We start from the raw sequence: 57671 nt of genomic DNA, 5'->3' as shown, positions 1-57671 counted from the left end.
TTATTTCAGCACTCGTTACGCTGCTGGTGTTGCCAGCTGCTATGACGTTGCTTAAACGTTGGGTTTTCAAGGAGGCCTAAAATGCGTATTTCCATATTATCAGTGTTCATGTGGCGTCGACCAAAAATACGAAACCTTCGAAGCATGTTCAGGGGCCTTGTTGCGCTATTACTTATATCGGGTAATGGATTCGCTCAAGCCTTGGCAACCCAAAGCGACGAAAGCAGCAGTAGTATCGATGTTGCTGAAATCGTTAATAAGGCTGAGCAGGCGGCGTACTACGCGGGCAATGACGGACGTTCAATGGCGAGAATGCTCATTGTAGATGAGCAAGGTCGAAAGCAAATGCGTCAGTTTACTATTCTGCGCAAAGATGTGCCGAATGAGGCAGGCGCCGACACCGGCGATCAACGTATGCTGGTTTTCTTTAGCCGTCCTACTGAGGTTGAAGGCACGGTATTTCGCGTTGAGAAGCATGCGGCGCTTAATTCTGATGACGACCGTTGGTTATATTTACCGGCTTTAGACTTAGTAAAGCGAATCGCCGCAGGCGATAAACGTACATCGTTTGTTGGTTCTCATTTCTTCTATGAAGATGTTTCCGGCCGCGCAACGGCCCAGGACAGTTTTGAGCTGCTTGAACAAACCCAAACTCATTATCACTTAAAAGCAACGCCCAAGGACACAGCGCTCGTAGAGTTCAGCCACTATGTAGTAGAGATAGACAAAGACACTTATTTGCCCACCTTAATTAACTTTTATAAGGGTGACAATAACTACCGCCGCGTTGAAGCTGTGACCATTGAGACTATACAGGGCAATCCTACTGTGGTGAGGAGTAAGGTGACGGACCTGGCATCAGGTGGCTATACCCTTATGGAATTCAGAGGGATTGAATACGACATAGGTCTTCCAGATAGCATATTTAGTGAGCGTAGCCTACGTGTGCCACCGCAACGCTATATTAAATAACACTATTTTGAAAAAGGAATTTAGCACGGTGCGCTTGCCTAAATTACTAGCTCCATCCATATGGATAACGCTGCCTAGCCAAGCTTATGGTCTTTCTGAGTGGGTTAAAAAGCAATGGAGGGCGCACGCTTTACTCGCGCCGAATATTTTCATTTTTGCATTAATGGCAGTAGTAAGTTTACCGTTAAGCGCTCAGACGTTAAATGTTGAAAGCCAGAACCCAAAAGACCCGTTAAAAATCGGCACACAAGAGTACAAAGCTAACGTAAACGACGAGTGGGACAGTGTGTGGCCTGAGGAGGATAATGTCGAATCAGGTGACGATTGGAGCGATGAGTGGGATGACGAATGGGGCACTGACAGCAAAAGTAAGCTTCGTATTTCTGGTTTCGCCGAGCTCGCCGTAGGAAACCGTTTTTCCCGTGACATGGCTACCGCGTTTGGCAGTCAGAATTCACAAATGAACGAGAGTTTTCAAGCTGCTAACGCGCCATCTGTGTTAAATAACAGCACATTGCGCGACGCCAGAGTTCAACTTCGCGCAGACTATGCATTAGACAGTTCCTCCATTTCCAGTAAAGCCGACGTTTGGTATGACGGCGTAACGTCGTCGTGGGGATCACAACTTCGCGAACTGGCATGGCAAGGTAGCTTAAGCAGTATTCTACCCAGCGCTTTAGTCGGCACGGGGGACTGGGCAAATGCATTTGACATTAAAGTCGGTAAGCAAGTGCTGACCTGGGGGACAGGGGATTACTTGTTCTTAAATGATCTCTTCCCTAAAGATTATCAGTCGTTCTTTGCAGGAAGAGAAGACGAATACTTTAAAGCGCCGAGTAATGCATTAAAGGTGTCGGGCTACACGGATTTTGCCAATGTAGATTTAGTCGTCACACCTGAATTTGAGCCTGATATTGGTATTACAGGCGAAATATTTTCTTTTTACAGCCCGCAATTGGATGAAAACATTGCCCCTTCGTTTTCTGTTGAAAGTGATAATCGCCCACGAGGAAGTGAGCTTGCCTTAAGGGTGTATAAATCTGTTAAGGGGATGGAGATTGCAGGCTATGGTTACACCGGTTATACAAGGCAGCCCACCGCGACAGATTCTCTTGGAAGACCGCGCTACAGTAAAATGAATGCCTATGGCGCAAGTGTTGTCGCGCCTCTGGGGCGGGGGATAGCAAATGCGGAATATGTTTTCTACAACAGCCTTGAAGACATAGATGGAAGTAACAGGCAAATAGCGAATGATCAAAGTCGTTTCTTACTAGGCTATAGCCAAGAAATTACCGCAAATCTTACCGGTGGTTTCCAGTGGTACACCGAGTACTTACACAATGCGGATGGCCTAGATAGAACAGTCTCGTCTTCTGAGCGAGTTCAAGAAAAATACCGCCATTGGGTGACGACCCGTTTAACGTGGTTAGCACTTCGTCAAACACTGACGTTAAATACTTTTCTGTTTTATTCACCCAGCGATAGCGACGGATACCTAAAGACTACAGTGGCTTATTCGCCCACCGACAAGTGGCAAGTGAGAGCGGGGGTGAATGTCTTTTCAGGTAAGGATAACTATACGTTTTGGGGGCAGTTTGAAGACGCAAGTAATGCGTTTATTGCCTATCGATTTTATTTTTAATCTCTTCCAATATTTAAGGATTACGTTATGTCTCAGGAAAAAGCATTAACCGCCTTCGCAGGGCTCATGGTGTTGTTGTCTGTATTACTAACCCATTTTGTTCATGCAAACTTTATGTGGTTTACCGTGTTTATTGGCGCAAACTTGTTCCAACAGAGCTTCACTGGCTTTTGCCCAGCAACGCTATTTTTTAAACACGTGCTTGGGCTTAAAAGTGAACGGGAGCTAGCGTAATTAACTGATGCTTCACAAATGCGCTAGCAAAGCATTTTCTATTGAGTAATTGGCGCTAAGTAACATTTTGCAAAGATAAACGCTTATCGCAATTTACTACATTGTGATATGTTATAACGTGATTGTTAAATAGTATGTTAGGTCATCTTTGTGAAATTTTCTGTCACGCTTTCTAGCGTTAAATTCGGTTTAATTGCGGCACTATTGGTTTTATTTAGCACGTTAAACCCAACCCAAGCCGCCAATTACGAGGAAATTGACTGGGTAGCTCTTATGCCCGAGGACGATTTGAGCGCGCTTTTAAATAGGCCTGAGTTTTTAAACGATATTGCCGATGGCTCTGCCGCCGACTCTGTCGATGACTTTGCTTCAAAGCAGCTAGAAGATGAACAAGCACAGCGATACCAACAAGCGTTAGTGTCGACGCGAGTGATAGAGGCGTTTGACGGGAAGGCTATCCGCATCCCTGGATTTATTGTGCCTTTAGAGCAAAACGATGAGCAAAAAGCGACGGCTTTTTTTGTCGTTCCTTATTTTGGGGCTTGCTTACACATGCCACCACCGCCACCAAATCAAATTTTGTATGTTGAATACGAAGATGGCATTGCAGTTGAGAACTTGTACGACCCTTATTGGTTTGAAGGCACGGTAAAAATAGACAACCACGAAAGCGCACTAGGTACATCTGCCTATTCGTTAGTGCTAGACAGCTTCGCGCTTTACGAGGAGTAACTGATATGAAAAAAACAGTCGTTGCAGCTACCGTTTTATCAAGTCTTCTAGCATTTCATAGTACTGCGTGTGAACTACATGCAGGTATGGGAAACATGCAATTTGGCTTTCAGCACCCCATGATGCAACAGCACTTAGCGGCAGCTAAGGAGCCACTTATTTCGCTCAATATCGACAGAAAGCGAGAAGTGACTAAGCTTGAGGCGTCAGCTGTTCCGCTGCGATTTACCATTCCTTCGAACTACAAAGAAGTTAGCGTAGATGTGATGGCAAGTGATGGCGTAACGCTACTGTCGCCGCAGCGCTTTTCTCTGCCGTCTACAAAGGGCGAACAAGCCATTAGCTTTCAGGCACAAGAAGAAGGCACGCACGAACTTGTTCTAAAAGTCTATGCGCTTAAAAAGAATGTGCCGGTAACTTACACCCGCAAAGTCAAAATTTTAGCAAGTTAAAAGCTAGGATAATGTATGAAGCGCGCCACGTACGTTTTACTGGCTTCTCTTATTGCTTTGATAGCATTGGGCGCGCTGGTGGGGCTCGGCCTGAGGGGTAAGCTTGATAGCGTAATTGAGCGCTTTTTCGAGAATAACACGGCGATTTATCAAGACAGCCACAGGTTAACTACCGTTCAACAGTTCCAACCCTTATCGTGGGACGCGCTGTTACCTGACGCCGAAAAGGCGCTGTTGGGCAAGACCCGAACGACTCAAAATCCTCAGCAGAATTTACCCCTTCATGAACAGGTATTTCAGTCTATTCAACGCACGTTTGACGATGAATACCAGCAAGCGCTTATCTCAGTGAATACGGTTGATACATTTAACGGCAAGTACGTCGAACTCAGCGGGTTTATTGTGCCTGTAGAGGCCAATGCACAGCGAGAAATAACGGCGTTCTTCATTGTGCCTTATTTCGGCGCGTGTATTCATTACCCACCCCCGCCACCGAATCAAATCGTGTTTGTTTCGTTGAATAATGCCCACGAGCAAGGCGGTATTAGAGGAATAGACATCCAGCAGGCGTATACGTTCTCGGGTGAGTTTTCTACTGGGTTGTATGAAGACCCTCAGGGCACATCCGCTTACTTACTGGATGTGGTAGAAATAAAGCCCTATTCAGGGCTGGGAAATGGCATTAACGATGACAACGCTAATCTAACGAACGGCGCTTTCCATATAGAAAGCGACATTCGTTGATTTTACTTTATCAATGGTCTACCAAGAACCATACATGGGGTTTGGCAGAATAAAAATCTCTGTGCCCACTCGTGGCATGAGCAACTCAACGTTGGCAGATTCTTGGGTTACGCCGCCCACATCTTCAATGTTGTCGCCAATTTGCATGATAATAGTGTGAGGCACAGCCCACGTAGACGTCGCGTCTTTAGACGTATTCGAACACGCGATCTTGCCCTGAGTAAGCTGCATCCTGCGCAAGTCTTTGTCATTAACCATACCTTCCTGGCCTACCGCTTCTTTGTCTTCAGCAGTGCGGCCAACAACACAGGTATTACTCGTGGTAAGCGGCAAACCTTGCGCCAAAAGGTTATTCCAGGTGTGACTATCAAGCGCTTTATTGCGATTCGTAATAAGCGCCACCTTGCCATTTCGTGCAACAACTTCATCGATGAAAGCGGCTACACCAGGCACAAGTGTGGCTTCTTCACGTTTTACCCATTCGGCCCAGCTTTGTGAAGAATATCCCAAGCCAGCACTTTCCCGTTCTTTTTGATAGGTGCTATTGTCTAGCACGGTTTCATCAACATCCATCACCACAATATCGCCATTAGCAAAACGCGTAGGTAGCGCTGAAATAGCTTGGCCATACACAAAACTTGAAAGAACAGGGTACTCTTTGCTGCTGGTTTGGTATATCACAGCATTTGACAGAGTGTGTGATTTTACACCAGCAAGCGGGGTTGAGGGCGCAGACGAGCACGCCGCAATAGCTGATACTGCAGCGCCTATGCACGCTGCTTTGCTGATGTAAGAGAGCTTGTTAAGAGATAACAATGTTATTTTCCTTTTATTGTTTCTTCTGCCTACCGGTTTCAACACCCAAATTATGTCTGAATTTATCGATGAACAGGGCCTGATAATTCACCAATGGCGTCGTGTGCATGCAGACTTTCTTGATGTTCTACTTTTACACGAAAATAGGTAGCTTGGTAATACGTACTTAACGCTTCATGCAGTCGCCTTACCGAATCTTCTACAAACATTAGGTTTTCAGCATTACGCTTGGCAAACGCCTGTTCATCTTCACGCTTAACTGCGGTTTGAAGCGGTGTGCCTAACGCGTTTTCTATCAGGTCAATAATACCAATAAAATCGGGGATCTCGTTGTCGCTTAAATCTAGGGTTATATCGGCAAAGGAACGCTGTGCATGCGCCGTGGCGATGCTGGCTTGTTTAGAAGCGAGCCAAGCGCCCATTTCTTCTACGGATAAACCTTTTCCTTCGAATTGCTGCACAAATACTTCTGATAACGCCTTGCGAGAGAGGGAGGCCGAACAAGGACAAGTACTAGAGTACGGTACTCTTAACTTAAGCTGTGCCTCATAACGTTCAGGTGATCGTCTTACGCAAAGTGAAGCAGGGTACGATTGATATCCTGACATCCTACTTATGAGCGCCGGACGCGACACGGTGAGGTCAAAGTGTAAATTAAGCTGGGCGCTGTTGCTCAGCCCATCTTGAGACTCGATAAGCGCGTTCATTAACGACACAAGTGCCGACTTATGTAAGTCTTGGTTGCTCAAATATCGCTGCAGCAAGCTGTACAATCGAGACATGTGAATGCCTTTAGCATTGGGGTGATCTAAACTCACTGTTATATCGACTTTTGCTTGGCTGGCTAATCGTTCACCGCGCTTACCTAGCACGTGCAGAGGGATAGCGATGCCCTGCATGCCTACACTATCAATAACAGGAAGTTGCGCAGTGGAATGCTCTTTAGTGACATCGGGAAGTACCGTGTCGGAATGATTAAAACTAGACAAAATAACCTCTGAATGAGACCTCAAAAACGACTTACACCACTAATATTGCGAGCGTCGCTCGATAAGAATTACCCGCTTTTGAGATTATGATGAAACTAATAGGGTTGTGATTGGGTGGTCTCGCGCTCTTCGCAAATAGGCTCCTGCACGCTCGACCTAAGCCGATAGTTAATCAGGTGCGCACCAACGATAATAAACGACGCGATTACCGTGATTGTTACTTCACCATATTCACCTAGTACTTCGTGTCCTAAGCCTACCCATTCAACCAGCAGTGGACTACTTAAAAGTGTTAGGCCAAAAACACCAGCAAATACTACCCACTTATTTTTGTGATGTAGGTAGCCTAGTGAGAGCGCAAAAACACCGATGGGTAGCACAAAGAACAGCAATATTTGATGGAAGGTTTCATCATTGAGAATTGACACACCTGCCAATGCAGGTATGGAAATCAATAAAATAGGCGTTAATAAACAGTGTATTACGCAAAGGGATGAAAGGAGCATAGCGAGCCTGTCTGAAATGAACTGCACTTTTGGCATTGCGCTGCTTCCTTGAGATATCGAATTCATAGTATGTCCGAAAATTGCTATGGCGCACGCACAATGAGTGAAGCTTGCGCCTGAGAGAATAAAAAATCTAACTAGCTGCTTATCAGTAAGGTTGGCTGACTTGGCGTTATCTCTAGTGCGCCTTGTCCTTTGTTGGTTACCCAAATTGCATTAACGTGCTGCAGGCTTGGCCAATGGGGAAACCCTGTCATCTCAATACGCTTTACGGGGCCTTGGCAACTAAGCAAATATGCGACACGAAAATCAGAGTGCGTGTTGCGATGGGCATGGTCTTCGTGTTCACTTTCATGCTCGTCATGCTCGTCATGCTCGTCATGCTCGTCATGCTCGTTAGCTACCTCCCATGGGCTTTCAAGTGTGGTATCGAGTAATTCACACGTATTGCTCAGGGTAAAAATATCGTCAAAGCGCTGAAAAACCTTTTGCGTTTCTTTATAACGTTTTTTTTCGCTAGCCGTGGATGGCGCGTATTCAAACCCCAGAACATCAGCAGCAGGCAGCTGCAGCACAAACTGCCACTCACTTCCCGCTTGTAGGATTTGTAGTTTGCCTTCGCCGTGAGTATGAGGCGCAGCATGAACAGCGTTGATACCCATCCCAGCCAAATTCAATCCGACAAAAGTACCTACCTTAAGAAAAGTTGAAGAGGCGCGTAGCGCTTTTTGTGAATTCTTCCACGTAATAGAAATAGTTTTCATTTTTACCTCTTGCGTAAATGTTACAATATAACATACCATAAAAATAAATATGATACATTATCACATTACACAAATTCAGAGGTTAGAATAATGAAACTGTCTCGATTGGCGTTAGGCTTATCGCTTTCAGCGCCTGCGTTGCTATTAGCATCTCCGTCAGCGCTGGCACAAACACTTTCTGGCACGGTAACTAATGCAGCCGGAAAGCCGCTCGCCAATGCCACTGTTGAAATTGAGGCGCTAAAGCGCGTTACCAGCACTAACGAGCTGGGCGAGTTTACTTTCTCTAACGTAAAGGAAGGCGACTATACGCTTCACATATTCGCCTCTGGCTTCGCTCACTTACATGAGCATGCGCAAGTTCAATCTGACAACGCAGAAGGCGCTAACTTTGTCTTGGCGCGCAGTGCTATCGAGGTCATTGACGTGCACGCCACGCCTATGCATTTATCGGTGATGGAATCGGCCACACCAGTGAGCGTGTTATCTGGCGAAACCTTACGTCGGCAACAAGCGGCCACGCTGGGCGATACGCTAGAAAAATTACCCGGCGTACAGTCTAACTTCCATGGCAATGTTGCGAGCACGCCAATTATTCGTGGCCTTAGCGGACCACGGGTACTGATTACTCAAAATGGCTTGGATGTGAGCGACGTTTCCCGTGTTGGCCCCGACCACGCAGTAGCAAGTGAAGCCTCAACCGCTAAACAAATTGAAGTGCTGCGTGGGCCAGCAACCCTGTTCTTCGGAAGCGGTGCGATAGGCGGTGTGGTGAACGTAGTTGACCAACGTGTGCCCACGTCCACTGAAACGCGCGGTGAATTTGTATTAGAAACGCAAACCGTTAACGACCAGAAACTTGGAACGTTTAACGTGACTACTGGGGTGGACAACATAGCCTTTTACGCTGACGGTTTTTACCGCGATTCAAATGATTATGAAACACCTGTTGCCCCTGACATTGATGACCCAGATGGCGCCCATGTGGTTGAAAACAGTAACGAAGAATCGAATGGGTTTACGTTAGGGACCAGCTATTTATTCGACCAAGGCTATGTTGGCGTAGCGGTAGAGCGATTTGAGCGAGAGTATGGCGTGCCTGGGCACAGCCATGGCGGAGATACTTCGGTATTCGCTGATCTTGAGCAAACTAAGTATCAGCTTTTAGGTGAGTACAACTTTACCAATGACTTTTTGCAAAGTGTTCACTTTAGAGCGGGCTATACCGATTATGAACATGCTGAAGTTGAGGGCGGTTTAGTAGGTACCACTTTTAGTAATGAAACCGAAGAACTTCGCGTAGAGTTATTGCATAAACCCATGGCTGGCTGGCGCGGTGGTATCAGCCTTCATTACAAAGGGAGCGATGTATTTGCTCAAGGCGAAGAAGCCTTTACACCGCCTTCAGAAATGGAGATGTTTGCTGTAGCACTCATGGAAGAGCGTCACTTTGGTGATTTTCTGGTTCAATTGGGGGCGCGAGCGGAAAGCGTAACATTAGACGCATCAAGTGTGCTGTTGCCTGAGCTTGACGCTCACGAGCACGACGATGAAAATGATCATGATGAGCATGCTCACGACGAACATGAAGGCAGCGAGTTCGTACGACAGTTCGCGGTGGATCAAGAATTTACACCTATATCGCTATCAGCGGGTGTGGTTTATACCATTAATGAAAGCTATAACGTGGGCGTTTCACTTTCCCGTTCAGAGCGCGCCCCTTCTGCCTCTGAGCTTCTTTCTTTTGGCCCGCATATTGGCACCCGTACCTATGAAATTGGCGCCCTGTTTGATTTGTCAGAGGAAGGCGAGTTTGTGCTTTCTCAAACGGCAATCGATCTTGAGACAGCAAATAACATCGACCTAACGTTCAGAAAAACACAGGGTGACGTTGGCTTTGTATTTAATGCCTTTTATAACCAAGTAGATAACTACTACTTCCAAGAAGAAACCGGCTTATTCGCTGAAAGTGGTCATGACCATGATCATGGCGAAGAGGGGCACGGTGAAGAAGAGCATAGCGAAGATGAACACAGCGATGAATTACCTGTTTACCTGTTTGGTTCAGCTGACGCCGTTCTTCATGGCTTTGAGTTACAAGTTGCCTGGCAAACCACTGACAACCTAAAACTCGATTTCTTCGCCGACTACGTTAAAGCCCGCCTTAAAGATGGTGGCGCACTGCCTCGCACTTCGCCCATGCGAGTGGGCTCACACGTTGCCTACACGTTAGATAACATTCGCGCAGATTTAGACATCACATATTTTGCAAAACAAGACGATATCTCGACGTTCGAGACTGAAACGGACGGCTACACCCTTGTTGATGCTTCAATCACGTACGACATTCCTTTGGGAGATATTGATTTATCGGTTTACCTGAGCGGTGAAAACCTAACCGACGAAGAAGCGCGCGTTCACACCTCATTTCTGAAAGATATTGCACCACGTCCGGGTAGAAACTTTGCTTTCGGCGTACGCGGTTATTTCTAAGATCAGCTTATAAAAAAGAATTATTGATAGGGATACACACATGAAAAATAGACTAGTACTAAGCGCCATAGCCAGCGCACTTTTGCTCGCAGGCTGTGGTGATGCAGAAACCAATATTGTAGAGCTGGATCCTATTGAGGTGCCAGAGGATGATCACGATCACGACCACGACGATCACGACTCAGATTATGAAATTGAAAGTGAAGGCAGATTGGTTGTTGCCGATGCTGCATCAAATACGCTCACTGTCTTTGATCTAGATGATAATTCAGTACTTGATACGTTTTCTGCAACCTTTGATGGAAGCAGTGTAAGCGCCTCCGCAGACTATCGCTTTGCAGTCATCAACAGCCGAGCAAACGGACTAACTGAGTTTCTTGATGGTGGATTATGGCGAGAAGATCACGTAGAGCATCTGCACGACTATGAAGAAGCCCCAAGTCTGTCTGGTTTCACCCTTGAAGGTAGTCAACCGACTCACGTAGTAACACACGACGGTCAGCTTGCTGTGTTTTACGACGGAAATGCGGACACCAGCATGCCGGCAGCGGTAAAAGTGGTAACCGATACCCAAATTGCTAGTGAAATTACAGAAGTTCCTACTTTGGAATTTACTGTAAATATGCACGGTGTCGCGGAACCGCGTGGAGACATGCTAATTAGTACTGTACGTCGTGATGATGCAGAGTCTCGTTCTGCTAACCCAATCTTGCCAGACAGCGTTGCGGTATATCACTGGCATGATGGCGAGTACGAAGAAGAGCAACGCTTTGATGGCGAGTGTGCTGATTTACATGGCGCCGCTCAAAACGAAATCGCTGTGGCATTTGGCTGTAGCGACGGCGTATTAATTCTCAACGAAGATGATGAGGTATTTACCAGCGCGTTTATTGACAACATTGATGGGCTTGGCGATTTGCGCATTGGCACAATGTATGGACATGAACACGCTGAAGCGTTTATTGGTATTGCTTCACGGCACGGCGGTGGCAGCGCCATCTTGGCCAATGTGTCGCCTGTAACTAGCACAATGAGCGTGATTGACTGGCAGCCAGAGACTGACGCTCATGCAGTGTCATACGGCTTCTCAATGGGCGGTGAATTCTTTGTTATTTTAGATGACAAAGGTTTTGTAACATTGCTAGAAGCGCATGAAGAAGACGGTGACACGCACTGGGAATTTTCGTACAAAATTGATGTGGCCAGTGCCAGCGCCGCAAACCTAGCAGAAGGTCAGTCATTTAGCATGGCGGCATCGCAACACGAAGAAGCCTTGTTTGTTGTTGACCCTGTTGCGCAAGCTATCCTCGCTGTTGATTTGGAAGCCGAGACCACGGAAACCTTGCTTGAACTGGATTTTGAGCCTGCAGGTGCAGTTTGGCTAGGTATTGCTGAAGAACACGAGCACGACGATCACGACCATTAATTCGTAGTGGTATTACGCTAATGAAAGAGCAGGCTATAAGCCTGCTCTTTTTGGTTTTAATGTATTTTGTGCTTAAAGCCATTAGTTTGTTGCTAGAGCTGCTTACAACAACAGCTTTATTTAGGCAGCGGAATAAACTCGCGGTCGTCACCCGGAATAGTTGGGAATAACCCGTTTGCCCAACGAGCCTCAGCGTCTTCTATTTTCTCTTGAGAGTACGCCAAAAAGTTCCAACGTAAAATGGGTTGTTTCTCCATTTTCTCTCCACCTAAAAGGAAGTAGCGACTATTCTCCATGGTTTCAATTTCACTTTCATCGTCCAATAGCACAAATTCGCCTGCGCTGAATACTGCACCGCCTAGTTTTACTTTTCCGGAAATAACGTAACAGGCCGTTTGAGAATTGCCACATGGACGCTCAATAACCGCTCCTGCTTCTGTTATCACATCTAAATAAAACATGGGTGAGTACGTCTTAACCGGTGACGTGTAGCCGTACGCTTCCCCTGCAATTAGTCGCATCAGTACTTTTTCACGATGTATATAAGGCAGTTTAGCTTTGTTAACGTGTATAAAGCTGGGCTCCATATCTGCCTTTTCTTCAGGCAATGCAACCCAGCACTGTAGACCGTTTAGCACATGATCAGTGCCTCGGGTTTCAATGGTCTCTCGCTCAGAGTGAACAATGCCTTTACCCGCCGTCATCCAGTTTACGTCACCAGGCTGTATTTCCTGAATAGTGCCTAAGCTATCCCTATGCAGCATACTACCTTCCATTAAATAGCTAATGGTGGCCAGTCCTATATGCGGGTGGGGCCTAACGTTAATGCCGCTGCCTGCTGGGAAATGTGCAGGTCCCATATGGTCAACAAAAACAAATGGGCCAATGCTCCTTGCGTCAACGTGGGGAATAATGCGACTTACTGAGAAGCCACCTAAATCTTTTTTGTGAGATGAAATTCGTTTTGCCATGATCTTTCTCAATTAACGTTGTTGGGAGAAGTTAACCGGTGACCACGCGGGCTCGGCTGATTCTATTGGTGTTGCGAGTTCTGGGTACTGCTGTCTATCGGCAAAAACGACGTTGCCGTCTACGACAGTTAACTGTGCTTGTGTGTTTAGCAATGCCTTTTCACTTACTGTTAAGATATCGTGGTTAAGAATAGCAAAGTCAGCGTAAAAGCCAGGTTGCAATCTACCCTTAACGTTTTCTTCTCCAGATAGTGCAGCACTGCCTTGAGTAAATAGATTTAGGGCTGTCAGTCTGTCTACATGCTTTGTACCTAAATCAAAACCACCCACGGTTTTTCCGCTCACTGCCCAGTAATAGGTTGCCCATGGATTAAAACTTGAAACGCGGGTACCGTCTGTGCCTAAGCCCACTGTGATACCAGCACTAAGCATTTGCTTTATAGGGGGCGTGCGCTTGGCTTGCTCGGCGCCATATCGCTCAACGAAATCCTCACCGGCAAAGGCCATACGACCTTGCACCGCAATCGCGCCACCTAACGTTTTAATGCGCGAAAGATTTTCATCAGACACCGTCTCGGCGTGGTCGATAATCCAGCGCACGCTATCAACGGGCTGTGTTGAGTGAATATGTTCAAGTACGTTTAAAATACGTGTTATAGATTGGTCATAAGTGGCATGGAGCCTAAATGGCCACTGCTGCAATAGATGAAGCCTAATCACTTCTTCCAGCGCATCTTCGGCTTCGCCTGGAAGTTCAGGGCGTGGCGCACGAAAGTTTTCATAGTCTGACGCTTTATAAGTGAGTAGCTCGCCACCGCCTTCAATTACATAGCCATTGTCTAAATGAATATGCTGGTTTTGATTTGCTTCATACTTACTCATCCATGTAGCAAAACTCACCATTTCTTTATTAGGCACTTGCGGGAACAAGTAATTAGAAACCCGTATCGGTAACTCACCGAGCTTGGCAAGGGTTTCACTGGCTGTATAGTCTTCAGGAAAGGTATGGCCACCGCCGCCTGCGTCTACTACACTGGTTACGCCTAGGCTAAGTAGTTTGCGATAAAACTGTCGACTGGAATTTAACTGTTCATTTGCGCTTAGTTGAGGCAGCGCGGCAATGGTCTTATATAAAATCATTGGGTTGGGTTGAGCGAGCAAAACACCTGTGGGGTTGCCGTTAGCATCTCGCTCTATCACGCTTCCCTTTGGTGCTTGGGTGTCTTTGTCTATTCCCAGTGCTTCAAGGCCTTTTTTATTGAGCACACCGCCTGAGTAAAGATGAAGCACAAATACCGGTGTGTTTGGCGCGATGTCGGTAAGCTCTTGTGGTGTAGGTAAGCGCTTCTCTTCAAATTGATAAGGGCTGAAACCTCCAATGACTCTTACCCATTGACCCTTGGGCGTGCGTTTGGCTTGTGCTTCTAGCATGGCTAAGCCTTCTTTCAAGCTTGTAATACCTTCCCAGCGAGTTTCTAAATTATAAAAACGTCCTCCACGCGTTACGTGCATATGCGAGTCATTAATACCTGGAATGAGCCGCTGTCCTTTTGCATCGATTACTTGAGTGGCACTATCTGCGTCTGCTAGCAGCTGTTGGGCATCTTGCGAAAAGGCGTTAAATTTACCGTTTTCTACGCTAAGAGCCGAATAGGTTTGGCCGCTCGCATTTGTGATTTTTGCATTTACAACGACCAGATCTGGGGCAGCCATTGCCTGGCTAGCGCCAAACAATAGAGCAACAATCGAAAAACGTGACAATAATAAATTCATGGGATAGCTCCTAGTTATTGCTGCTTTGGCTAGTGGTTTGTTTACCTGACTGGGCTGCAAAATAAGTGGCTAGGGCGTCAATATCGTCATCGCTAAGCCCTGATGCATTGGGGCGCATGATGCTGGCCATACCGCCTTTCCTGATGCCGTCGCGATAAGCTTTAAGTGCATAAACTAGGTACGGTTTGTTCTGACCTGCCAAATTAGGGTTACTTTCAATGTTGGCAATGCCTGTTTCACCGTGACACCCCATACAGTATTGTGAAAGTGTTTGGCCTTTTTCGTATTGCGCGCTATCGGTATTAGCGCTAACGCTGAAAGAAAGTGTTGCGATTTGAAGCGCGGTCAATAGTGCTACAAGTGGGTGCAAAGCTCTCATGTTAAACTCCTCGTGCAGTAACGATACAAGTGCGACAGGTCACGGTGACCTGTCGCATCAAAGGCTACTGGCCTTCTTTGGCGTTAAACATTTCGGTTGCGTAAATAAGGCCTAAACCGTATCCCCCAGCATGTTCTTTTGCGATGTTTGTCACGTCCACATAGCTTTCAGTGCGAGCCCAATCACGTTGAAGTTCTAGAAGGTACTGCAACCAAGTAATGGGTTGAGCACCTGCCTGAATCATACGCTGAACCGCCATGTCGTGAGCTTCTTTAGATACACCACCAGACGCATCGGTTACAAAATACACGTCATAGCCTTCTTCAATGGCAGACAGCACTGGACCTACACCGCAAACTTCTGTCCAAAGCGCTGCAATAACAATTTTGTTCTTTTTAAATTTCTTAACCTTGTCGGTGACTCGCTTATCTTCCCAGGTATTCATCGTTGTGCGGTCAATAGGTGTTTGGTCGGGGAATACTGCTTTTAATTCCGGGAAAAGCGGGCCGCTGAATGACTTTTCAGCTACGGTTGTCAGAATAGTGGGTACATTAAATGCCTTTGCAGATTTTGCTAGACCTGTAACGTTGTTGCGCACATCTTCGATTGAATGTGAGCGTGTTGCAAACGCCATTTGAGGCTGGTGGTCGATAAGAATGACCGTGTGGTTGTCGGGTGTCAGAAGGCTCTTGGCTGGCTCTCCCGCTTGCACAGAAGGAACAAGAAAGGTTAAGCCAGTAACAAGTGCTGCCATTGATTTTTTAATATTGAACATTGTGATTTCCTCTTGGATTAAGTTTGTTGTGAGTACTTCGTAAACCTCGAGATAAATCTTATGTTCGTTTTTATTAATTTAAAATGCGTAAAAATTCATCTAATTATTCTAATTTTTAGAATCAAATGCCTGGGTTTGAGAGAATCACGCAAAATCTAACAAATCAGTACCGAAGAAGTTATCGATGACACAGCGCCATTCACCACTTGCATCCCTTTGCAGAACATAAACGGCGCGCTTACCCTCGCAGGGTAGGGCGTTGGGTGTTGTTTTAGGAACAAGGTAAAGCTTAGCGACGACTAGCGCTACGTCACCTGCTTGTATAACCCGTTCATCTCCGGTTGTAACAAAATGATCGGGCATGAATTTCTTTTGAAATTTAAGCAGGGCATCAACGCAGTCTCGCTGCGTGGCATGTTCTTCAGCGGCTTGGTTTTGCGTTGAGCTGGACATAGGGGTCGCGACCACTGTTGCATCGCTAGCATAACATTGGGATAAGGCGTCTTGATCGCCGCGGTTTACTGCGTCATGCAACTGTTGTAACACGTGAGATATTGGATTGTTCATGGCTGTCGTTCCGTTATTTTTACCGCAAGACGAGCCAATAAAAAACCCGCCTTTGCGGCGGGTTTAGTGAATTCTATTTACGCACTAGCTAACCCGCCCATTCCTTAGAATAGCGAGAATAATAATCAGCGCAGACGCTGAGTAAGCAGTATGTGTATTCGTGTTTTTAGGCATAGTATTTAAAAACAGTGCGCTGCTAGTGAGTATTTAATGACCCGAGTATCCTGTGCACAATGAAGAAAGTCAATGGGTTTTTAGGTATAGAAATTAGACCCATGCGAGTGGGTGGGCAAGCGGTAAGTGTAAGGTATAAGATGTAACGCTACCCTAGGCTTCAAATATGGTAATGCGAATAATCGTGCCCTGCTTTAAACAATCATAAATATCTTTATCAGTGAACCCGCTATTGCGGAGAAGTTGCCTGGCAACTAGCTTAGCGCCTTTTGTACACTGCTTGTCACGTATTATTCGAAGTGCTTTGTTTAAATAACTAATAGAAGGCATGATAAATAACCTTACGCGTTAGGCGTGAGTTTTGTATGATATTTAAACGATATGTTTTGGTGTAATGATCACTCAAACCATACAAACTGTGTTACGAATTAAGGTGGAATTTGACCCTTGGAGTTACTTTATAGCTGGTTAACGGCCAATGATGCGATGTCGATGTCATCATCAGTAGTACTTGTTGTTACCTCCTTCTTTACGTCGATGATGACAGCAACGCTGGGTATTGGTGGCGGGGTCTTACTACTGGCAGTAATGGCCGGTACTATGCCAGTCAGTGCGCTGATCCCGGTTCACGGTTTAGTACAGCTTGGTTCAAACGGTAACCGTGCACTGATGACGGCAAGGCATATCGACTGGAATATGCTGAAGTATTTTTCTTTAGGCGCAATCGTTGGCGCTTTTTTGGCCTCGTTTGTTGTGGTTCAGCTGCCGTTGGTTATTATTCAATTTGCGGTTGCCGCATTTATTTTATTTCTGGTGTGGGGGAGTAAACCCAAAGCACAAGAAATGAACCCCGCGGGTAGAACATTGGCAGGGTTGGTAACCACGCTGGTTTCAATGTTTGTAGGTGCCACAGGGCCTCTGGTGGCGGCATTTGTACACAGAAATAATTACAGCAAAATGCAGATTACCGGCACGTTTGCCAGCTGTATGACACTGCAACACGGCCTTAAAGCGTTTGTTTTTACCTTTGTAGGGTTTTCTTTTGCCCAGTGGGCCGGGCTAATCATTATTATGATTGCCAGTGGTGCGCTCGGCACATTCATCGGCTTGAAAGTATTAAAGCGTGTCCCCGCTGATAAATTTATGCTGGCGTTCAAGATAGTGGTGACACTGTTGGCCCTGCGGCTCTTGTGGCAGGCATTCTCAACCTTATTTCCCGCTGTAATCTGACACAGTTCTTTACCTTCAAAATACTTACGTTAGTGCGCAAGTTTTCATTTCTAGCGTTTAAAACGGCATGTGTATCAGACATTAAGAGAAGATAAACCAGCGAAGGAGAATCACTGGTTTATCTTTATGCCTTTTGAAGTTTGAGTTTTAAACGGTTAGAACCTGTAGCTCAGCGATAGATGCCACTCTCGTCCCGCTGCGGGTACTCGCTCACCTACTGCAACATCAGTATTCCTCACGCGGTTAATTCCCGCTGTGTGTGGGGCGTAATGCTTATCAAATAGGTTATGAATGGTGGCCGTAATCTGAAGATTTGACCGCGCATTATCTATAAGGGTGAAAAGCCCCGTAATATGCACCAATCCATATCCTGCAGTAGTGGTTTCATTTTGTAGCGCTGAAACGTGGTTTTGTGCTCCTGCCAATTCTGACGTTAGTTGCAGCGCCATTGGCGCATTAAGTAGCTGTGTATCCCACTGAATGGTGGTGATTAGCTGTTCGGGGGCGATACGAAACAAAGCATCGTCTATATCGTCGCGATTACCGTGCTGAACACTTGCTACTGCGTTAAGCTTCACGTTATCAAACACATTACCCGAAACAGTCAGATCTGCCCCTTTGATTACGGCGTCTGTATTAGTCCATTGAAATGGTGTTGTGCCTGCCATCATGGTGGAGACCATATTGGCAGCCATATTCGTGCTGGGAGAACCAGTAATATAGTCTTCAATATCTTGATAAAAGAGGCGAGGAGAAACTGACCAGCTTTTGAAACGGTAATCAATACCCACATCTATCTGGCGTGCAGTTTCGTTGTCTAGAGCCAAGTTACCAATGTAGTTAAATCCGTCTGCCATTCCCCCAGAAATACCAAGAGGTAGCCACGTATAGCGCTCGAAGTAAGTAGGGGCACGGTTTTTCTGCGATACGCCAAGGACAACATCGACATTGTCGCTGGCGTGATATCGCGTGCTAGCGGCAATATCTAACATGTTATAGCTCTTACTGCGTTCTGCCGCGTTGAAATCATCAACGAGTGAAGCAATGGCAGGGTTCATCATAACCATATTAGAACCGGCTAGCCCGGCATCCATGTCAACACGTGTATATCGGGTACCAATTGTTGTTGAAAAGGATGCTTTATCTCGCTGCCATTCTGCGTACACGCTGGCTGTGTCTTTTTCTACGTTGGTAAAGTTATCAACGAAGAACATGCCGTTATTAGGGTTGGTGATGGTCGAGTTATTCCTGCTGTGGTGCAGATAGGCACCTAGTTTGAGGTCACCTTCATAAAATGGCATTACATAGGTGGCATCTACACCTTGAGCAATAGCATCAGCGTTATTCTCTCTCGCCATGTCGGCAGACATCACCATGCGCTGTGAGAAGTTGTCCATGGCATGTTGGTTGCTGTTGCCAAACCAGCTTAACGTGAAGAACTCCCTATCATTTGCGTTATAGCGATAGCCCAGTCGATACCAAGCGGCATCAATAAAACCAATGTCCATGGCTAAAGCAGGCGTGCCGCTTTCGTTAGTATTAAGTTGCTGATAACTCACATCGACTTGGTGATTGCCCCACTCGACGCCCGCCCTAAACTTACCGCCATTTCTTTGGTAATGGCTGTTTGGTATAACGCTGTTATCTCCCGACTCTTGTTCGTCGCGCTGCTGATGAGTGAAGGCGCCGCTAACAAAAGCCTGCTCACTCTTATAAAACAGATTGCCTTGGTATTGCTGACCGCTCCCCGGAGATATTGCGCTGGCACTTACGCTACCGCTAAAGCCTGTATTCAAGTCAAAAAGTGCTGAGGCATCAGAGTGAATGCGAAGCTTTCCGCCTAGCGTCTGCACACCTGCACTTACTGGCACAATCCCCCGGTAAAGGGTAGCGGTCAGTCCTGGTTCTGGCAGCACATGAGAAAGGGGCGAGTCCATGGCGTTTGGTCCTGCTCCAGCAATATCAACGCCATCAATGCTTACGCCAACTCGGTCACCATAAAGTCCTCTATACTGAATAAGCCCGGTGACTGGGCCGTTTCGAGATATCGACACGCCAGGTAATGTGGCAAGCTGATCGCCAAAGTCAGCGTCAATATTGCTGGTAGCACTAACAGACTCTTGCTCGATATTTTGCGTGCTAAGGGAAAGCGGTGTGCCAATAACGGTGACCACTTCTGTCGAAGTGTTATCGGCTAAGTCGATGGTGTTTGCGTAAATGTGTACGGGCGCGCACGCAGTGAATACGGCAAGCGCAATGATAGATTGCTTCATAACAATTCCATTTTAAAAAACGAGTGTTGTGCATGGTGAAAGCATGCATGTTCAGTGTGTTTGGGAGGTTGTTATGCGTGTGGTGGGGCACGACTTAGCGGCGCCGCGTAAGCAAAATCTGTAAAGGGCTTAGCCGCTAAACGCGCGACTAAAGCGCGATAGCGAACCAGCGATAGCAAAGGTAATGTGGCATGTAGTGGCTCGTCAACCTGAGGTAAGTCGGCTAACGTGCCATTGGTACAGTCAACGTGCTCGGCGGGTGCTTTGAGCAGTTCGGGGCTAACAAAAACGAACTCACCTTCAAACTCAGTGGCGCTAATTGAAATGTAGCGCATGGTCTTGCCAGTACAAATAAGTTCAATATCTTCACCTACAAACGCACGTGCTTGCTGCATAGTATGGGCAGCAAGGCCAAGTGCTAATGCATTTTGCAAAAGCATACAAAGGCAAAGTGTTAGTGTAAGTAGGCGTCTTAAAGTCATTTTTCTTTATCTGGTTAGCGCCTTTTTATCATAGCCTGCGTTTTGGTAATTTTTCTACCTATTATTTTTTACGTATCTCCAACCCCCGCTTTTTTCAGCTTTCTGTAAAGTGTACGGGTACTCACTCCCAGCGCTTGTGCAAGTTGCTGGGTATCGCCTTCAAAAGACGTGTGAACCTGACGTAAGTATTGGCGTTCCAATTCGTCTAAGGTTACAACGTTACCGTGAGATGAAGAGGCATCATTGATAGCATCAGAGCTTATGTTATCGAGCTCGGGTAAGTCTGTATCGTAAATAACGGTTTCATCAGCCAGTAAAATAGCTTGGTCTACAATGTTTTTTAGTTCGCGAATATTGCCTGGGAACGGGTAGTTGGTTAGTTTTTCTAGCGCGTTTTTATGAAACCGTTTTTTCTCTTTAGACATTGCCAAAAAGTGAGCGGCTATCAGTGCTATATCTGATTTTCTTTGTCGTAAAGAAGGGAGGTTGATAGGAAAACCGGCAATGCGGTAGTAGAGGTCCTGTCTGAATTCGCCCGTTTCCACCATATGCTTTAGATTTTTGTGTGATGCACACACTAAACGAAAATCAGCCTTTTTAGACACTGTGCTTCCTACAGGCCGATAAGTTTGAGACTCGAACAGCCGCAGAAGCTTTACTTGTGTTGAAAGTGGGATATCGCCGACTTCATCAAAAAACAATGTGCCGCCTTCCGCTGCTTCTACGAGCCCTTTCTTATTTGTGGTTGCGCCTGTAAATGCCCCTTTTTCATAACCGAATAGTTCGCTTTCAAGCAGCGTGTCAGACATGCCGGTACACTCGATGACAACAAATGGTTTGCCAGCACGGTGACTACTCGAGTGAAGTGCTTGGGACACCAGCTCTTTACCCGTGCCGGTTTCGCCAAACAATAGTACTGAAATATCTGAGTTAGCGGCGCGATTTATTTTGTTTAGCATTGCTTTAAATGCCTCTGATTCGCCGACCATCTTTCCTGCTGAAGGTCGGTTTGAGGCAAACGAAAGCTTATCAAGTATTTCCAAGAAACCTAATAATTCTCCGCTACCGTCGAAGATCGGGCGCATGAGGATGTCGCAGTAGCTTTGACCCTCACTGGTGGTATGAACGTGTACTACGCTAGCCGCTCGTCCTGTGGCTTTACTCTCTTGCATTGGGCAATGCTCGCCGCACTTATCGCAAGGTTTGTTGTTGCGGTGAGAGACTTGATAGCAGGTACTAAAGCCAAGCTTTATATCCACAGGGTAGGTATCTCTGTAGGGCTGGTTGACAGCTTCAATAACGTAGCTTGGGTTAATGAAGATTGCGGGTTTATCTATCGCATCTATCATCGCTTGTACTATGGATATATTCATGGGTGGCTGAATATTAGTTTGTTCTAATTTAATTTTGGCAATTTATCATATTGGCATAGAGCTTGTTCACTGTTTGAGACAAACGACAATACTTCGGTAGCAACTCATTCAGTTCCAAAGAGAGTTTTATAATGAAAAATAGCGTAATGCTGATGGCGATAAGCTTATTGGCAAGTAGTGCTCATTCATTGGCAGATACAGTGACTGCCAATGAGAAAAAAAGTGAAAACAGTGTACAGGAAAAAGTCAAAGAAGCGCGATTACACGCAAAAGCACTGGGAGGCGCGCTAAAGTCACGACTACAGCAAGCAATTCAATCCGGAGGGCTAGAGGCTGGCGTTAACGAATGCCAGGTTGCAGCGGCTCCTATTGCTCTGGCGCTTAGTCAAAACGGGTGGGAGGTTGGGCGTACCGCGCTGAAAGTAAGGAACCCAAACAATGCGGCAGATCAATGGGAGCGTGAGCAGTTAGCGTGGTTTTCACAATTACTGACCAAAGCTAAGCAAGACAATTTGGCCCCTAAAAGACCCCTTGAAACTTATCAATACGATAGCGAAAGCGGTAAGTTTAGGTACATGATGGCGATTGAACAAGGTCAGGTATGCATGGCATGCCACGGAGCTAATGTGGCACCTTCAGTAAAACAATCCATTCTAGAGCACTATCCCAACGATCAAGCTACAGGGTTCGAATTGGGAGAATTACGAGGCGCGTTCACACTCTCATATACCCCTTAACTTTTCCTTATACTCCACTTTTTGACATTCTGCTAAGCAGCCTTTCTCTTGTGCCATATTTGTCACCTAAATGACAAATATGGCGAACGCATCGCCACCAATTGTTGCGTTGGATCAATAAGCCACACACTCGGTCGTGGAATAATTTATCTGCACAGTACGAAAATACCGCCGTTTATCGGTAATTGCGCTTTAGCAGCCAAATTACTGATGTATGGCATAAACCGTGCTCTTGCCATGCGGCATATTCATGTGTTCATCACTGAATTTTAAACCACTTTTTCTGCTAAGCGTTTAACGCGCACACGAAATACAAGGGAGATAACCCATGAGCGATACGTTAATAGAACTATCGCGGTGGCAATTTGCATTAACTGCAATGTTCCACTTTATATTTGTACCCTTAACTTTGGGGCTTAGTTTCTTACTTGCCATTATGGAATCGGTATACGTAATGACGGGTAAAGAAATTTATAAGCAGATGACCCAATTCTGGGGAAAGCTGTTTGGAATTAACTTTGCCATTGGTGTAGCCACAGGCTTAACCATGGAATTCCAGTTCGGAATGAATTGGTCTTACTATTCTCACTATGTAGGCGATATCTTCGGTGCGCCACTTGCTATCGAAGGCCTAATGGCCTTTTTCCTGGAATCTACCTTCGTGGGGTTGTTCTTCTTTGGCTGGGACAAAATGTCAAAGGTGAAGCATTTGATGGCGACTTGGCTGGTGGCCATTGGTTCAAACTTTTCTGCACTGTGGATCTTGATTGCTAACGGCTGGATGCAATACCCGGTAGGCGCTGAATTTAATTTCGAAGCCATGCGTATGGAAATGACCAGCTTTGCTGAGGTTATTTTTAACCCCGTAGCACAGGTCAAATTTGTTCACACTGTATCAGCAGGTTACGTGACCGGCGCAATGTTTGTGTTGGCAATTTCAAGTTACTACCTGCTTAATCATAAGCATATCGCCTTTGCGCGCCGTTCGTTCGCCATAGCTGCTAGCTTTGGCCTAGCCTCAACGCTTTCTGTGATCGTGCTAGGTGATGAAAGTGGTTATGAGCTTGGTGATGTACAAAAAGTGAAGCTGGCAGCAGTTGAAGCTGAGTACGAAACCCATCCTGCACCTGCGCCGTTTACTGTGTTTGGTATTCCAAACGACGAGAAGCAGGAAACCGAGTACGCCCTTCAAATTCCTTGGGCAATGGGCATTATTGCTACCCGTTCGTTAACCGAAGAAGTGAAAGGCATTAAGGATCTTAAAGAAGAGAATCGCGAGCGTATTCTGAGCGGAATTAAAGCCTATGAAGTGCTTGATGATGTAAGAAACGGCACCGCGACAGCTGAGCAACGTACTGCCTTCGACCAAAATAAAGACAGTTTGGGCTACGCTATGTTGCTAGAGCCTTTCACTGAGAACGTTTCAAATCCTTCTGATGCCGCGCTTCAACAGGCAGTAGATTACAGCGTTCCGCCGGTTGCCCCATTGTTTTGGAGTTTCCGCCTTATGGTTGTGGCTGGCTTTATTATGCTTGCGCTATTTGTGTGCGCCTTTTACTACAGTACTAAACACAAGATTACTAAGCCACGTTGGCTATTAAAAAGCGCGCTCTACGGTTTGCCGCTTCCTTGGATTGCCTGTGAGGCTGGCTGGTTTGTCGCTGAATATGGCCGCCAACCATGGTCAATTGCAGAGGTGCTTCCGGTGCATACGTCGGTATCTAATCTCGCCGTAAGCGACGTGGTAATAACCCTTGTAGCCTACAGTGCTTTCTATACCGGCATGTTCATTATTGGTTTTTACTTAATGAAGAAGTTTGCCAAAAAAGGGCCAGTTCCACCTGAAGATAAGCAGCCTGACACTGAATTTGATCTTATTGACCTTGATGAGCAAGGAGCAAAAGCATGATTGATTATGAATTACTAAGAGTCATTTGGTGGTGCTTGGTTGGCGTTCTGCTAATTGGCTTCGCGGTTACTGATGGCTTCGATTTGGGCGTTGGAGCTCTGCTCACGCTTATTGGTAAAAATGACAAAGAGCGCCGCGTAATGATAAATACAGTAGGGCCGCACTGGGATGGCAACCAAGTTTGGTTTATCACCGCAGGTGGCGCTATTTTCGCCGCGTGGCCGATGATTTACGCCACTGCGTTTTCTGGGTTTTACCTCGCGCTGGCCCTTACCTTAATTGCCCTTTGGATGCGCCCGATAGGCTTTGATTACCGCAGTAAATTACCTAACCCCCAGTGGCGTAAAGCGTGGGATTGGGCGTTATTTGCTGGCGGTATTATCCCAGCCCTTATCTTTGGTGTGGCGTTTGGTAACCTGCTGTTGGGCGTACCGTTTGAAATGGACAGCACGCTTAAATCAACCTACACAGGCTCGTTCTTTGGCCTTTTAACACCGTTTGCGCTGGTGGCAGGACTGCTTTCTGTGGCTATGTTGCTGAATCACGGTGCAACCTGGCTACAAATGAAAACCGATGGCTTTATTGAAGTTCGCGCACGTGCAGTATCGGTTGTGTTAAGTCTGGCTGGTGTCACGCTATTTGTACTTGCAGGTCTTTGGGTAGCATTTGGATTAGATGGCTTCGTGATTACCTCGGCAGTCGACACTATTGCAACGTCAAATCCACTTAAGAAAGAGGTTGCCATTGAAGCTGGAGCTTGGATGAGCAACTACAGCAAATACCCTCTTATGATGGCAGCACCTGTGCTGGGTATTATTGCGGGTCTGGCCTGTGCGCTTTTCTCTAAGAAAGGTAATGCAGGCATGGCGTTTGTATCGAGTGCGCTATTTATAGCAGGCGTTATTTTAACGGCTGGCTTTTCTATGTTCCCATTCTTAATGCCAAGTATCACCATGCCACAGGCGAGCTTAACCGTATGGGACGCTACGTCTAGCCATATGACGCTAAACGTAATGTTTATCGTTGCCTGTATCTTTGTGCCTATTGTACTTAGCTACACGGCCTATAGCTTTTACGTAATGCGCGGGCGCATTAAAAACGAAGACCTCGACCAGTCTCACACCATTTATTAAGGAGAACGCTATGTGGTATTTCGCTTGGATTTTAGGAGTTTTGCTGGCGTGCTCTTTTGGCATTATCAACGCCATGTGGTTGGAGTCGACGGAAAATATGGATAGACCCGAAGACTAGGTGTTTTAAATAGCGCGGAGTTCATCCGTTTTCAAACACGCCGTAAACCCATCCATGGGGGCTCTTCAGCAGCGTCCCTGCTGCTGAAGGTTTGAAAACGGATGAACACCGCGCTATCAGTTTAATTGGCAGGTTCTTGCAGCCAGCCCACCACTTGGAAAAGAATGAAAAAGAAATGCGAAATTTGCTCTCATTACTAAGTAACGCAAAAGAAGAGTCAAAACCACAGTGATCAAAGAAAAAGTTCCCAACCGGCAAACGCTTAATGCGTGGTGCAATGAGATGGATAAGGCGCAGTCGCTTGGCTTGCGCACTTCGCTTATGGCGCAAGTAGTGGTTAAGTGTTTGTCGCTTTTTTCTTTGATTATTGGGTTCTATTATTTTTCACATATTGCTCATGACTGGGTAGTAAACCAGACTCCTGCAACAGCGAGTGATGTCACAGGACTTGCCGTTTCTCTGGGAATGAGTTGGCTGCTTCAAGGCGCATTCAATGCCTTATCTAGTAGTGCAAAAATGCAGGTGTTAAACAAGCTCGAACAGCACCTACAACACGTATTCATTGAGCGTCAATATGCGCTTATTCGACAGCACTCGGTTTACTATTGGCAAACGGTGTGGCTGCAGCACTTACAGGCTTTTGCTGACTGGGCACTTGAATATCGAGTGCAGCAAATGATTACAGTTGTTGTCCCCTTGTTTGCTTTAGCCGTTATCTTTTATGTAAACCCCGTTATAGGAATTGGCCTACTGCTTACATTGCCGGTAGTGCCGCTTTTTATGATCATTGTGGGCAAGGGAGCCGCTGCCCTACATCGAAAGCATTTTATCGCCCTTGAACGTTTGGGAAGTTTATTTACTGATAGGTTAGCCGCGCTGCCGATGCTGGCAAATTATCAGGCGCATCAAAAACAAACAGCCCTGCTTAAAGATGCCAGTGAAAATTTGAATGCGCGTACTATGAAAGTAGTGAGCGTAGCCTTTTTGTCCAACAGCGTGCTCGACTTCTTCGCAACACTCGCGGTTGCACTTACGGCAGTATTTATTGGTTTTTCACTGTTAGGCGAATTGAGTATTGGGCCGGAGATAACGCTCCAGCAGGGCTTATGGGTATTGCTGACTGTGCCATTGTTACTCAGTGAAATGAAAAAGCTGGGGCAGGTATACCATCAGAAGGCGCAAGCAGAAGCCGCCAAAGCTGAACTCACGCCGTTATTCTCGCGCTTCACACAAAATCTTGATGGTAGTGCAGTGAATCCGGTCAACGCTGACACAACCCACCATTATTCATCACAACACGAGGTATTGCTTGCGGCTAAAAACCATAAGGTTTTTGACATAAACGCCCCGCAACCTCGCTTGCCCAGAGGTAAGGATAAATCGGCTGTTGATGATCCTCCTGCACTTTTGCACGCTGAATCCCTTGCAGTATTAAAGGGCGATAAAATACTCATTAGCGGGCGCTCTGGTTCAGGTAAAACATTATTATTAGAAGCATTAGGTGGTCAAAGACCTAGCACACATACATTCAGGGAACCGGTAATTTGGATAACCCAACACCCCGTGATCACGCCAGGTACCGTGCGTGAGAACTTGTGCTTAAACGACAGCTATACAGACGACGCGCTTATGAAAGCGCTAGAAGCAGTAGAGCTTGACGCGTGGCTGTCGTTATTGCCTTTGGGGCTTGATACGGTAATGACTGATTATCCGCTGCTTTCAGGTGGCGAAGCGCAACGGCTGTCGCTAGCGAGAGCGCTGTTGCGCAAAGACGATATATGGTTGCTCGATGAACCCACGGCCCATTTGCCAGATTCCCAGCATGCAAGATTGGCACAGTTAATTGAACGTTTGGGTAGAGACAAAACACTGATTTGGGCTTCTCACAAAGCACTCCCTGCAAACTGGTTTAACCGCTTTTGGACGGTATCGCGCAGTACGAATGAACAAGACGCCATTTCCAACTCAAACTTCAACTCAAAGTCAAAATCAGAGGCAGGGCTTAAAAGCAAAATAGGTGCAGTACAAGACGGGCACCTACAAGGCTGTAGCAGCGTGACGGAAACGAGCTTTAAGATGAATGCCAATCAAAAGGAACGTAGCCTTGATGAAAAGTAAACCGGCTTATCTCACGCTGCTGCTTGCTCTTTTACACGGTGTGGCAGGAATAACCATTCTTGTTATTTCTTCGTGGTTTATTGCTATCAGCGCTATTGCACCAATAGGTTTTAATTACGTTATTCCCGCGGTGGTTATTCGCGCGCTAGCACTACTTCGCATTGCTTCGGGATATGCCAGTATGTGGGTGGGTCATAACGATTTGCTTACCCGTATCGCAGAGGGTCGCTTGCTTGTATTCAGTCAACTTGAAAACAGTAAAATTACCGACAAAGCGTTCACCACAGAAGCATTAGCCCAGCATACCGAAACGCTTGCCAGTCGATGGATTGCTTGGATAGCTCCGCTTTCTAACATCACATTTATATTCACTAACCTTTGCGTTGCTGCGGTATGGTTTGACCTTCCTGGCACCTCGTTTTTACTTGCACTTTTTGCTATTTGGCTCGTCATCGTTGTGCTGCAAGGCTTAAGTGGTTTAAACGTTGCGAAAAAAGCGACAAAGGAAAACAAAGTGTTTCGCCAAGAGTCAGCCGACTTCCTTAACTGCAGCGCTTTATGGCACTTAAATAAAACAATGACAGATAAGCCGCAGGAAGAGGGTGGGCATGTGATCAATAGTGTGCCGAGTGCTGACAGGGTGTGGCGACAACAAACTACGCAGAAAGACAAAGCGCAACGCGCGAGCTGGTGGTTTCAAGGCGCGGCATTTTTCGCGGTAGTGTTAGTTATGTCGGGCGCAGTAAGTCCAATATCTGACTTTTCGTATATGCCTATTGCTATTGTTGTGCCCATGATATTGATGGCTGCGCCTGATTGGGCTGGTGCAGCTTTTCACAGCATTACCAAGTTTGCACAGCACAAACAAAGCGCGAAAGCCCTTAAGAAGCTCAAAACCTCACCCATTAAAGTACTTGAACGCACCGAACTGCACCATTCACTTACGTTATCTGATTATACTGCCAAAAATAGACGCTTACCTTTGGTCAATGCTACATTCCCAGCCACTGGCATCGTATGTATATCCGGGCCGTCAGGCTGTGGTAAGTCATCTTTGCTTCAGTCAATTGCGGGGGTTGTGCCTTCTACTGGATTTAAAGAAGTGGATGGCATGCGTATACCCGATGGCTTAATTACAAACTGGCGCTATGTGGAACAAGAGCCAATAGTACTTTCTGGCAGTGTCTCTTCAAATTTAGACCCTGCCGGAATGGGTATTCCCCTTGATGACATGAGTAATCTGTTGGCTCAATTAGGGCTAGAGGCGCTGATGCCACTGTCGATTTGGGTTGGCAAGGCGGGAAGGGCGCTTTCTGGGGGAGAGCGCAAGCGGCTTGCGTTAGCGCGCGCTATTTTATCTCACGCCAATGTGTTGCTTGTTGATGAACCCTTTGAGGGCTTGGATGTAACTACTCAGCATAAAGTGTGTGAGGTATTAGACCACTACGCTGCCAACCACCTCATCCTTGTTGCTTCTCACGTTACGCCAAGCACGTTGAATGTGTCATCAACACTATCATTAGGTGAAGGGAGTGTTGGTAACCTGAGTAAAGGTCAGCGCCTTAACATGGTCACTTGAACATCAGTGCAGTTTTAAATTATGCACATTGCTCAAATTCTTCCGTGATTTCTTCTAACGTTCTTCCTTTTGTTTCTGGGAAGAATTTAGCAACTAATATCAGGCTGACTAAGGCAAACCCGCCGTAGATTGCAAACGTGGCCGCGGCTCCCAAGTTAGCCAACTCCCAAGGAAAGATAACTTGAACAAGAAAGCTGGTGAGTGAATTCACCATACCCACTAATGAAATAGCCAAAGCGCGGGTTTGATTCGGAAAAATTTCAGCAAGCATCGCCCACATCACAGGGCCAAGGGACATCGCGAACGAAGCAACAAACGCAATAATGCCAAACAACACTAAAGGTGCATTCATATTAATACTGCTAGTTAGCAATGGTTGCTGATACGCATCGTATTCGTCGCTGGTAAGTGTGGTCTTTAGCGTGCGCTTAAACTCAACGTCTGAATAGTAAATATCATTGGTTAGTGGAGTTAGCTTTATTGCCACACTCGGCGCATCTTGCTGTATTTCGTTTATGGCCGTTTGCTGTACTTGATATGTCGCCTGTTTAAAGCCATAGGTACAAATAGACATGCTGATCACTACGCCAGTTAAGCCAATCAGCAGCAGCGGTTTTCTTCCCCATTTATCAATAGTTAGCATAGCGACTACGGTAAATGCTACGTTAACCAAGCCAATCCATACAGCCTGCATAAATGCCGCATTGGTACCTACACCGCTTTGTTCAAAAATCGTGGGCGCGTAAAAAAAGATAACGTTAATGCCGGTAATTTGCTGAGCAATGGCAATAATAATGCCGACCATTAACGGAAATCGCATGGCCTTTGCCTTTAGAAAGCCTAGGCGTTCACGAAAAGGCCATGACTTTTCTTTAAGTGAAGACGCTATATCTTCAACAAGAGCACTGGCTTGGGCTTTGTCGAATAAGCGGTTTATAACCTGCTCCGCCTCTTTGTTCTGGCCTTTCAATACGAGCCACCTGGGGCTACGCGGAATAGTAAACAGTAAACCAAACCATAGTGTTGCGGGGATAACCTCCAAGCCCAGCATGTAGCGCCACAAATGCGTATCTATACTCCATTCAGTAACCCAACCTGCACCGCTATTGCTGAGCTGCAACAGGTAATAGTTGGTGAAATAGGATAGGGCGAAGCCAAATACAATGTTTAGCTGGTTCACCGACACCATTTTGCCTCGGTTTTCTGGGGCGCTTATTTCTGAAACATACAGCGGGGCAATGATCAGCGAACAAAAGGCAATGCCGCCAATAAAGCGAGAGAGCACTAATAGTTCGAAATTAGGGGCTAAGGCTGAGCCGACAGAAGAAAGCAGGTAAAGGAAAGCGACAAGAATGAGTGCTTTGCGCCTGCCAATAGCGTCGCTAACGCCGCCGGCAAATAGCATGGCTATTAGCGCGCCGAGTGTCGGTGAGCTTACGACGAAGCCTTGCTGCCAATCGCTTAGGTTAAATTCGGCATCGATAAAGCCATTGGCTCCTGCTATTACACTGGCATCGAAGCCAAAAATAAACCCTCCAAGAGAGACAATGAGTGTGTAATACAGCGACGGAGACAGGGCTTTATTCATTTTATAATTTGCCTAATGTGTCCCTATTTACTACTTCGGGTTCAAATAAGTGCTCAATAGGAATAGGGCTTTTTATGTCATAAACATGTTGTAGCACCCAATAAGCAGCCATTTCTCCCATAGCGTGAATAGGGTTATTAATTGTAGTGAGTTTTGGATAAAGGTAGCGCGAAAACAGTACGTTATCGAAGCCAATGATAGAAAGCTGTGACGGTATATCAAATCCCGCTTCTCTTGCGGCAGTCATTGCACCAGAGGCCATTTCGTCGTTCGCGCATACCAATGCGGTAAAGTCAGAGAATGTTTTCTGAAGATGCTGCATGCCTTCTTGGCCTGATGATTCGTGGAAGTCGCCTTCAAAAACACTGTTTTCATTAAAGGTAACCCCTGCTTCTTGAAGGGCTCTTTTGTGACCTGCCAGACGATCGCTCGCATCCTTTTTAAATAGCGGGCCGCTAATGTACGCAATCTTTTTGTGGCCTGCATCAATAGCAGCTTTCGTTGCCATGTAGCCGCCTCTTTCGTTGTCCACAACAAAGCAGTTCTCGTCGAGAGCGTCCACTTTTCGGTTTATCACAACAACGGGGATCTTACTGTCTACTAGTGTTTTTAAATAGTCATCGGAGACGGCTTCAGCGTGAAGAATCAAGGCATCGCAACGGCGGCTTTTTAAAAACTCAATCGCTTCGTGCTCGCGCTTTTCATCCACATGACCGGCGGTAATAATAACGTGCTTACCATTTTGTTTTAGCACATGTTCTACCGTACTCATCAGGTCGCCAAAGTAAGAGCCGTGCAGTTCTGATACGAGCAAACCGACGCTGTTAGTGCGGTTTGACGCAAGAGATTGAGCGATGGCATTGGGTTGATATCCCAACGATGCCATAGCATCCTCTACTTTTTTACGGGTGCGCTCGCTTACCTTCGCGTTGCCATTCATAACGCGAGAAACGGTAGCTAACGAAACACCAGCAGCCTCTGATACTTGGTAAATTGTTGCCATACGGTTTGGTACTTGTCCTTATTTGATACCGCTAATGTACCCATTTATCCGGCTCTTAACCAGTTTTGAATAAGCCAAAGCGCTTTGTTTTGGCGTACGTTTTTGGGTTGCGTAGTCGACATAAACTATGCCGAAACGCTTTGAATAGCCCAGTGCCCACTCAAAGTTGTCCATTAGGCTCCATGCAAAATATCCGCGTATGTCTACGCCTTTTTCTATTGCTTCATTTACCGCATTTAAATGGGTGTGGAAGTAGGCGGTACGCCCATTGTCCAACACTTCCCCATCTATGAGCTCATCATCCATTGCTGCTCCGTTTTCAGTGATATAGATGGGCGGTAAGTCGTAGCGTTGGTGCAAATCAACAAGCAGCTCGGTAAAGGCATCAGGAGTGATTTCCCAGCCCATTGCGGTTAATTCGGTTGTGGCTGGAGGCACAATTTCAAACCAACCATTGCCATCACTTTGATACACAGTGCGGGTGTAATAATTAATGCCTAAGTAATCGATTGGTTGGCAAATAATAGCCATATCACCTTCCGCAATGTCGGGCTTAACGTCGGGAGCGAGCTTATCGATAATGTCTGGATATTTGCCTTCAATAATAGGTTTTAAATACCATTGGTTTTGGTAATCATCGGCGAGTTTGGCGGCGTGTATGTCTTCCGGTGAATCACTTTTTGTATGGCAATTGCTAAAGTTAAGTACGATACCGTTTTGGCTTTTTGGGCAAACTCGGTTAAGCACCTTCAACGCTAAACCGTGAGCAAGCAATAAGTGATGCGCTGCCTTTCGACCATTTGCCATGCCTGTCTTTCCAGGTGCATGAATGCCTGACTCATAACCCAAATAGGCTGAACAGAATGGCTCATTTAATGTCGCGTAAGAGTGGACTTTTTCGCCCAACGCGCTTGCTACGGCTTCAGCATATTTTTCGAATTCATAGGCTGTGTTGCGATTAAGCCAGCCACCATTGTCTTCAAGGTGTTGCGGTAAATCCCAGTGATAAAGCGTAACGAACACTTTCATGCCGCGCTTGATAACTTCATTGACTAAGTTTACGTAAAAGCGCATGCCCACTTCGTTTACGCTACCGTCCTGTTTCATCACTCGCGGCCACGAGATAGACAGTCTATAAGCATCAACACCAAGAGAATCAATTAGCTCTACATCTTGTTTCCACAAATCTATGTGGTTACAGGCAATGTCACCGTTAGTGGCATCAGAAATGGCATTTTTCTTTTCGCAGAACGTGTCCCAAATACAATCTAATCTTCCTTTTCTGTCTCCCTCTATTTGGAAACTTGATGTAGCCACACCAAACAAAAAGTCTTTCGACAACATCATTGAATTGGATGGAAGGTTAATTTCTTGCATCGTGGGTATGTCCTGACTATAACAATTTTTTCATATTAACCCTGCACTAGACAGGGCAAATAACATCATATTTACATTGAATTCGATTACGCTTCGTGTAATTATCTCTTCAATGTAAGCGCTTACAAAATTATTTAAAATTAGATGTAAGCGCTTTCAAATGTAAATTTATCATTAAATAGAAAAATAGCAACAGAGGTTATTCGTGGACACACCAGTGCAGCCTAATATTTCAAGCGCTCAAGAGGCAGAGGCAAACGGTGGATACCGTTTTGCGCTTATCTCACTCACCACGCTGTTCTTCATGTGGGGTTTTATTACCTGTTTGAATGACATCCTTATTCCTTACTTAAAAGGTGCATTCAACCTTAGCTTCACACAAGCAATGCTGATTCAGTTTTGCTTTTTTAGTGCCTATTTCATTGTGTCACTGCCTGCAGGCATGGTGGTGTCGCGCATTGGTTACCAGAAAGGTATTGTACTTGGGCTCGCTATAGCCTGCGTGGGGTGCTTGCTGTTCTTCCCCGCTGCATCAAGTCAAATATACGGTATTTTTCTGTTAGCTCTTTTTGTATTAGCGTCTGGTATAACCGTACTTCAGGTGTCTGCCAACCCTTATGTAACGGCACTCGGCGACCCTAAAACTGCCTCGTCACGACTCACCATGACCCAAGCATTTAACGCTTTTGGTACAACCGTGGCTCCCTTCTTCGGTTCTTATCTTATCTACGGCGCTACAGGAGAGCATGGAGGCGGTACGCCAGGCGCTTCAGACGTGCAAGTGCCTTACCTAATTCTTGCAGCGTCTTTGCTTCTTCTGGCTCTTATTTTCATGTATTTAAAGCTGCCGAAGCTAAATCACACCAGCGCAAGCACTGGAGTATTTAAAGGAGGTGCATGGCATCACAAGCACCTTGTTTTAGGCGCTGTCGGCATTTTTATGTATGTCGGCGCGGAAGTGGCTATTGGCAGCATGCTAGTGAATTATCTAGCGAGTCCGGCGGTTGGCGGATTAAGTGAGGCAGGGGCGGCCAAGCTGCTTGCTTACTACTGGGGAGGCGCGATGGTAGGGCGCTTTATCGGTGCTGTGGTCATGCAAAAAATCTCGGGTGGCTACGTGCTGGCGTTCAACGCTTGTGTGGCTATTGCGCTTATTTTGCTATCACTTTCAAGCACAGGAGACATAGCGCTGTGGAGCATTTTGGGAGTAGGTTTGTTTAACTCAATCATGTTCCCTACCATTTTTAGTCTTGCACTTCACCAGCTAGGAAAAGACACCCCACAAGGTTCAGGCATTCTTTGTTTAGCCATAGTTGGCGGTGCCATTATTCCACTGCTTCAAGGCATGCTTGCAGACACCGTCGGCGTTACGCTGTCATTTTTACTACCCGCTTCTTGCTACCTTTACATTGCCTACTATGGCCTTGTAGGAAGTCGCGTATCTCACATTAATACCACTGAAAAGTAACGAGGATAAATAATGCGAAAAAGTATAATCGCGAAAGTTGTTACCGGTGCATTGGTTGGCGTTTTAGTTAGTGCATGTTCAGCTGAAAAAAATACGTCTTCAGTCGATGACGTTGAGCCACAGCCAAACAAAGCGGGCGAGGTATGGCCTAAACTAGATATTGAAGTTAAAACAAACGCTACTGTCGAAACTAAGGTAGAAGAAATTCTGTCTACCATGACTATCGAGCAAAAAATTGCGCAGATGATCCAGCCTGAAATTCGCAATATCACGGTAGAAGATATGCGAAAATATGGATTTGGTTCTTATCTTAACGGCGGTGGTGCATTCCCTAATAACGACAAGCACGCCACACCAGAAGACTGGGTAGCACTTGCAGAAAAGCTTTATCAGGCTTCCATCGATGACAGTTTGGACGGCTCGACAATTCCTACAATGTGGGGGACAGACGCTGTTCACGGTCATAACAATGTTATAGGCGCAACCTTGTTTCCTCACAACATTGGATTAGGCGCGGCGAATAACCCTGAACTGGTAGAGAAGATTGCGCACATTACAGCTAAAGAGGTCATGGCAACAGGTATCGATTGGGTATTTGCGCCTACCGTTGCTGTGGTTCGCGATGACCGATGGGGCAGAACCTACGAGAGCTATTCTGAAGACCCAGCCATTGTTAGAGAGTATGCTGCTTCAGTGGTTAAAGGTCTTCAAGGCGCGGCTGACAAAGACTTTTTAAGTGATCATCGTGTAATTAGTACAGTAAAGCACTTTGTAGGTGACGGCGGTACGGTTGGCGGTGATGACCAAGGTGACAATGTTGCCAGCGAACAAGAGTTATTTGATATTCACGCCCAAGGCTATGTGGGCGGATTAACGGCGGGCGCGCAGTCTGTCATGGCGTCGTTCAATAGCTGGAATGGCGAGAAGCTTCATGGTCATAAATACTTACTAACAGACGTACTTAAAGAGCAAATGGGCTTTGACGGGTTTGTTGTTGGTGACTGGAACGGTCATGGGCAAGTTAAAGGTTGCAACAACGAAGATTGTGCGCAGGCCATTAACGCAGGCTTAGATATCTTCATGGTGCCAAACGATTGGAAGGTGCTGTATGACAACACTCTTGCTCAAGTAAACGACGGCACCATCCCTATGTCGCGTATTGATGATGCGGTACGCCGAATTCTTCGAGTGAAAGTACGCGCTGGACTTTTCGAAAAGCCAAGCCCGGCAAACCGCCCGTTATCTGGCGACCGTTCGCTTATTGGTAAGGCAGAGCATAGAGAAGTGGCGGCGCAAGCGGTGCGCGAGTCTCTGGTACTGCTGAAAAATAAAAATAAAACCCTCCCGATTTCTGCAAGCAAACGCATATTGGTAGCGGGCGATGGTGCGGATAACATCGGCAAGCAATCAGGTGGTTGGAGTATTACGTGGCAAGGCACAAATAATACCAACGATGACTTCCCTGGCGGCAGCTCTATTTATGACGGTATTAAAGCACATGTAGACAATGCTGGTGGTAACGTACAGCTATCGGTTGACGGTAGCTTTGAAACTAAGCCTGATGTCGCCATAGTGGTGTTCGGTGAAGAGCCTTATGCCGAAGGCCATGGCGATAGAGAAACCTTAATTTATCAACACGGGAGCAAGACGGATCTAGCGTTGCTCGAAAACTTGAAATCTCAGGGCATTCCAGTGGTGTCGGTATTTATCAGCGGCCGTCCGATGTGGGTTAATGCAGAGCTAAATGCATCTGATGCATTTGTTGCAGCTTGGCTTCCTGGCTCTGAAGGTGCAGCGGTGGCAGACGTTTTGTTTGGTGAGCAGGACTTTAAAGGTAAGCTGTCTTTCTCTTGGCCGTCAGAGCCTCAGCAGATCGTTAACAAGGGCGATGAAACCTATGAACCTTTGCTGCCTTATGGCTTCGGCTTAACGTACAGCGATGACAACGTTCTAAGCGACACGCTAAACACTGAAATTAGAGTCAGTACTGACAGTAACAAGCCGATGGAAATTCTAAAGGGCTCGGTTGAGGCACCTTGGGTATTATGGCTTTACTCTGGTGATGATTCTCTGGCAGTGAACGCTAGCACGCATACTGTTGGAGCCATTACTTATCGTACGGTTGATAAGGAAGTGCAGGAAGATGCGCGTAAAATCACTTTCGATGGCACTGAGTTCGCCGCTATGCGTTTTGCAAGCAAGAGCTTTTTCCGTGAAGATTTAAGTGCGCAATTACTTACGCATGGTGCCCTAAGCTTTAACGTTAGTCGTCACTCAGACATAAATGCACCTGTAACGGTAGGCATGAACTGTGAAGGCGAGGGAGACGCAGCAGGCAGTTGCTCAACTCAAATTGATATTAGCGAGCAGCTAATGGCGATGCCAGCTGACACATGGACAAACATAAGTATTGACCTACAGTGCTTTGTTGATGAAGGTATCGATTTTACCGGCCTTGTTGTGCCGTTTGAGCTAGGAAGTTCAGGGAAGGCTAGCTTGAGTGTGGCAGATATTCAGTTTACCCCTGAGGCTGACAAATCGGCGAGTATAAGTTGCCAAAACTAAACAGTCAGTAGCTCTCAACGCTACTAGAAAAAACAACGCCGCCAACCTCAAAAACTGGCGGCTTTTTTTTGTTTGCACCGACCTTGAGCCTTCCGTTTATCGATCTATTATGCAGTTCATCCCGTAGCCAACCTGTAATATAAACAACAATCGTTGGTGAGATGAAAGTAGATAAGACGTGTTTCCGTCCTGCATTCATTCTTGTCATTCGGGAAAATTACAGGGTAGTAAAATGACAGATGAACAGCGTGCAACACCAAGTCTCTTACTTGCGTTAACACCTGTTGTATTGACGCTTTTAATCCTCGGCACCCAGATATTTTACTTCGGCGTGTTTGAGCCTCATATACCGCTTGCCATTGGCATAGCATTAACAAGTTTTGTTGGTACTTATCTTGGTCTAACGTGGGAAGAAGTGCGGGCAGGAATTTTTAAAGTTATCCATGTTGCGTTGCCGTCGGTAAGTGTACTTATTGTTGTAGGGATGATCATAGGTATTTGGATAGCCAGCGGTACGGTACCCACCATTATTTACTACGGGTTAAAGACCCTGTCTCCCCAAATTTTTCTGGCCGCGGGTATGGTTATCTGTGCAGTCGTTTCAGTTTCTTTAGGCACAAGTTGGGGCAGCGTAGGCACCGTTGGTTTAGCATTAATGGGTATCGGTGAAGGATTCGATATCCCCATGTACTGGACGGCGGGAGCAGTAGTTTCAGGCGCCTTTTTCGGAGACAAGGTATCGCCGCTGTCGGATACCACAAACCTTGCTCCAGCGGTTACAGGTACCGACGTGTTTTCACATATCAAGAATATGATGGCAACGACAATCCCTGCCATGGTGCTCGCATTTCTGATTTACCTTGGCGTTGGCTTCTTCGTTATCGATGCTCAGAGCGTCTCATTTGCAAAAATTGCAGGTATCACCAGTGCATTAGAAGATAACTTTACCGTTACGGGGTGGGCGTTATTGCCAGCGCTTGTTGTTATGGGGTTGGCCTTAAAGAAAATTCCACCCCTTCCTGCGTTATTTGCAGGAGCGGTTGTGGGAGGAGCTTTCGCCATGTTTATGCAAGGGCAGAGTTTGCAAGCCGTTTTCGATTATGCAAATAACGGATATGCCATCCAAACGAATATTGTTGAAATAGATAGTTTGCTTAATCGCGGCGGCGTTCAGTCAATGATGTGGACTATTTCATTGGTATTGATTGCGCTTGGTTTCGGTGGAGCGTTAGAAACGACAGGCTGTCTAAGAAGCATTATCAATGCAATAAAGAGCAAAGCGAAAACCTTTGCTGGTACACAGATAGCAGCGGTTGGTACGGCGTTTTCTACTAATCTGGTGGCTGGCGACCCGTACTTGTCGGTAGCCTTGCCGGGAAGAATGTATTCACCTGTTTATAGAGGCATGGGTTATTCCATGCTTAACCTGTCCCGTGGCATTGAAGAAGGGGGCACGTTAATGTCTCCGCTCATCCCTTGGAATGCCGGTGGTGCGTTTGTGATATCTGCTCTTGGCCTGGGTATTTCTGGCGCAAACTTAGAAAACCTGCTGTACATCCCTCTTGCCTTTGCTTGTTGGACGGCGCCCCTAATAGGGATATTTTACGCCTACGTTGGCTGGTTCTCACCCAGAGCCACTAAAGCTGAAAAGGAAGAATGGGAGTCTTCTGGGGCCGAAATAGCGAAATTTAATAAGGACGGAACGCCCGTTACCGAGTAATGTTGGATAAGCGAAAACAGTCGCTTGAAACGCGCGAGTGACCGTAGCTAAAACTAGTTACTACAGTGTTAAAGTCTGATGACTCTAATACTGTAGTACGCTCGACTTATTGGCGTTCAATTCTTTGGTTTTCTTAGTCATCCTGACTGAAAATACAAACTCTATTCCTACCAAACCTTTTAGCGACATAAAGTGCTTCGTCACACTGTTTAATGAGATTCGATGTTTCAATCCCCGTTTGATACTGCGCGATGCCAGCAGAAAAGGTTTGTGCGCTGATATTTGGCGAAATACGCACTTTTCGATAACTATCAAGGATAGAGCTAACAACTTTTTTAGCCTCGGCAGCCGACGTGTTAGGAAGGCACAGAATGAACTCCTCTCCACCATAACGTCCAAATGTATCTGTTTTTCTAATGGACTTGGAAACGTGTTCACAAAAGGCTTTGAGTAAATCGTCCCCACACTCATGGCCATAGTTGTCATTGATTTCTTTGAAGTTATCTAAATCGATTAACACCAAAGATAAGTCGTTTTTATACGCCTTTGCTTCATTTAGCTCTAACTGCACTGCGCCGAGTAAACTTCTTCTATTACGAACGCCTGTGAGCGTATCTACGGTCGCTAATGTTTCCTGTTCTCTTTTCAACCTTCGCTGGACAGCATATAGATAGCTAATGAGGGCTAAAAGTCCTAATAAAGTCAGCGCCCCAGCAGTAAGAATTAGATTCATTCTGTTGCTGTTTGCAAGTTCCAGTTGAGATGATTCGTGCTGTTGTTTTAAGAGTTGTAGTTTTCGCTCAGCTAACGCACTTTCATAATAGTCGCTAAACAGTTCTTTTCTGTCGTCAGTTTGATAGTAAAGAGATTGATAAAAGTTCTTACTATCTCGCAATGCTGAAATGGCAGCCCCTTTGTTCCCCAGCTGCTCGAAAAGAGAAGACTGAATAGATTTGAATTGTGCCCAATGTAAATCGGGTGAGCTGTACTCGTCACTCAAGTTGTCGATAATTAAAGCTGACAACGCGTTAGCTCTTTCAAACTCACTCTGTTCTACTAGTGCTTTGAACCGAGAAATTTGATAAGTGTTAGTATCGTATGAGGTCGGTAGTAAGGATATGAAACTCTCAGTTTTTTCAATTAATTCATGCGCCTCTTTTACTTTGCCCAGAGCATAGAAATATTCAATTTTTAAAACTAGTCCATAGGTGTAGGTATTCCAGTCCTCAATGGATGTAGCGTATTCGGTGTATTTTTCGAGCATGTCGAAAGCCTCATCTATTCGACCTAAGTTCTCGAGGCTTCTTCGTTGGCAGTCTAGGGCAATTTGGTAATACCGATGGGGGCTAGACAAAGGCCTAGTATAAAAAAAGGTCTCTGCACGAGAACACAATTCTAAAGCACGCTTATTCTCCCCTAAGTAAGACATATTGAGCCCTATCTCAAGCTCCATGTTTTCTATTGCACCGTCTCCAAAGAAGCGTTTTTCGGTTAATGAAGGCAGTTCGCCTAACACTTTCGCGCCAGAGTTTAGGGATGCTCTTATTAGTCCCATTCTCGCTAGAAAAATGGATTTAGTCGCAATAGCGTCAAAGTAAAGCTCAGGATCATTGTCGTTGGCAAACGCTATTACTTCGTCAATAGTGCTATGGGCTAAACGCCACTTTTCCTGAATGGCGAGGTTATAAGCTGACAGAATGTTGTGTCTGAAATACAACGCTGGGTGTGAACGCTTTATATCTTTTAAGTGGTCTTTCGGGGCAAGTTTGTACTCTTCGAATCCCGTGGGATGATCAAGCATAGATTGCAGTAAAGCAATGTAAACAGATGCAAGAGATGACTGTTCAGATAAGACATCAGAGTCAGAGACTAATGCCGTTAACTCTTCTTCACTGTCGGGTTTACTGCCTATAATTTGGGAATACGCTTGGAAATATCTGTCATCGTCAGATGCGAAGGTATTGTTTATTCCCAACAAAAATAGCACTAGTACGCTAATACACTTCTTATACTTCACTCGCTTTCTTCTTTTATTACTCGTACCTGAGCTTGTCTAGTGAGGTTATCAAATATTGGAAGAAATGTTTGATAATTCTAGCGTGCTAAAACAAAAAAGGGCCTGAAAAGGCCCTTAGTATTATTGCTCTATCAACTTAGAAAGTATATCTAGCGCCAAGCGTGTAGCGAGGTCCGTACTGACGAGCAAATAAGAATTGCTCTTCGAATCGGCCGTAGCCACGCTCTGTTTCGTCGTTAATGTTTACGCCTTCTAGGAAGACAGTTAGGTGCTCATTTACATCATAGTTGATGCTGGCATCAACTTGACCAAAGGTGTCGAACTGAGTTGCTGGGTTATCTGAAGAACCTTGTGCTTGGCCAATACCCACAACATAGTCTGAGCGCCATGCATAGGTCACTTTTACAGAAAGGCCTTCTTTCTCATAAAACACTTGGAAGTTGGCCGAGTCACTGATACCTACTAGCGGGTCTTGCTCGTTCAGGTTGTAAGGATCGTATTCAACGTCACCGTCAACTAACGTTGCGTTGGCGCCGAAACCAAAACCAGTGTCGCCAAACGTGTGCTGTATAGCTAGCTCAATACCTTCAACCGTTTTTGAATCGCTGGAATTACCAGGCTGTGTGGTACGCCAGGTAATTAACGGGTCGTCCGCATTAGGGGTTACCACACCGTTTTCGTCAGCATAGCCGTTATCAATAAAGTAATTATAGATAGCGCTATCGGTGGCTTGCTCACCAGCTGCCGTTAATGCGGTCACGGCTTCGTTCCAGCGAGGGCCTTGATAGATGTCACGTAAACCTTCGAACTGCTGATCTTGACCTGTGGTTGTAATGTAGTTTTCAACCGACTTTCTGAATAAACCCACGGCAAGCATGCTCGACTCGTCGTAGTACCACTCAAATGAAAGGTCTAAGTTAGTTGATTCGAACGGTAGCAAGCTGGTGTTACCCGCCGATGCGGTTCTCGCGCCAATTTTAGGGCTTCCACTGAATGCCAAGCCACCTTGTAGCAAGCCAATCGGCGCTCTGGTAATTGATTTACCCCAAGAGAAACGCGCAACAATGTCATCCGTCACATCTACTTTTACGTCGAACATGGGTAATAAAATGTCATATTCGCCAGTAAAGTCTTGCACCTGTAGCTCGTCTTCAAACTGCGTGATCCACTCAGAAGCTGCGACCCAATTTACCTGCACAGGTACACGAACCTCCGCAGAGCTTGGCACTTCTGTTTCTTCGTAGCGTACACCAGCATTTATTTGCACGTAATAATTACCGACCTCGAAGTCCCACTCTGACTGAACATAAATAGAGTCGGTAATTTCCTCTACGTTACTGACAGAAGGCGCACCGCTGAAGTAAGGGTCGATAGAGTAAGCGTTACTCTCGCCAACGACATCACCAGTAATGAAAGCAAGTTGACGGGCAATGGCTTCGTCAAAATCATAGGTGTAATAGTAACCCGGATTCATGCCTGCGCCGCCACCGTCAAAGGCGTCTAGGAAGCCTGATGTGTCATTGCGAATAAACATGCTGTCTGGGAAAATTTCTGTGAAAGATGGACTAAAACCCGGGCCGCCGCGTAGTCCACTCCACGCTTCAAAACCCGTCAATGCTTGTTCTGTTCGGGCGTAACCAAAGTCAATTTTAACCAGTGGTATGTCGAAAGCTGAGTTATACCACGTGCCGTCAAGCTGCAGTTGCTCAATATCAGAGCGACCTGGTGAGTAAATGAATTGGCTGAAGTTAGAGTCAATTTCACTAGGTAAGATTTCATTCGTACCGTTGTTCCAGTTCACATAAACTTGTGGAATCTCGCCTGCTCTGTAGTCGTAAACTTTTGACTCAAGCTGGTTTGAGCCCAGTATAATTTGGCCAGAGCTACCCAAACCTTTGTCATAACCGTTATCAATCTCGTTGTAAGAATCGTGGTAATCCAGACGGAAATGCCAATCGTCAGACACTACCCAGTCTAGGTTTACACCAATTGAACGCGCGTCAACTCGCGTGGTTTCGCGACTGGCAGTAAACGAACCGTCGTCGCCACTAATATCGGCATAGACTGCTGTACCATTTTCGTCTAATTCGTACGCATTAATATTAGCGCCAAAGTTATTCCAAATACCCCATCCCACTGTGTTGGTGCCAGTAGTGGCGCGTGTTGCAGTGTAATCTATCGTTGCCGTAAAATCGTCAACTGGGCGAAATTGGAAAGTAACTTGGGCGTTTGAACGCTCACGCTGAACGTCAGTAATGCTGTAGTTCATGTCTTTAGGGAAGAACGCAGCGTCGGTAATATTGGTGCGGTTATCAACCACATTTTCAGGGTCTAAGTCAGGTAGTGCAGCGTTTTCTTGAAGCTGCCAGCCTTGAATATTTGCCGCTTGCTGCTGAAAGTCACGTTCTTGGTGAGAGAATGACAGACCAAATCCAAACATGTCATCGGCAAACGTGTTGCTGTAGACACCAGCAATTTCAGGGGTTACGTCATCACCCGCTTCGTTAGACGAGTCGTAAATACCTTTCACTGAAAACGTGGCATTTTGTCCTGATTGCGCCAACGGCTTCATGGTAATAATGTTTACCGTTGCACCTAGTCCTCCGCTGGGATTTTCTGCACGGGCGGTCTTCTGAAGCTCAAGCGTGTTTACACCTTCAGAAGAAAGGTTGGCTAAATTGAAGGAACGGGTAAAGCCCGTCCCCGGCATTTGTCTACCGTTCAGGGTAATTAGGTTGAACTCAGGACCAAAACCACGAACGGTAATTTCACTACCTTCACCGTTTGAACGACTAATACTTACACCTGTTATGCGTTGAAGTGCCTCAGCCAGGTTGGTATCAGGAAATTTACCTAGTTCTTCAGCGGATATGGCATCTACTACGCCGCTTGAGCTGCGTTTTAAATCCATAGAGCGGATCATACTGCCGCGAATACCGCTTACTTGAATAACTTCAACTTCGCCCTCTGCCGGTGTTACCGCTTCTGATTCTTGTGCGTAAGAGGGAAGAGCTAGGGTAGAGCCCATCAACAAAGCCATTGATGTGGCAAGCTGGGTCTTTTTAAATGGTGTGTTTTTCATAATTGCCCTACTAATTCTTATCAATTGGTCACTGCCGCTTTAAAGGCTAAAGCGGCATTTGCTTTGTTACTGTGCTGCTATTTCTACATTGTCGATGCGATAAACTGCACCTTCGCCTTGCCCCCATGCTGGGAACATCATGATGACGTTGATAGCGCTGATATCTAAGCCTGCGTCATATAGGGTTTGTAGTGGGAAAGTGTATGTTTGCCATTCACCTTCAACCGGATCAGCACCTTCCAAGCTGGCCGACATTGGAAGTTCAACAGCAGAAGAGACATTAATGGACTCTACTTTGAACAACCAAGGTGCAGAGGCGTCGTTAGGCATTGAGCTTACTTTCATTTCAAACTTAATCGCGCCATTTGAAAGTAGTGATGAAGCATCGAATGATACGGTTTCATCAGCTAAGAAACCCATCACCGTTGGTGTAGCGCCAATGCGAAATTCTGCTACTGTGCCGTGTTCCGCGTCGTCTACTTCTTCAGTTGGCGTTGAACCACCACAACAATCCCAGATTGACCATTGTTCAGCTGCTGTATCAGCAAAGAGCGTGATGCCCGCACCTGACGCATCTTCGCCGCTATCAGGGTGGTAAAATTTCACATTGTCTAAGCGATAAACCGCGCCTTCACCTGTGCCCCAAGCTGGGAAAACCATAATGACGTCGATAGCACTCACGTCCAAACCACGTGCCTGCAATTCTGAAATGGTAAATGTGTAGGTTTGCCATTCACCTTCCACAGGCTCCTGACCCTCAACGCTATCAGAGAGTGGCAATTCAACAGCAGTAGATGCGCCATTAGACTCGATTTTGAATATCCAAGATGCTTCGGCGTTACTAGGCGCACTCACTACGCGCATATCAAACTGCAATAAGCCACCGTCGGTAAGTGCTGTAGCATCGAATGGGGTGTCACCGCCGCCAGATTCTGGGCGCGTGATAAAGCCCATTACAGTCGGTTCTGCGCCAATTCGAAATTCTGCAGTTAGACCGTGTTCTTCGTTGTCCATTTCTTCAGTAGGGGTAGAGCCGCCACAGCAGTCCCACATAGGCCAGTTAGGGTTTTGCCCATCTTCGAAGATGACTAATTCTGGGTAGCTAGCTCCGCCTTCTTGCGAAATTTCTACGTTAGCCATGCGATAAACCGCGCCATTGCCGGTATCCCACGCAGGGAAAACCATGATGACATCGATAGCACTTGTATCTAAGCCTGCTGCTGCAAGCGCGCTAAGTGGAAATTCGTAAGACTCCCACACACCCTGTTCAGGCGCAGCACCAGCGGTGTCTGCGGGTCCTACATAGCCGTCCATCAGTGGAAGTTCTGCGGCAGTTGAACCTTCAGAACTTTCAATCTTAAATAGCCAATTAGTTGTCGCATTTGCAGGCAGCGATGTAACTTTCAGATCGAATTTAACACTGCCAGTTTCTTCCATTGGAGACGCATCAAACGGAGACGCTTCACCTTCTGGGTCGGTAATGAATTGAGCTCGACTGATAAAGCCCATTACCGTAGGTGTTTCATTAATAGCAAATTCGAAAACCTGTCCTTGCTCGGCATCTTCTACGAGTGCTGGTGTTGACCCACCACAGCAGTCCCACGCAGGCCAGTTTGGATTAGGTGTTCCGTCGAAAATAGTAAGGTTTTGTGCAACACCGGTTGACGGTGGTGAAGGGATAGGCGCCTCGCCTTCCACTAATGCATCGTCTAGTGAGTTGTAACCTGGGCGAACAGTTTCACAGCCCTTGCCGGTGTCTGGGTTCGATGCACATTCGTACACTCGAACATAATCGACCTCGTAAGTCTGACCTTCGGCAAACGCTTCAGCATCAATACCTGTTTCGTTTACGTTAGCTGGCCAGTCGCCACCTACTGCAAAGTTAAGGATAATGTAGAATTCTTGATCGAATGGCGCATTGTCCCAGTGAGTGGTTAGCTCACCTGTGCCTTGCTCAAAGTATTCCGCATACCAGCCGCGGTGAGAAAGTCCAGTTGCGTCACCGTTTGCGTTATAACGAACTTCTGAACGACGCTGCGTAGCGTAAAGGTAATCGTCCATGTACCAGCGAATTTCGCCTTCTTGCCATTCAACGGCGTAGGTGTGAAAGTCGTCTGCTGGATTCGCTCCATCAGGAAGCGAGTAGGCTTTGCCTGAGCTATCGTTATTTGGCCATTCTTGACCATAGTGAAGGGTGCCGTGAATATGACTTTCAGGATTGCCGTCAGCATCTAGTGCTTTAAGGTTTACGGCTTCCATGATGTCAATTTCGCCAGAACGAGGCCAGCCACCGTAAACCTCATCAGTAGGCATCATCCAAAACGCCGGCCAACTGCCTTGGCCCGAGGGTAATTTAGCACGCATTTCAATACGGCCGTATTTAAAGTCTGCTTTGTAGCGCGTGTTTAGACGGGCTGACGTGTAAGGCTTTTGCGCTCCTTCTTCCGCGGGTAGAGCAACAATTTTTAGGCTACCGTCAGACACAAATGAATTGTCTTCGCTGTCGGTATAACACTGAGATTCATTATTGCCGCCACCGTCGCAGTTTACTTCATGAGTCCAGTTGTCATCGTCAATACTGTTCCCATCGAACTCGTCGCTCCATACCAGCTCCCAGTCAGAAACGGGTGCCGCAGGATCAACAACGTCGATGTCTGTAGATGTGGTTGCTCCGCCTCCACAGCCAAATAGGGTTGCGACTGAGATCGCGGCAGCTATCCGCGAAAGTTGAGATGCTTTTTTCGTCATTGTTTTCAGCCCTGATCTAAAGAAATTGGGTTTTTATGTAGTGGCAAATGCCACGTAAAAAGCTTTTTGTAAGCGCTTACAATTTAGGTCAAATAAAAATGGCTGTTTGAAAGCGCTTACATTACATTAAGCGACTGACACATAAAGATCAATACTGTTCTCAAAAAATTAACATTTGGCTGTCGGTCTTATTTTTGTTGTTTTTCGTTTATTTTCAAATAAAACAATAATATAAGGTTGTATTACAGGGTGGGTTAAAATTTAAAGGTGCTTGTTTCACTGACTATTTACAAATTATCTAAGAGACTTGTTAATGATCTGTGCTCGATATTTTGTTCGCACCTGGGTACACATCACGTTAAGCTCAACGTACGATCTCATGTGAGTTGTTATTATGCATCACCACAATCACAGCACTACCGCCTCCAATCATCATAAAGGTCAGCATCACGGCCATCACCACGGTGCGCATGCTCAAGCGCTAGGCACAGATTCCACACGCATTGGATGGGCGTTCTGGCTAAATTTCATCTTTACTATTATTGAATTCATCGGGGGTTGGCTTACTAACAGTGTCGCCATAATGGCAGATGCTGTTCACGATTTAGGAGACTCTCTATCCATAGGTCTGGCGTGGTATTTAAGTAAGCTCGGGAATAAAGCATCTACCGAAAAGTATACGTATGGCTTCAAACGGCTGAGCCTTATGGGAGCTATGATCAACGGCGTTATCTTGGTGATTGGCTCAATTTGGGTGTTGTCTGAGGCCATCCCTCGTTTATCTAACCCCGAAATGCCCGTTACAGAGGGTATGATTGGATTAGCGATCCTAGGTATTGTCGTGAATGGATTTGCAGCTTATAAACTCCACGGCGGTCATTCGATGAATGAAAAGGTGCTTAACTGGCACTTAATTGAAGACACGATGGGGTGGGTAGCGGTACTGGTAGTAGCCATTGTGCTCCATTTTGTTGAATGGCCTATACTTGACCCAATTTTATCTATTGGTTTTACGCTATTTATTTTGGTCAATGTTGTTCGGTATGTTGTGCAGACCATGTCTTTGTTTCTACAGGGCGTACCTGACTTGGCTACAAGGAATGCTATTAGCAACACGCTTTTGAAAATCGAGCACGTTGAAGAAATTCACCATGTACATTTTTGGTCGCTTGACGGAGAGCAGCACGTGCTTACTGCACACGTGGTAATAAACTGTGCAATAGACAATGACAAACTGAGAGCACTCAAAAAGGAAGTTCACGAGCGTTTAGCCCCCTTTGAACTTGCTCATACCACGATAGAGTTTGAGTTGCCGGGTGAGCCATGTCGTGATGATAATGACCATTTACACGCCCACTCTCATGAACACCAGCACGAAGAGATAAATTAATACTATTATTTGGGCAAAGGCGTTTGTTTTGATTTTCAGGGACTAACAGCCTGTAGTTGTGCAAAAAAGAAGGGCGTTCACACGCCCCTTTCAACACACACGTTTTTTAATTTATAACGAGATTAAAACCTTGCTTTAAATGCTACGCCGTAATAGCGATCTGCATCGCGCGGTATTTGATAGCGGAAGTTGTCGCCGCTATATGTGGTCGCATAGCTTTCATCAAGCAAGTTCTTCGCAATCAAAGATACGCGGAAGGCATCGTCTTTGAATGAGAAGCTAACGCTTGCGTTAAGCATGCTGTAGTCTGGTAACAATGAGTGGGGATTGAATTCACCCGTGTTGCCTGGCAAGTCAGAGTACTGTTCATCGGTATAGATGTAAGACGCGTTGTAGTAAACGTCAAAACCATGCTCTGTTTCCATGAAGTACTCCGCTGACAGCGAGTATTTCATGTCAGGTGAGAATGGTACATCCAAGCCCGAACGGTCGGTACACTCTGCTTCTTCAGGACAATTAAATCTATCGATCTCAGCCTTGGTGTACGCAGCGCCACCGATTAGCGTTAGGTTGTCGGTTGCGTTCCACATAAAGTCTACTTCAACGCCTTGGGTCGTCACATCACCAGCATTGGTAAGGCGCGTAATACATGCGCCGTCAGAACAATCAAAGTTGTTTGCTTGGAAGCCTTCAATGTCGGTGCTAAATAGCGCGATATTTAAAAGTAGATCGCGACTTGCGTACTTATAGCCAATTTCGTAAGCGTCAGATTCTTCCGCACCAATAGGGCGTCCGTCATTCTCTGGATTGAAGTTATAGTAAACATTGAAACCAGGGCCTTTGTAGCCTTGGGAATAGGTTGCATAAACCATTTGATTTTGGTCGAGATCGTATTGAACACCAAGGCGGCCAGACAAATTGGTTTCATCTACCACACCTTCTGCATCGGTGTTCTCGGTCGCAGGGCGAACGCCCACACCGCGGCGTCCATATTCGTCGTTACTTATACGACGGTGAGTGTAAGACACTTCATCATCGGTATAGCGAAGACCGAAGATAAGGCGTAAGTCATCGCTTAAGTCGTAGGTGCCATCTCCGTAAACGGCCCAGTTATTAAACTCAGTGCTCATGAATGCCGTGGCAGACACAATGTCGTTGGCATTACATGTCACACCTAGCGAATTAGCGTAAGCGTCTAGGTCAGAAAGTGCGTCTGTCAGCGCATCTCCAGACAGGTTATTCTGCGCATAGAATGTCAGTGCTTGGTCAAGTTGAAGGTTATTGTTTTGGCAACTTGCATCACGAGTGAAGTTACGCTCTGAATCCATGTTCCAGTAGAACATACCAGCTAGGAAGTTAAATGGGCCTGCTAGGTTCGAGGCAACACGGAATTCTTGAGAAAACTGACTCCATTCTTGCTCACCTACGTCATGCAGCTGAAACGGCACTCCAAATACTGGCTGGTCGCTGTCGCCAGCAATAGACGTAAAATCACCTTCGCGGAATTCTGTATTTTCCCACGAGCGCTGGGCAGTGATCGACGTGAAGGTGTAGTCACCAATGGTTTTGTCCACTTGTACGGAGAAAGCCGAGTGGTCGTCAATAGTGCGAGATTCGAAGTCATGATCAATTTGACGCTGCTCTAAATCGATACCGTCGGCAATGGTCTCACTGTTTGGCGCTGCCTTTGAGTCGGGATTTCGACCGCTAGATACGCCTTCTAAATCAGCACAACAGTCGTCATCCGCGCTGTAAATTTCGCTAATGAACTTTACTTTTAAATCATTGGTTGGCTCGTAAACCACAACTGCACGGGCACCTTCACGGTCATAGCCGTTTACTTTTTCATTGTTGTAAACGTTGTCGATATAGCCGTCGAATTTACCTTGGAAGACGGTTAAGCTGGCTGAAAGGTCGTCGGTTAAACCACCACTTACTGTGCCTTTTAAACGGTATTCGTTATCTTGATAAAACTCGGTAGAAAGACTGCCTGTGAGCTCCTGAGAAGGATCTTTTGTGGTGATGTTTACCACACCAGCAGAGGCGTTCTTGCCAAATAAAGTACCCTGTGGACCACGTAATACCTCAATTCGATCTACATCGTACAAATCGGCAAACGCTTGACCAGAACGCCCTAATACAACGCCATCTACCACCGTGGCTACGCTTGGCTCTGCGGCGATACTAAATGAAATTGTTCCAATACCACGAACGGTTAAGGCTGAATTTCGAGTTGTAGTCCCTTTGCGGAAGCTCACAGAAGGCACAAGCGCTTGTAGATTTTCAACATTGTTAGCAAAGGCAGATTCTATTTGGTCACCGCGTAACACTGATACAGCAACGGGCACATCGCTGATGCTTTGAACACGCTTTTGCGATGTAACGACAATTTGTTCAAATGATTTATCATCTTTTGAGGCGTCGACTTGCTCTGTATCTGCCTCTTGCGCAAATGCATTGGTGTGAAGTAGCAATCCAGATGTCATAGCAAGGGTTACCGCCTTGCTGATGAGTGATCTCTTTGTATTCATGTTGTTCTCCAGGGTGTTTCGCTTATCACGCCCTCACTTACACCTTGCTACCTTTATTTGGATACAAAAGCATTTGAGCAAGTAATCGGCGTTTCGTTTTTTATTCTGGCTGCGTAGGGTACAGCGCTACGCGTATTATTCTTTCAGTAGCAAAATTCAATAGCGTTATAAATACGGTCTTCTATATAAAAGATATCTTGCATCTGATGTCTTATATAAGAGTAATTAAGTTAAACAATTGTTAAGCTGTTTGCAAACGTTATGTTAATTTTTTTGTGTTTTTTCTATACAAAAATGATGAAGGAGAGTTAGGCGTGCTGAGAAGCAAGGCGCTTCAAGCCTTGCTCATACTTTACTCGCCACCATTTCAGACTTATACCAATTGCCACGAAACATGTTGCCCACAAGCCGACTAGTGCAGGGACAAACGCGTTGCTTAGTCCATTCACAAAGCCTACAGGAGAGAACATCAGGTAAAGCGTTGCGATAAGGCCAACAAGCACGATGGCGCAGGGAATGGCATAGCGCCATGGCGTCATATTGACTTCAGCCTTTGCAGTGAAATGCCATGGAGTAGTCATTGGGTAGAGCCTGCCTATAGTCAACATAATAGCCAATTCAATAGCGAACAAAATGGCGTAGATATGGATAAAGTTAATATCGACTTCCCATACGAACTTAAGCAGTCCATAGGCAATTACGTGGAAGATAATCGCGACTTTTGCCGCCAGCGCAGGAACGCGTTTTGTAAATAGGCCAACAAGCACAATAGTGATAACGGGAATATTGTAAAAGCCGGTAAATATGCGAATGATTTGCCACAATCCTTCAGGGGCAAACATAAGCAGCGGCGCCGTGATAAAAGAGAGCACAGCAATAACAATACTGGTGATCTTGGCAACGCGAATAAGCTTTTCGTCGCTCACTTTGTCTTTCTTGAAGGGTTTGTATACGTCTAAGCAAAATAGGGTGGCAGCACTGTTAAGCAGTGAATTAAAAGAGCTAAACACCGCACCAAGCAATACTGCTAAAAAGAAACCCGACAAATACTGTGGGAGTACATCTTTAACTAAATGAGGGTAGGCAAGGTCGATAGTTTGAAGATTTTCGTCTTGATATAAGTGATAAGCAATCACGCCTGGTAACATCATCATAAAGGGCACAAGCACTTTAAAATAGCCAGAGAACAACACCCCTTTTTGGCCTTCAACCAGATTTTTAGCGCCTAAGGTTCGCTGAATTACGTATTGGTTAGTACCCCAGTAAAACAAATTGGCTAAAATCATACCCGTGAAAATAGTACCAAAAGGAACAGGGTCGTCGGGACCACCTATAGCATTGAGCTTTTCAGTTTCCGTTGTAGCAATAGTAGATAGACCTTGGCTAAAGCTGCCGTCGCCTAAGGCCACCAAGCCAAGAACGGGAACCAATAAACCCACAATTAAAAGGCCAACTCCATTAATCGTGTCTGATACGGCTACCGCTTTTAAACCACCGAAAATGGCATAGAGAGCGCCAATCGTACCGACTATGACGATGGTAAGTACCAGTCCCACCTCATAGCTTACGTTGAAAAGCCCGGGTACATCAAAAAGCCTAAGCACGGCAATAGAGCCAGAGTAAAGCACCGATGGAATGGTAACTAACGAATACCCCACCATAAACAAAACTACCGTCATTCTGCGAACGCTATCGTCGAAACGGTCGCGTAAAAACTCAGGTAGGGTGGAGAAAGCGCCCGCTAAGTAACGAGGCAAGAAAATAAGCGCCATAATAATGGTAGAAATACCAGCGGTAACTTCCCACGCCATGGCGCTTAAGTTATACCCAAAGGCAGAGCCATTTAATCCAATAAGCTGCTCTGCGGAAAGGTTGGTAAGGATCATGGACCCAGCAATAAAAGTGCCGGTCAACCCTCTTCCTGCAAGGAAGTAACCGTCTTGCGTGTTTACTTCCCCTTTTGTTTTCATGTAAGAAATAACGGCAACCAGTGCCATAAATGCCATGCATGACAATAGGGTAAGGGTGATATCCATGAACTGCTCCTATGCGCTACGCTGGCCAATGTGTGGTGTTCGACATATCCATATCGGTATGTTGAACATCTGGGCCTATTACAATGCGACTGCCTTTTTGGATGAACACCGCCACATCGTTAAGCGCAAGTATTTCTTCTCTGTATTGCTCACCCTGCACGACTTCTTCGGTACCAAAACGTATCCATTCACCTTTTGGTAAGTAGTATTTAATTTTTCCGCCGGGCACCACGCAAGGCACAACAAGTAGGTCATCACCGCACATAAATTGTTGTTCAAAACCATGCGAAAGCGGCTGTTCAGGGAAGGCTAAAGCCATGGCGCGCTGAACCGGAAGTCCTGTTTGTGATGCTTTTTCTGCGGTTTCCTTTAGGTATGGAATAAGTTTATATCTTAGCTTAAGGGCCTCAAATACTGCATTGGAAGCGGCATCGCCGTAGGACCAGGGTTCACGAGGGCCAATACCGTGCAATCGCATGTGGGCACTAAACACTGACGCTTGTGCCCATCTTACGTAAAGTTCTGCGTCTCGGGTGTCTTTGTAAAACCCGCCTATATCGGTAGCGAAAAACGGCCCGCCTGACATACCCCAGGACAAACTGCCACGAATACTTGCGGCTAGGCCATGCCAGTCGGCTTGCGGGTCACCGCCCCATTGTGATGGGTAGCGCTGACTTCCTGTCCAAGCTGAACGGCTAAATAGGAAAGGACCTGTCTTGCAGTAAGCGTCGGCAGCCTCGTACACACAGCGGTTGTAAAGCATACTGTAAACGTTATGTAGACGATTACCTGAATCACCGCTATACGACAGCATATTGTCGTCTTCCAACTGTTCGCCAAAGTCGGCCTTTATCATATCTACGCCAAGGTCAAATAAAGGTTTGTGCGAGGTTTTCCAAAACTCGTAAGCTTCAGGGTGGGTAAAGTCTAAAATACCTGAGTCTGGCAAAGGCGTAAGTACTTCGCCAAATGGGCTTAAGTCCCACGCATAGCGGTACGCTTCGCCAGTGCGTTTGTCCTTTATCAGCCAACCCTTTTCGGCCGCCTTTTTGTAAAGGGGGTTTTTCACTGAAATCATGGGGTATTCCCATACGCAAATCTTAAAGCCTAACGCTTTAAGTTCATCAATAACCGGTTGAGGATCGGCGTAGCGTTTAGGGTCCCACTCAAAAGCAAAGCGGGTATCTGTGTCTTGCCATGCGCGGCCATCAAGGGTAATAACATCGCAAGGCATATTCTTTTCGCGCACTTCGCGGGCAACCGCGAGTAGTTCGTCGGCGTCTTTATAATACGCTTTAGAAAGAATGACGCCTAAGCTCCAGGTCGGCGGCGTAGGGGCAAAGCCGGTGAGCTCGCTGTAGGCTTTAAGACTTTGCGCTGGCGAGTCTTGATGGAACAAGAACATGTCGAGTAGGTTATCTTCTACTAAGCACACGTAAGCTCGCTGTGACCAAAGTGCGTAGCCGACTCCATGGGTGACGGGGGCTGGAGTGTGCACAAACAAATTCCAGCCTTCAGGACTCCATGCGTAAGGTGTGTTTTTATAAGACTTTTCGGCGTTTACGCCTAAAGCGTCGTGGTTGTATGAGCGAATTAGCTGGCCGCGTTTATCAAGCTTGCCCCATTTCTCTCCAAGACCATAAACGGCTTCGTCGTAGCTAAGCTCTAAACTTACTAACCAACCTTTGTCGGTTTTAGCGAATGGCGGTAAGCGATGCTGACGTACAAAGTGGCCGTCGGTGGCGCTTTGCTGAACTAAAACGTCATTTTTATACAGCTTGAAATGAAGAGGTGCGGCAAAAACTTCTAATCGATAATCGCCTGCTGCCAGGGTGCTGTGAGACTGATCACCGGAAAGTACTAGCGATAGCCTCTCCGGCGCTTGAGTAAGCATACCAAAATCATCTGCTGCATTTACGTTACTTTGAATGCGTAAACCAAACTGACTAATACTTAGACTCAACTCACCATATTGGGTGGGGATAATAAGTGTCTTATCATCCGACAAAAAGGGCTGCTCAGTAATGTCAGCGGCTTTAATATCGTTCCATTCTGGCTCATTTACACAAAACGCGTTACTCATTTCTACATTACCCTTCATGTCTTATATAAGACATAAGTTAATGAAATGTAACTTGGGTGTCAATCTGCAATTAGAAAATTATGAAGATTTAGATCCGCGTTCACTATCAAGCCGTCTTATATACTGATATTTTGGACAATAAGGGTTACGCCACTTAATGCAAGCATGGTTAAGGCTAACAGTCGAACAGCGGCAGCGGATACGCGAGCAGCGAGAATTCGTCCTAATCGCGTGAAAATTAAAATGACGGGAATGGCAAAAACAGCAGACAGAAACACTTCTGTTGAAGGCAAAGTACCAAACGGTATTATGGCGAGGCGTATAAGTGAGGTAACACTAAATACGGCCAGCAGCGTTATCCTGATTTCATTAATTGGCCAGGTTTGTCGATAACACTGAAATACCACAGGTGGGCCAAAGGTAGAAAAAAGACCACCTAGCAATCCACCTAGAGCGCCAGCGATAGAAAAACCGTATGCGCGACCAGATGGCTGTGTCCGCTTTCTTTTTATTAATAAAAGGCCACAGCAGCTGAGAATAGCCAAGCCAAGCAGTAAATTGAGCCAAGTTGCCATCCCAACGGACAGGTATTCCAACAATGCGTAGCCTACCGCCATAAAGGGTATACCGCTAACCAGTATAATAGTGAAAGCACGTCTATTTATTTGCTCCGTGTTTTTCACTACTAAGCTGATGGAATTGAAAAGACTTAGAAAACTCACCATAAAGGTGGTCGCCGTAAGCGGCAAGATACCGAATAACGTAAAGCTTGATACCACCATAAGGCCAAAACCAAACCCGCTTAAGGTCTGTAGCAGTGTCGCAAGCCCTAATAGCGCAAACATGGGAAGCAGTGTTTCCAAAAGCATCACGTGTAATTCCTGCAATGTATGTGATTTATATCAAAAGTGCGCTATAACTCTTGTGTATGATATAACAACAAAAATTAAGCGTTTAGGTTAGGGTTCATGTCTTCATCTCAATTCGATCACAAACTCAGCGGTCCAAGTCTTGCCTTTCAGCCGCTGTATCAACAAGTCGCTGAATACATTAAGCAGCTTATTGTCGAGCGCCGTTGGCAACCAGGCGAGATGCTACCTAGTGAGTTTAAGCTTGCTGACGAATTCAATGTTAGCCAAGGAACCGTTCGCAAAGCGCTAACATTGCTGACAGATACCAAAATTGTAACCCGTCGTCAGGGGGTCGGTACATTTGTTTCTGAGCATACGGCACAAGATGCGCTGTTTCGTTTCTTTCCGTTACAAGCTGACGGAAAAGGTGCTGACCTACCCAAAGCTGAACTGTTAAGTAAAGAGCTGGTCGAGCCAATTGAAAGTGTCCAAACTGCACTATCAATTACCGCTAAAGACAAAGTAGTGAAGCTTAAGCGTAGGCGAATTCTCGATAACGAATTTTGTATGCTTGAAACTATTTATTTACCGTCTAAGCGATTTCCTGACATCGAGAAGCGAGAAGATATTCCGCATACTCTGTATCATTTTTATCAAACGGACTACAACCAAACTGTATTTAAGACCCGTGACAGCATTAAAGCGGTTTTGGCCTCAAAAAGTGAGGCAAAAAGCTTAGGTATCGAAAAAGGAATGCCGTTACTTATGGTTACGCGCGTCACTGAGTCTATTGACGGTAAACTCATTGAATATCGTGAAAGCAAATGTAGAACTGACCACTACCATTACCAAGTTGAACTTGATTAATCCTTTGCTATCAACGCCAAACTGTTCAACCACAACGTTTTAAACGTCCGTTCCTATCAAATTGTTTCTTACCGACTCTCGAACACCTAGCATAACAAGGTAACGCTTTACCTTGTTATGCCACCGCTAGACATTTCTTTTTATTGCACTCCAAACTTTTCATTAAGTTTGTTAACACTTTGTTGACATCTGTATATCTGTGTAATAACTTATGTCTTATACAAGACTAAAGTTTGAAGCTAAAGTTATACAAGAGCATACTGCAAAAGTAAACCGCGGCTTTTTATCTTTGCAGTACGTTTAAGAGAAAGTCCGTACTAGCTTAAAGCAACGAATTTTAAGGTGAATGAAACAATGAATAAGATACCAGAGGTAGGTTTTGGTTTTTGGAAGGTCGATACTGCCATATGTGCGGAAACCACGTACCAAGCGATTAAGGCTGGCTATCGACACTTAGATTGTGCCGCTGATTACGGCAATGAAAAGGAAGTGGGTGAAGGCATTAAGCGAGCGATTGATGAAGGCTTGTGCACCAGAGAAGAGCTTTGGGTTACTTCTAAACTATGGAATACCTTTCACGCCCCTGAGCACGTGGGTCTTGCTTTAGAAAAAACCTTGTCAGACTTACAGTTAGATTATGTAGACTTATACCTGATCCATTTCCCGATAGCGCAGAAATTTGTGCCTATCGAGACCCGTTATCCACCAGAATGGTTTTACGAACCTGATGTTGCCGAGCCTAAAATGGAACTCGCGCCTGTACCTTTGCATAAGACATGGGAGGCAATGGAGTCGCTTGCCGATAGCGGAAAAGCAAAACAAATTGGTGTGTGTAATTACAACACCGGTTTGCTTAACGACCTGATGAGCTATGCGCGTATTAAGCCAGCCATGCTGCAAATTGAATCTCACCCGTACCTTACGCAAGAGCGACTAATTCGTTTGGCAAAAGACTATGGACTGGAGGTGACGGCTTTCTCTCCG

At 46.0% G+C, this 57671-nt stretch carries 44 protein-coding genes (2 of these 44 cut by a window edge); 22 read left to right on the top strand and 22 right to left on the bottom strand.

Going from position 1 to position 57671, the window contains the following annotated elements:
• The 7 genes from BZA03_RS11780 to BZA03_RS11750 form a co-directional block, all read left to right on the top strand.
• Window positions 1-80 carry the 3' end of an RND family transporter gene (locus BZA03_RS11780; protein ID WP_110288882.1) on the top strand. 2524 nt of this gene lie to the left of the window's left edge, so 80 of the gene's 2604 nt are visible here — the last part of the coding sequence; its start codon lies off the left edge, out of view; the stop codon is at window positions 78-80.
• Between the two features lies 1 nt (window position 81).
• Window positions 82-972 carry an outer membrane lipoprotein-sorting protein gene (locus BZA03_RS11775; RefSeq protein WP_014951173.1) on the top strand — a complete coding sequence of 297 codons (891 nt, stop codon included), beginning with the start codon at window positions 82-84 and terminating at the stop codon, window positions 970-972.
• A 28-nt stretch (window positions 973-1000) separates the two neighbouring features.
• The gene (locus BZA03_RS11770; RefSeq protein WP_110288881.1) at window positions 1001-2614 is read left to right on the top strand and encodes a hypothetical protein; all 1614 of its coding nucleotides are present in this window, start codon (window positions 1001-1003) and stop codon (window positions 2612-2614) included.
• 27 nt (window positions 2615-2641) lie between these two features.
• Window positions 2642-2848, top strand: coding sequence for a DUF2892 domain-containing protein (locus BZA03_RS11765; RefSeq protein WP_110288880.1), 207 nt, complete (start codon window positions 2642-2644; stop codon window positions 2846-2848).
• 150 nt (window positions 2849-2998) lie between these two features.
• A complete protein-coding gene (locus BZA03_RS11760) occupies window positions 2999-3580 on the top strand; it encodes a DUF3299 domain-containing protein (RefSeq protein ID WP_110288879.1) in 582 nt (193 codons plus the stop codon).
• 5 nt (window positions 3581-3585) lie between these two features.
• Entirely contained in the window at window positions 3586-4032 is a 447-nt protein-coding gene (locus BZA03_RS11755) for a hypothetical protein (protein ID WP_110288878.1), read from the top strand.
• Window positions 4033-4047: 15 nt separating this feature from the next.
• Window positions 4048-4776, top strand: a complete 729-nt coding sequence (locus tag BZA03_RS11750) for a DUF3299 domain-containing protein (protein ID WP_039233698.1) — start codon at window positions 4048-4050, stop codon at window positions 4774-4776.
• An 18-nt stretch (window positions 4777-4794) separates the two neighbouring features.
• Here the strand turns inward: BZA03_RS11750 and BZA03_RS11745 are convergent, their stop codons facing one another.
• From BZA03_RS11745 to BZA03_RS11730, 4 genes are all read right to left on the bottom strand, one after another.
• Window positions 4795-5592 (bottom strand): 5'-nucleotidase, lipoprotein e(P4) family, encoded by a 798-nt coding sequence (locus tag BZA03_RS11745; RefSeq protein ID WP_110288877.1) that lies wholly within the window; start codon window positions 5590-5592, stop codon window positions 4795-4797.
• Between the two features lie 62 nt (window positions 5593-5654).
• Complete coding sequence (gene folE2 / locus BZA03_RS11740; RefSeq protein ID WP_110288876.1) at window positions 5655-6581, bottom strand: GTP cyclohydrolase FolE2; 927 nt, start codon at window positions 6579-6581, stop codon at window positions 5655-5657.
• Window positions 6582-6676: 95 nt separating this feature from the next.
• Window positions 6677-7153: a MerC domain-containing protein gene (locus BZA03_RS11735; protein WP_230633809.1), complete on the bottom strand. Its 477-nt coding sequence runs from the start codon at window positions 7151-7153 to the stop codon at window positions 6677-6679.
• A gap of 71 nt (window positions 7154-7224) precedes the next feature.
• On the bottom strand, window positions 7225-7851 hold the full coding sequence (locus BZA03_RS11730; protein ID WP_258364632.1) for a DUF2796 domain-containing protein: 627 nt from the start codon (window positions 7849-7851) through the stop codon (window positions 7225-7227).
• A 90-nt stretch (window positions 7852-7941) separates the two neighbouring features.
• On the opposite strand from BZA03_RS11730, the gene BZA03_RS11725 reads away from it, so the two are divergent.
• Window positions 7942-10344: a TonB-dependent receptor gene (locus tag BZA03_RS11725; RefSeq protein ID WP_258364631.1), complete on the top strand. Its 2403-nt coding sequence runs from the start codon at window positions 7942-7944 to the stop codon at window positions 10342-10344.
• A gap of 40 nt (window positions 10345-10384) precedes the next feature.
• Entirely contained in the window at window positions 10385-11770 is a 1386-nt protein-coding gene (locus tag BZA03_RS11720) for a 5-methyltetrahydrofolate--homocysteine methyltransferase (protein ID WP_110288874.1), read from the top strand.
• Window positions 11771-11886: 116 nt separating this feature from the next.
• Here the strand turns inward: BZA03_RS11720 and BZA03_RS11715 are convergent, their stop codons facing one another.
• From BZA03_RS11715 to BZA03_RS11695, 5 genes are all read right to left on the bottom strand, one after another.
• A complete protein-coding gene (locus BZA03_RS11715; protein WP_110288873.1) occupies window positions 11887-12741 on the bottom strand; it encodes a pirin family protein in 855 nt (284 codons plus the stop codon).
• A gap of 12 nt (window positions 12742-12753) precedes the next feature.
• Window positions 12754-14514, bottom strand: coding sequence for an amidohydrolase (locus BZA03_RS11710; protein WP_110288872.1), 1761 nt, complete (start codon window positions 14512-14514; stop codon window positions 12754-12756).
• Window positions 14515-14524: 10 nt separating this feature from the next.
• Window positions 14525-14893 carry a cytochrome c gene (locus BZA03_RS11705; RefSeq protein WP_014951160.1) on the bottom strand — a complete coding sequence of 123 codons (369 nt, stop codon included), beginning with the start codon at window positions 14891-14893 and terminating at the stop codon, window positions 14525-14527.
• Between the two features lie 64 nt (window positions 14894-14957).
• Complete coding sequence (locus BZA03_RS11700; protein WP_014951159.1) at window positions 14958-15668, bottom strand: hydrolase; 711 nt, start codon at window positions 15666-15668, stop codon at window positions 14958-14960.
• Between the two features lie 144 nt (window positions 15669-15812).
• Entirely contained in the window at window positions 15813-16235 is a 423-nt protein-coding gene (locus BZA03_RS11695; RefSeq protein ID WP_039229165.1) for a nuclear transport factor 2 family protein, read from the bottom strand.
• Between the two features lie 621 nt (window positions 16236-16856).
• Between BZA03_RS11695 and BZA03_RS11690 the strand changes: the two genes are divergently transcribed.
• Entirely contained in the window at window positions 16857-17639 is a 783-nt protein-coding gene (locus BZA03_RS11690; protein ID WP_039233682.1) for a sulfite exporter TauE/SafE family protein, read from the top strand.
• 155 nt (window positions 17640-17794) lie between these two features.
• On the opposite strand, the gene BZA03_RS11685 is transcribed toward BZA03_RS11690, so the two are convergent.
• The 3 genes from BZA03_RS11685 to BZA03_RS11675 all read right to left on the bottom strand — a co-directional run bounded on the left by BZA03_RS11685 (window position 17795) and on the right by BZA03_RS11675 (window position 21743).
• A complete protein-coding gene (locus BZA03_RS11685; protein ID WP_110288871.1) occupies window positions 17795-19912 on the bottom strand; it encodes a TonB-dependent siderophore receptor in 2118 nt (705 codons plus the stop codon).
• Between the two features lie 71 nt (window positions 19913-19983).
• Window positions 19984-20394 (bottom strand): hypothetical protein, encoded by a 411-nt coding sequence (locus BZA03_RS11680; RefSeq protein ID WP_014951154.1) that lies wholly within the window; start codon window positions 20392-20394, stop codon window positions 19984-19986.
• A 68-nt stretch (window positions 20395-20462) separates the two neighbouring features.
• Entirely contained in the window at window positions 20463-21743 is a 1281-nt protein-coding gene (locus BZA03_RS11675; protein ID WP_075177258.1) for a sigma-54-dependent Fis family transcriptional regulator, read from the bottom strand.
• A gap of 155 nt (window positions 21744-21898) precedes the next feature.
• Here BZA03_RS11675 and BZA03_RS11670 point away from each other — a divergent pair, with 155 nt between their 5' ends.
• From BZA03_RS11670 to BZA03_RS11645, 6 genes are all read left to right on the top strand, one after another.
• The gene (locus BZA03_RS11670; protein WP_110288870.1) at window positions 21899-22504 is read left to right on the top strand and encodes a DUF3365 domain-containing protein; all 606 of its coding nucleotides are present in this window, start codon (window positions 21899-21901) and stop codon (window positions 22502-22504) included.
• A 328-nt stretch (window positions 22505-22832) separates the two neighbouring features.
• Entirely contained in the window at window positions 22833-24413 is a 1581-nt protein-coding gene (locus tag BZA03_RS11665; protein WP_110288869.1) for a cytochrome ubiquinol oxidase subunit I, read from the top strand.
• On the top strand, window positions 24410-25546 hold the full coding sequence (cydB, locus tag BZA03_RS11660) for a cytochrome d ubiquinol oxidase subunit II (protein ID WP_110288868.1): 1137 nt from the start codon (window positions 24410-24412) through the stop codon (window positions 25544-25546). Before BZA03_RS11665 ends, cydB begins: the two co-directional genes overlap by 4 nt.
• Before the next feature lie 10 nt (window positions 25547-25556).
• Complete coding sequence (gene cydX / locus BZA03_RS11655; RefSeq protein WP_061096111.1) at window positions 25557-25664, top strand: cytochrome bd-I oxidase subunit CydX; 108 nt, start codon at window positions 25557-25559, stop codon at window positions 25662-25664.
• A gap of 282 nt (window positions 25665-25946) precedes the next feature.
• A complete protein-coding gene (locus BZA03_RS11650) occupies window positions 25947-27782 on the top strand; it encodes an ATP-binding cassette domain-containing protein (RefSeq protein WP_375342584.1) in 1836 nt (611 codons plus the stop codon).
• The gene (locus BZA03_RS11645) at window positions 27772-29361 is read left to right on the top strand and encodes an ATP-binding cassette domain-containing protein (RefSeq protein ID WP_110288866.1); all 1590 of its coding nucleotides are present in this window, start codon (window positions 27772-27774) and stop codon (window positions 29359-29361) included. Before BZA03_RS11650 ends, BZA03_RS11645 begins: the two co-directional genes overlap by 11 nt.
• Before the next feature lie 19 nt (window positions 29362-29380).
• Here the strand turns inward: BZA03_RS11645 and BZA03_RS11640 are convergent, their stop codons facing one another.
• Genes BZA03_RS11640 through BZA03_RS11630 form a run of 3 tightly spaced genes read right to left on the bottom strand, consistent with a single transcriptional unit; the run spans window position 29381 to window position 33329 of the window.
• Window positions 29381-30949 carry a sugar porter family MFS transporter gene (locus BZA03_RS11640; RefSeq protein WP_110288865.1) on the bottom strand — a complete coding sequence of 523 codons (1569 nt, stop codon included), beginning with the start codon at window positions 30947-30949 and terminating at the stop codon, window positions 29381-29383.
• A gap of 1 nt (window position 30950) precedes the next feature.
• Window positions 30951-31952: a LacI family DNA-binding transcriptional regulator gene (locus BZA03_RS11635; protein ID WP_110288864.1), complete on the bottom strand. Its 1002-nt coding sequence runs from the start codon at window positions 31950-31952 to the stop codon at window positions 30951-30953.
• A gap of 18 nt (window positions 31953-31970) precedes the next feature.
• Entirely contained in the window at window positions 31971-33329 is a 1359-nt protein-coding gene (locus tag BZA03_RS11630; RefSeq protein ID WP_110288863.1) for a GH1 family beta-glucosidase, read from the bottom strand.
• Between the two features lie 205 nt (window positions 33330-33534).
• Between BZA03_RS11630 and BZA03_RS11625 the strand changes: the two genes are divergently transcribed.
• The 3 genes from BZA03_RS11625 to nhaC all read left to right on the top strand — a co-directional run bounded on the left by BZA03_RS11625 (window position 33535) and on the right by nhaC (window position 39082).
• Window positions 33535-34797 carry a sugar MFS transporter gene (locus tag BZA03_RS11625; protein ID WP_014977685.1) on the top strand — a complete coding sequence of 421 codons (1263 nt, stop codon included), beginning with the start codon at window positions 33535-33537 and terminating at the stop codon, window positions 34795-34797.
• A gap of 12 nt (window positions 34798-34809) precedes the next feature.
• The gene (locus BZA03_RS11620) at window positions 34810-37362 is read left to right on the top strand and encodes an exo 1,3/1,4-beta-D-glucan glucohydrolase (protein WP_110288862.1); all 2553 of its coding nucleotides are present in this window, start codon (window positions 34810-34812) and stop codon (window positions 37360-37362) included.
• A gap of 232 nt (window positions 37363-37594) precedes the next feature.
• A complete protein-coding gene (nhaC, locus tag BZA03_RS11615) occupies window positions 37595-39082 on the top strand; it encodes a Na+/H+ antiporter NhaC (protein WP_110288861.1) in 1488 nt (495 codons plus the stop codon).
• A gap of 133 nt (window positions 39083-39215) precedes the next feature.
• On the opposite strand, the gene BZA03_RS11610 is transcribed toward nhaC, so the two are convergent.
• The 3 genes from BZA03_RS11610 to BZA03_RS11600 form a co-directional block, all read right to left on the bottom strand.
• Window positions 39216-41099, bottom strand: a complete 1884-nt coding sequence (locus BZA03_RS11610; protein WP_110288860.1) for a GGDEF domain-containing protein — start codon at window positions 41097-41099, stop codon at window positions 39216-39218.
• 136 nt (window positions 41100-41235) lie between these two features.
• Window positions 41236-44181 carry a TonB-dependent receptor gene (locus BZA03_RS11605; protein WP_110288859.1) on the bottom strand — a complete coding sequence of 982 codons (2946 nt, stop codon included), beginning with the start codon at window positions 44179-44181 and terminating at the stop codon, window positions 41236-41238.
• 66 nt (window positions 44182-44247) lie between these two features.
• Window positions 44248-46929, bottom strand: coding sequence for a family 16 glycosylhydrolase (locus tag BZA03_RS11600; RefSeq protein ID WP_039229199.1), 2682 nt, complete (start codon window positions 46927-46929; stop codon window positions 44248-44250).
• A gap of 394 nt (window positions 46930-47323) precedes the next feature.
• Between BZA03_RS11600 and BZA03_RS11595 the strand changes: the two genes are divergently transcribed.
• Window positions 47324-48319 carry a cation diffusion facilitator family transporter gene (locus tag BZA03_RS11595; protein ID WP_110288858.1) on the top strand — a complete coding sequence of 332 codons (996 nt, stop codon included), beginning with the start codon at window positions 47324-47326 and terminating at the stop codon, window positions 48317-48319.
• Between the two features lie 122 nt (window positions 48320-48441).
• On the opposite strand, the gene BZA03_RS11590 is transcribed toward BZA03_RS11595, so the two are convergent.
• The 4 genes from BZA03_RS11590 to BZA03_RS11575 form a co-directional block, all read right to left on the bottom strand.
• Window positions 48442-50850 (bottom strand): TonB-dependent receptor, encoded by a 2409-nt coding sequence (locus BZA03_RS11590; protein WP_014951136.1) that lies wholly within the window; start codon window positions 50848-50850, stop codon window positions 48442-48444.
• 308 nt (window positions 50851-51158) lie between these two features.
• On the bottom strand, window positions 51159-52886 hold the full coding sequence (locus tag BZA03_RS11585) for a solute:sodium symporter family transporter (protein WP_014951135.1): 1728 nt from the start codon (window positions 52884-52886) through the stop codon (window positions 51159-51161).
• Between the two features lie 16 nt (window positions 52887-52902).
• The gene (locus BZA03_RS11580) at window positions 52903-54969 is read right to left on the bottom strand and encodes an alpha-xylosidase (protein WP_110288857.1); all 2067 of its coding nucleotides are present in this window, start codon (window positions 54967-54969) and stop codon (window positions 52903-52905) included.
• A gap of 116 nt (window positions 54970-55085) precedes the next feature.
• The gene (locus BZA03_RS11575; protein WP_014951133.1) at window positions 55086-55838 is read right to left on the bottom strand and encodes a TSUP family transporter; all 753 of its coding nucleotides are present in this window, start codon (window positions 55836-55838) and stop codon (window positions 55086-55088) included.
• A 99-nt stretch (window positions 55839-55937) separates the two neighbouring features.
• On the opposite strand from BZA03_RS11575, the gene BZA03_RS11570 reads away from it, so the two are divergent.
• Window positions 55938-56687, top strand: a complete 750-nt coding sequence (locus BZA03_RS11570) for a GntR family transcriptional regulator (RefSeq protein WP_014977676.1) — start codon at window positions 55938-55940, stop codon at window positions 56685-56687.
• A gap of 354 nt (window positions 56688-57041) precedes the next feature.
• Window positions 57042-57671, top strand: the 5' portion of a protein-coding gene (locus BZA03_RS11565) for an aldo/keto reductase (RefSeq protein WP_014951131.1). The gene runs 324 nt beyond the window's last position; only the first 630 of its 954 coding nucleotides appear in the window; its start codon is at window positions 57042-57044; the stop codon falls past the right edge of the window.

It is taken from the genome of Alteromonas sp. I10 (genome assembly GCF_003201515.1).
Lineage (GTDB): Bacteria > Pseudomonadota > Gammaproteobacteria > Enterobacterales > Alteromonadaceae > Alteromonas > Alteromonas macleodii.
The sequence above is the reverse complement of the archived record's forward strand: the minus strand, read 5'-3'. Positions and strand labels throughout refer to the sequence as shown.

What these genes read in the sequence shown, in the direction of transcription:
- BZA03_RS11775 (WP_014951173.1), top strand. Translation starts at nt 82, where the DNA reads ATGCGTATTTCCATATTATCAGTGTTCATGTGGCGTCGACCAAAAATA.
- BZA03_RS11765 (WP_110288880.1), top strand. Translation starts at nt 2,642, where the DNA reads ATGTCTCAGGAAAAAGCATTAACCGCCTTCGCAGGGCTCATGGTGTTG.
- BZA03_RS11755 (WP_110288878.1), top strand. Translation starts at nt 3,586, where the DNA reads ATGAAAAAAACAGTCGTTGCAGCTACCGTTTTATCAAGTCTTCTAGCA.
- BZA03_RS11750 (WP_039233698.1), top strand. Translation starts at nt 4,048, where the DNA reads ATGAAGCGCGCCACGTACGTTTTACTGGCTTCTCTTATTGCTTTGATA.
- BZA03_RS11735 (WP_230633809.1), bottom strand. Translation starts at nt 7,153, where the DNA reads ATGAATTCGATATCTCAAGGAAGCAGCGCAATGCCAAAAGTGCAGTTC.
- BZA03_RS11730 (WP_258364632.1), bottom strand. Translation starts at nt 7,851, where the DNA reads ATGAAAACTATTTCTATTACGTGGAAGAATTCACAAAAAGCGCTACGC.
- BZA03_RS11725 (WP_258364631.1), top strand. Translation starts at nt 7,942, where the DNA reads ATGAAACTGTCTCGATTGGCGTTAGGCTTATCGCTTTCAGCGCCTGCG.
- BZA03_RS11720 (WP_110288874.1), top strand. Translation starts at nt 10,385, where the DNA reads ATGAAAAATAGACTAGTACTAAGCGCCATAGCCAGCGCACTTTTGCTC.
- BZA03_RS11715 (WP_110288873.1), bottom strand. Translation starts at nt 12,741, where the DNA reads ATGGCAAAACGAATTTCATCTCACAAAAAAGATTTAGGTGGCTTCTCA.
- BZA03_RS11710 (WP_110288872.1), bottom strand. Translation starts at nt 14,514, where the DNA reads ATGAATTTATTATTGTCACGTTTTTCGATTGTTGCTCTATTGTTTGGC.
- BZA03_RS11705 (WP_014951160.1), bottom strand. Translation starts at nt 14,893, where the DNA reads ATGAGAGCTTTGCACCCACTTGTAGCACTATTGACCGCGCTTCAAATC.
- BZA03_RS11700 (WP_014951159.1), bottom strand. Translation starts at nt 15,668, where the DNA reads ATGTTCAATATTAAAAAATCAATGGCAGCACTTGTTACTGGCTTAACC.
- BZA03_RS11695 (WP_039229165.1), bottom strand. Translation starts at nt 16,235, where the DNA reads ATGAACAATCCAATATCTCACGTGTTACAACAGTTGCATGACGCAGTA.
- BZA03_RS11685 (WP_110288871.1), bottom strand. Translation starts at nt 19,912, where the DNA reads ATGAAGCAATCTATCATTGCGCTTGCCGTATTCACTGCGTGCGCGCCC.
- BZA03_RS11680 (WP_014951154.1), bottom strand. Translation starts at nt 20,394, where the DNA reads ATGACTTTAAGACGCCTACTTACACTAACACTTTGCCTTTGTATGCTT.
- BZA03_RS11675 (WP_075177258.1), bottom strand. Translation starts at nt 21,743, where the DNA reads ATGATAGATGCGATAGATAAACCCGCAATCTTCATTAACCCAAGCTAC.
- BZA03_RS11670 (WP_110288870.1), top strand. Translation starts at nt 21,899, where the DNA reads ATGAAAAATAGCGTAATGCTGATGGCGATAAGCTTATTGGCAAGTAGT.
- BZA03_RS11665 (WP_110288869.1), top strand. Translation starts at nt 22,833, where the DNA reads ATGAGCGATACGTTAATAGAACTATCGCGGTGGCAATTTGCATTAACT.
- cydB (WP_110288868.1), top strand. Translation starts at nt 24,410, where the DNA reads ATGATTGATTATGAATTACTAAGAGTCATTTGGTGGTGCTTGGTTGGC.
- cydX (WP_061096111.1), top strand. Translation starts at nt 25,557, where the DNA reads ATGTGGTATTTCGCTTGGATTTTAGGAGTTTTGCTGGCGTGCTCTTTT.
- BZA03_RS11650 (WP_375342584.1), top strand. Translation starts at nt 25,947, where the DNA reads ATGGATAAGGCGCAGTCGCTTGGCTTGCGCACTTCGCTTATGGCGCAA.
- BZA03_RS11645 (WP_110288866.1), top strand. Translation starts at nt 27,772, where the DNA reads ATGAAAAGTAAACCGGCTTATCTCACGCTGCTGCTTGCTCTTTTACAC.
- BZA03_RS11640 (WP_110288865.1), bottom strand. Translation starts at nt 30,949, where the DNA reads ATGAATAAAGCCCTGTCTCCGTCGCTGTATTACACACTCATTGTCTCT.
- BZA03_RS11635 (WP_110288864.1), bottom strand. Translation starts at nt 31,952, where the DNA reads ATGGCAACAATTTACCAAGTATCAGAGGCTGCTGGTGTTTCGTTAGCT.
- BZA03_RS11630 (WP_110288863.1), bottom strand. Translation starts at nt 33,329, where the DNA reads ATGCAAGAAATTAACCTTCCATCCAATTCAATGATGTTGTCGAAAGAC.
- BZA03_RS11620 (WP_110288862.1), top strand. Translation starts at nt 34,810, where the DNA reads ATGCGAAAAAGTATAATCGCGAAAGTTGTTACCGGTGCATTGGTTGGC.
- nhaC (WP_110288861.1), top strand. Translation starts at nt 37,595, where the DNA reads ATGACAGATGAACAGCGTGCAACACCAAGTCTCTTACTTGCGTTAACA.
- BZA03_RS11605 (WP_110288859.1), bottom strand. Translation starts at nt 44,181, where the DNA reads ATGAAAAACACACCATTTAAAAAGACCCAGCTTGCCACATCAATGGCT.
- BZA03_RS11600 (WP_039229199.1), bottom strand. Translation starts at nt 46,929, where the DNA reads ATGACGAAAAAAGCATCTCAACTTTCGCGGATAGCTGCCGCGATCTCA.
- BZA03_RS11595 (WP_110288858.1), top strand. Translation starts at nt 47,324, where the DNA reads ATGCATCACCACAATCACAGCACTACCGCCTCCAATCATCATAAAGGT.
- BZA03_RS11590 (WP_014951136.1), bottom strand. Translation starts at nt 50,850, where the DNA reads ATGAATACAAAGAGATCACTCATCAGCAAGGCGGTAACCCTTGCTATG.
- BZA03_RS11585 (WP_014951135.1), bottom strand. Translation starts at nt 52,886, where the DNA reads ATGGATATCACCCTTACCCTATTGTCATGCATGGCATTTATGGCACTG.
- BZA03_RS11580 (WP_110288857.1), bottom strand. Translation starts at nt 54,969, where the DNA reads ATGAGTAACGCGTTTTGTGTAAATGAGCCAGAATGGAACGATATTAAA.
- BZA03_RS11575 (WP_014951133.1), bottom strand. Translation starts at nt 55,838, where the DNA reads ATGCTTTTGGAAACACTGCTTCCCATGTTTGCGCTATTAGGGCTTGCG.
- BZA03_RS11570 (WP_014977676.1), top strand. Translation starts at nt 55,938, where the DNA reads ATGTCTTCATCTCAATTCGATCACAAACTCAGCGGTCCAAGTCTTGCC.